The following is a 41,947-nucleotide window of genomic DNA, read 5'->3' on the forward strand; positions in this document are numbered from 1 at the left end:
TACGTCTTCACCCCCTCGGGATTCAGCGTCGAGTACGGCTGGGGCGGGCTGATCATCGACGACGAGACGTGGGAGGTGAAGACGCTCGACAGGCTGCACAGCTGGGGCCACCGCCCCCCGGGCGTCGTCGCCGAGCTGCTGGCCGCCGCGCCCACACCGAACGGGAAGGACAACTGATGACCCTCGACGCCAAGGACATCGCGCGCACCGTCCAGACCGAGGACTGGAAGCTTCGCTACTACGAGGCGGGCTCCGGCCACCCGGTCGTGCTGCTGCACGGCAGTGGACCGGGCGCGACGGGGTGGAGCAACTTCGCCGGCAACATCGAGGCGCTGGCCGAGCACTTCCACGTGTACGCCGTCGACATGCCCGGCTGGGGCGAGTCGGACCCCGCGACCGTCGACCGGCTCGACCATGTGCGGGCGGCGATCCAGTTCCTGGACGCCCTCGGCATCGAGAAGGCCGCGTTCGTCGGCAACTCGATGGGCGGCCAGACCTCGCTGCGGCTGGCCACGGAGCACCCCGGCCGGATCTCGCACCTGGTCACCATGGGTCCGCCGGTCGGCCGGATGCCCACGCTCTTCGGCGCCGGCGACGGCCCCTCCGAGGGCCTGAAGGTGCTGATCCAGGCCTACCGCGACGCGAGCCCGGAGAACATGCGCCGGCTCGTCGAGATCATGGTCTACGACAAGGCCCGGTTCGCCACCCCCGAGCTGTGCCAGGCGCGCTCGGACGCCGCGCTCGCGCGTCCGGACCACCTGCGCAACTACGTGGACGGCCTGCCGAAGGGCGCCCCGCTGCCGAAGTGGGTCAAGCCGGAGCTGCTGCCGACGATCCAGGTGCCGACCCTGCTCATCCACGGCCGCGACGACCGCGTCGTCTCGTTCGAGACCTCGATGTACCTGCTGGCGAACATCCCGAACAGCCGGCTGGTGGTGCTCAACCGCTGCGGGCACTGGGCGATGATCGAGCACGCCGACGAGTTCAACCGGCTGGTCGCCGACTTCATCGCGAACAACTGACCCGGTGGCTTCAGGTCCGTTCGGTCGTGGAGCACGGCGGTGAGGGCGATCCCCACCTCGCCGTGCTCCGCGACCGGCACCGCGACCGCGGCATCTCGTCGTCGGTCCGTACGCATCGGTGCTCCGGAAGACGGTCTCACCGCAGCCGGCGGCGGAACGGCGAGGGCGGGGGAGCGGCCGGTGCGAGCCGCACCCGGATGTCCACCGCCGCGGCCCCGCGCGGGGTGACGATCAGCGGGTTGACGTCGAGCTCGGCGACCTCGGGCAGGTCGTCGAGCAGCTTCCCGACGCGGACGATCCGCTCCTCGAGAGCCCGTATGTCCACCTCCGGACGTCCCCGGTAGCCGAACAGCAGCGGCGCGCAGCGCAGCTCCCCGATCATCTCGGCCGCGTCCGCGTGGGTCAGCGGCGGCACCCGGAACGCGTGGTCGGCCAGCAGCTCGGCGGTCACCCCGCCCAGGCCGACCATGACCAGCGGGCCGAACGCGGCGTGCCGGACGCCCCCCACGATCATCTCCACGCCGCCGGTCACCATCCGCTGCACGATCGCGCCGGTCATCGCCGGGCCGATCCGCTCGGCCATCTCCCGGTACGCCGCGGCCGCCTCCTCGGGCGTACGCAGCCCCAGCCGCACCCCTCCGACGTCGCTCTTGTGCACGAGGGCGGGGCCGGTGGCCTTCAGGACGGCGGGCAGCCCGGTCAGGGCCGCCGCCTCGGCCGCGCTCTCCGGCCCGTCCACGCCGATGGACTCGCACACCTCCACGCCGTAGCAGCCGAGCAGCCGGGACGCCGTGCGGTGGTCGAGCCAGCCGCCGCCCGGCGAACGTGCGAGCTCCTGGGAGACGATCTCCTCCGCCGTCGCGACCGCGCGCCGCTCCCGCTCGGAGTCCGTCTCCGTCTCCGGCTCCTCCGGACGGGCCCGCCAGCGGGCGTAGTGCACCGCGCGGGACAGCGCGTGCACCGCCTGCTCGGGGAACGCGTACGACGGCACCCGGCCGCCGATCAGCCCGTCGTGGCCCACGACGCAGGCGAGCACGGTCTTGCCCGTGTCACGGGTCGCCTCCTCGATGGCGGCCTCCGTAAGGACCCGGCCGGAGCCGAAGGGCGGCGTGTAGACCACGACGACGGCGTCCACGCCGGGGTCGGCCAGCACGGCGGAGACGGCGAAGCCCAGCTCGTCCGCGCCGCCGTCGGCGGTGAGGTCGACCGGGTTGCCCACGGCGGCGCCCGGCCGCAGCCGCTCGCGCAGCCGCCGCTTCGTCTCGGCCGACAGCTCGGGCACCTCCAGTCCCAGTCGCTCGCAGGCGTCGGCCGTCATCGCCTCGGGGCCGCCGGAGTTGCCGACGATCGCCACCCGGCCGCCGGCGGGCAGCGGCTGCCCGATCAGCAGCCGGGCCGTGTCGAGCAGGTCCTGGACGGTGTCCACCCGGATCACGCCGGCGCCGCTCAGCAGCGCGTCCACCGCGGTGTCCGGGGTCGCCGCGGCCGCCGTGTGCGAGCGCACGGCCCGGTCGCCGGAGGCGCTGCGGCCGCTCTTGACCACCACGATCGGCTTCGTGCGGCCGACGCGGCGGGCGATCCGGCCGAAGCGGCGCGGGTTGCCGAAGGACTCCAGATAGAGGCCGATCACGCCGGTCCGGTCGTCGTCCTCCCAGTACTCCAGCAGGTCGTTGCCGCTCACGTCCGCCTTGTTGCCGACGGAGACGAAGCCGGACAGGCCGAGGCCGACCTCGGCGGCGCGGTCGATCAGCGCCACCGCGACGGCGCCCGACTGCGACATCAGGGCCAGCCGGCCGGGTGCGGGAGCCGCGGGCAGGAAGCTGGCGTTGAGCCGTGACCCGGTGTCCACGACGCCCAGGCAGTTGGGGCCGACCAGGCGCATCCCCGCCTCGCGGCAGATCGCCAGCAGCTCCGCCTCCTGTTTCGCGTCGCCCGTCTCGGCGAAGCCCGCGCTCACCACGACCAGGTTCCCCACGCCCGCTCTGGCGCAGTCGCGCGCCACGTCGAGCACGGCCGGCGCGGGCACGGCGACGACCGCCAGCCCGACCGGTCCGGGGACGCTGTCCAGGTCGGGGTAGGCGGTGAGATCGCAGATCCGGTCCGCGCGCGGGTTGACCGGATAGATCGGGCCGGGGAAGCCGCCCTCGACCAGGTTGCGCAGCACCCGGTGGCCCACACTCGACGGGTCGCGGCCCGCGCCGACGACGGCCACCGACTCCGGCGAGAACAAACCGGCCAGCGAGGCGCGCTCCGCCTCGTGCGCGCGCTTCTCGACCTTCGCCAGGAGGCGGCGGGTGGGCCGCAGGACGATCCGCAGCTCCACCTGCTCGCCCTCGTGCCGCCGCCCCATCTCCAGGCCCAGGTCCCGGACGACGTCGAGCATCGGCCGGTTCTCGGCCAGGACGTCGGCGACCATCTCGCGTACGCCGCTCTCGGCCGCGTCCAGGGCCAGGTGCTCCAGCAGGAGCGTGCCGAGCCCCAGGCCGTGCACGCCGTCGTCGAGGAGGATGCCCAGGTCGGCCGTCTCGCCGGTGTCGTCGGTCACGTACTCGGCGACCGCCACGAGCCGGCCGTTCATCAGGGCGACGAGCGCGTGGCCGGCGTAGTCCGGCTCGGTCAGATGGTCGGCGTGGACGTGGGCCGAGGCCCGGCCCCCGCTGAAGAACCGCAGATAGGCGGACCGTTCGCTGGTCCGCTCGATCAGGGCGTGCAGGGCGGGCCGGTCCGCGGGGCGCAGCGGACGCAGATGGGCGATCCCGCCGTCGCGGAGGAGGACGTCGCATTCACCGGAGGGCGCTCGTTTCATGGCTCCACCCTCGGATGGGACGAATGTCAGGAAACAGGGTCTTTATGCCCATCGGGCACGGGCTCTCGTCCCTCCGGCCCATGTGAGGCCGCCGACGCGGTCGCGCCGCCGGCCCGGCGTCCGGCCGGGCCAACCTTCTCACCGACCTCCCCGCCTGGGAGGATGCTTGCCATGTCACCCGAGGAGCCGGCCCTGCGCCTGCCGCGAGCCGTCGTGTTCGCGGCGGTGTGCGTCGTCGTCTCCGCGGCCGCGCACGCCTTCGCCGGCGGCGGCACGGTCCCGCCCGAGGTGATGGCGCTCGGCGCGGTCGGCGCCCTGGCGGTCGCGTACGCGCTGAACGGGCGCGAGCGCGGTCCCCAGGCGGTGCTGGCGGCGACGATCGGCGCCCAGGTCCTGCTGCACGAGCTGTTCGCCTGGTCCGCTCCGGCCGGGCCCGCCGCGCCGTTCCCGCCCGCGCCGGTCGTCGGGATCGGGCCGGTCGTGGGCCCCCTGCCGCCGGTGCCGCCGCCCTTCGCCGGGTCGGGCCACGCCGGCCACCTCGGCGTGGGGATGACGCTGGCCCACCTGGTCCTCGCCGTGATCACCGGCTGGTGGCTGTATCGCGGCGAGCGCGCGGTGTGGCTGATGCTGCGGCTGTGGAGCGCGGCCCCGCTGGCCGTGCTCCGATGGATCCGCGCCCTCTCGGCCGGGGTGTTCGCGCCGCCGGCCCGTCCCGTTCCGCCGTCCGAGGCCGGGCCGTATGTCGGCAGGGAGGTCGAGGCGGCGATCCACCGGCGCGGCCCGCCGCTTCGCCCCGCGCCGGCCCAGGGCTGACCGGCGCGGCCGTACGTCGCTCCCCGCTCCGCGGTGCGGACGACGCGGCCGCCTCCGCCGGACCGCCGGGTCCGGGCGCTTCCGACGCTCGCACGCTCCGCCGTACGGCGAGAGCGCTTTTCGGTTTTCCCGGTTAAGTCCGGATTTCGTATGGAGTCAGAGATGGCCTTCCTGCCACGATTCATCCGCGGCGGTCTCATAGCCGCGCTCGGCTGCGGGATCTTCCTCACCACCGCGACGACCGCCGCCCAGGCCCACGACAGCCTGAAGAGCAGCACCCCCGCCGAGAACGCCAAGGTCACCGAGCTCAAGACGATCGAGCTCGACTACAGCGCCCAGGTCCGCTTCCCCGTCGTCGCGATGAGGGACAGTGCGGGCAAGCCGATCGCGGTCGGCGCGGCGCACGCCGAAGGGGCCAAGGTACGCGCCGACGTGACGGCACCGCTGGCGCCCGGCGGCTACGTGCTCGCCTGGCGGGTCGTCTCCTCGGACGGCCACCCCATCGAAGGGGAGATCCCGTTCACGGTGATCGGCTCGGGCGGGGCCGGGGCGGCCACGCCGGTCGCCTCCATCTCGGCGTCGAGCGCCGCCGCCACGAGCGAGCCGACGCCCGAGGCCGCCTCGTCCGTGGCCGCCCCGCCCGCCGCGCAGCCGTCCGCGTCGGCCGCCCGGGACGTGGACAGCGGGCGCGGCGCCGGAGGGTGGATCTGGGGCGGCCTCCTCGCCCTGGCCGTGGTCGGAGTCGTGATCTGGCTGCGCAACAGCAGGGGAGGCGCCCCCGGAACCCAGGGCTGACGGGCCGGAGGAGAGGCCCGGCCTCTGCGGCCGGGCCCCGGCCATCAGGTCAGGGCCGGAGGTCCGGCCGCAGGCCGAGCACCTCCTCCGGGCTGCGCGGGTCGGGGGCGTCCGCGGGCAGCCCGTCGACGGCGCGCAACACCCGCCCCACCGCCGGGCCCCAGGCCGGGCGGAGCGAGGCGGCGCGCAGCAGGGCGGCGTCGGTGAGCAGCGTGTCCGCCGGCCCGAAGCGCAGCTCTCCCCGCGCGATGATCGCGGCGTCCCGCGCCCATCTGTGGGCGAAGTCCACATCATGCGTGGACGCGATGATCGTGGTGCCGTCCTCCTGCAGCCGCCGCAGCGTCTCCAGGAGCGCCTCCGTGCCCGCCGGGTCGAGACCGGCCGTGGGCTCGTCCAGGGTGAGCACCACCGGGCGCAGCGCGAGCGCCCCCGCGATCGCGACCCGCTTGCGCTGGCCGAAGGACAGCAGGTGGGTGGGCTGGTCGGCGAGGGAGGAGATCTCCATGTCCTCCAGCGCTGACGTCACGCGCGCCGCGACGGCCTCCGGAGGTAGGCCGAGGTTCAGCGGGCCGAAGGAGACGTCCTGCCCGACCGTGGCGGCGAAGAGCTGGTCGTCCGGATCCTGGTGCACGAACTGGACCCGTGTACGGAAATCGGCGAGCGCGGCGCGGCCGTAGGCGACGGGCCGGCCGTCCAGCAGGACCCGGCCCGCCGCCGGGCGCAGCCCCCCGCACAGGAGGCGCAGCAGCGTGGTCTTCCCGCCGCCGTTGGGCCCGAGCACGGCGAGGGAGGTTCCTCGGGCCACCTCCAGGCTGAGCTCGGAGAAGACCGGGGCGGCCCCCGGATACGCGTACGAGAGCCGGTCGGCGGCGAGCACCGCGGTCATTGCGGGCATCCCCTTTCGGAGGAGGGGCGGCCGGGCTCAGCCGAGGCCCGGCACGGAGGACGGCACGAGGGACAGCGCGACGGTCAGCACCGCCGCCACCACCCCGGGGAGCGGGGCCAGCGCGAGGAAGCGGCCGCGCAGGGGGAGGGGCTCGACGCTGACCGCGAGGCCGCCCGTGTAGCCGCGGTCGCCCAGGCCGTCCTCCAGACGCCGCGCCCGGTCGAAGGACAGGACGAAGATCTGGGCGGCCAGCCCCGTGACCGACCTCCATCGGGCCCGCCACGACCGCGCCCCGAGCCGGTCGGCCTGGGCCCGCCGTACGGCGTCGACCGTCTCCAGCACGACGGACAGCATCCGGTAGACGAGTCCGGCCACTTCGGCGAGTCCGGCGAGGCCGCGCCTGCGGGCCAGGCGCGGCAGCACATCGGCGAGCGGCGTCGTCATGGCGAACAGGAGCTGGGAGAGGACGGCGGCCGCGCAGCGGCCGATCACCTCACCCGCCCGCGCCGCCCCGCCGGGCGCCCAGGCGAGCCCGGACGTGTCCACGCTGACGAGGAAGGTAAGCGCGCCGGTGACGACGAACGCGAGCGGGGCGCGGGCCGAGCGCAGGAACGCGCGCGGCGGCACCCGGGCCCAGCCGAGCGCGACCGCGAGTGTGATCGCGGCCGTGATCGGGGCGCCCGGCCAGGGCGGCAGCACCAGGGCGCACAGGAGCAGCGTCCCCGCCAGGAGCGCCTTGGCGGCGGGGTGGTGCCCCCGCCACGGGCTGCGGTAGGCGGCGGCGTCGATCGCGAGCATGCGCCGGGCTCACCCGCCGCCGGGCTCGACCGCCCCGCCGCGGTCCGCGCCCGGCGCCCTGTCCGCCGCAGACGCGTGCCACAGCCGGTTGCGGGTGCGCGCGACGCCGAAGTAGTAGCCGAGGAACCCGGCGCCGACCGCGGCCTGCAGGGCGAACAGCGCCGACTCGATCTCACCGGACGGCGGCTCGTACAGCGAGGCGAACCAGGGCTTGTAGTCGGGCGCGAGCTCGGCGATCGCGGTCTCCGCCTGCGCGTCCGCGCCCGCGAACGGCTCCTCATGCCCGTCGCCCGCGCCGATCACCAGGGGCAGTACGGCGAGCGCGGCGACGGTGGCCAGCAGGAGCAGGTTGACGACGACGTTGCGCTTCACGAGGCCACCTGGCCTTCCTTGAGGACGCGCAGCCGGATCAGCTCGGCCGCGCTGGTGGAGCGGAGCAGGCGGACGACGAGCACCGTGAGCAGGCCCTCACTCACGGCCAGCGGGATCTGGGTCACCGCGAAGATCGCGCCGAACTTGGTCAGCGCCCCGGCGAAGCCGCCGGCCGGGTCGGGGAAGGCGAGCGCGAGCTGCGCCGACGTCACGCAGTACGTCACCAGGTCGGCGACGAAGGCGCCGGCGAAGACCGCGACGAGCAGCCTCCCGCCGAGCCGCCGGGTCAGCGCGTACGCGCCGTATCCGGCCCATGGGCCGACGACGGCCATGGAGAAGGCGTTGGCCCCGAGCGTGGTCAGCCCGCCGTGGGCGAGCAGCAGGGCTTGGAAGAGCAGCGTGATCGTGCCGAGCACGGTCATCACGGGCGGCCGGAACAGGATGGCTCCGAGGCCGGTGCCGGTGGGGTGGGAGCAGCTGCCGGTGACCGAGGGGATCTTCAGGGCCGACAGGACGAAGCAGAAGGCCCCGGACGCTCCGATGAGCAGCTTCGCCTCGGGGTTCTCCTTCAACTGCCGATTGAGTCGTACGACGCCGTGAACGACGAAGGGGGCGGCCGCGACGGTCCAGGCCGCCGCGTGGAGCGGAGGGAGGAATCCCTCGGCGATGTGCATGATTGAAACGCCGACCTTTCCAGCACCTCGTGGATGGTGTTTCCATGCCTTGGCCGGTCTCCTGGCTGACGGGTTGGCACATCTCGCTCGCCTTCCCAGGCGGCTGGCGCCCAGTGGCTCCGCGTACGCGGATGAGCGAGAGCATTCCCGATCACAGTGGCGAGGGCCGCGCCGGATTCGCGTCCCGGATGGGGCGCGCACCGGACTTCCCGTTTGCCGAGGCGCGTTCAGCGTAAGCCTGGTCTCTCGTTATCGACAAGGCGGGGTAAATGCACAACGTCTGCAACATTGGCGCCGCGGTGCGCCGGGACGGACGCGACCGGCCGGGCGGAGAACGGGACGAAGTTGACGTTCGCGACGGGTGCGGGATACGTTCCCGAGGATTCGCGGTGGTCCGAGGGAAGTCCGGTGAGATGCCGGTGCGGTCGCGCCACTGTATCCGGGACGCGAGTCCTGGGAGCCAGGTCACTTGGCCGCCGCGTCCTCGTCTGGCGGGACGCGTCATCCCAAGGAGGCATCGATGAGCGGGTCGGCGACCTCACGCCCCCACGACCACGATCACGGCCGCGGCCCCGCCGCGCCCGGCGTCCCTCCTGCCGCCACCGCCTCCTGACCCGCGCTTTCGCGCGTGGACCCCGTACCCCGCGTTCTTCCGTGACGCCGTCGTGCCGTGCGGCGGCCGACCGCGCCCGGCCGGACCATCAGAAGGGACCGATGTGATCACCGCCTATCCATTCAGCGCCGTCGTGGGGCTCGACGACCTCAAGTTGGCGCTGATTCTCAACGCGGTCTCTCCCCGGGTGGGCGGCGTGCTGGTGCGCGGCGAGAAGGGCACCGCCAAGTCCACGATCGTCCGCGCCCTGGCCGCGCAGCTCCCCCCGGTCGAGGTGGTCGCCGGATGCCGCTTCGCGTGCGATCCCGCGGCTCCCGACCCCTCCTGCCCGGACGGCCCCCACACCGGGGCCGAGGAGAGCCGGTCGCGCCCGGCCGCGCTCGTGGAGCTGCCCGTGGGCGCGTCGGAGGACCGGCTGGTGGGGGCGCTGGACATCGAGCGGGCGCTCACCGAGGGCGTCAAGGCCTTCGAGCCGGGCCTGCTCGCCGCCGCCCACCGAGGCGTGCTCTACGTGGACGAGGTCAACCTGCTGCACGACCACCTCGTGGACCTGCTGCTCGACGCCGCCGCGCTCGGGACCTGCTTCGTCGAGCGCGAGTCGGTCTCCGTACGGCACGCGGCGCGCTTCCTCCTCGTCGGCACCATGAACCCGGAGGAGGGCGAGCTGCGGCCGCAGCTCCTGGACCGCTTCGGGCTGACCGTCGAGGTGCGGGCGTCCCGCGACCCGGACGAGCGGGCCGAGGTCGTACGGCGGCGGCTGGCCTTCGACGCCGACCCCGCGGGGTTCGCCGCGCGGTGGCGGGAGGAGGAGGCGGCGCTGGCCGAGCGCATCCTGCGGGCGAGGGAGCGGGTCGCGGACGTCGTCCTGCCGGACGTGCGGCTGCGCCAGATCGCGGCGGTGTGCGCCGGATTCGAGGTCGACGGGCTTCGTGCCGACCTGGTGACCGCCAACGCCGCCATCGCCCACGCGGCGTGGCGGGGCCGTACCACGGTGACGAGCGAGGACGTGCGCGCGGCGGCCCGGCTCTCCCTGCCGCACCGCCGCAGGCGCGACCCGTTCGACGCGCCCGGCCTGGACGAGGACCAGCTCGACGACCTGCTGTCCCGGCACGACGCGCCGGACCCGGACGACGACCCGGACCACGGTCCGTCCGGCCCCGGTCCCGAGGGGCCGCACGACCCGGGACCCGAGGGTTCGGAGGGTCCGAACGGCGCCGACGGCGCGGATGGACCCACCCCGGAGGGCGCGGACCAATCGGCCGTTCTCGGCGACCCTCGCGGCGAGGACCGGAACGCCCCCGAAGGCGACGGCCCCGCCTCTGACAGTGGTGCCCCCGGTGAGCGGGTGATCGCCGCCGGCGAGCCGTACCGGGTGCGGCCCTTCCGCGTGCCGGGGCTGGGCGAGAGCGCCGCGGGGCGGCGGTCGCGGGCGCGCACCCCGAACGGCCGCACCGTCGGCGCGCGGCTGCCCTCCGGCCGTCTCCAGCGGCCGCACCTGCCCGCGACCCTGCGCGCCGCCGCGCCGTACCAGCGCGAGCGCGGCCGTACCGGGCCGGGCCTGCTGATACGCGACACCGACCTGCGCGAGTCGGTCCGGGAGGGCAGGGAGGGCAACCTCGTCCTGTTCGTCGTGGACGCGAGCGGCTCGATGGCGGCCCGTCGCCGGATGAGGGAGGTCAAGGCGGCCGTGCTGAGCCTGCTCCTGGACGCCTACCAGCGGCGGGACAAGGTCGGGCTGATCACGTTCCGAGGGTCGGACGCCGAGCTGGTGCTGCCGCCGACCTCGTCCGTGGAGGCCGGGGCGGCGCGGCTGCGCGAGCTGCCGACCGGCGGCCGGACCCCGCTGGCCGCGGGGCTGCGCCGGGCGGCCGAGGTGCTCCGCGTCGAGCGGATGCGCGACCCCTCCAGGCGGCCCCTGCTCGTCGTGATCACCGACGGTCGGGCCACGGCGGGGAGCGACGTGGCCGGCCCGGCCGCCCGGCTCGCCGGCACGGCCGGCGTCGTCGTGGACTGCGAGAGCGGCCCCGTACGGCTGGGCCTGGCTCTCGACCTCGCGGCCCGGCTGGGCGCGCCCGCCGTACGGCTCGACGCGCTCGCGGAGGGCGGCCTGCGCGACCTCGTCCGTGAGCGCAGAGGCGGCGCGGGACCGGCCGGCGGACACCGCAACGACTACAGGAAGGCGGTCTGAGATGCCGCAGGGCAAGCCGGATGTCGTGCCGGACGACGGTCTGACCACCCGGCAGCGCCGCACCCGGCCGCTGCTGATGGTGCACACCGGCCCCGGAAAGGGGAAGTCGACCGCCGCCTTCGGGATGGCGCTGCGGGCCTGGAACCAGGGGTGGCCGATCGGGGTGTTCCAGTTCGTCAAGTCGGCCAAGTGGCGCATCGGCGAGGAGCGCGCCCTGCGGGTGCTCGGCGCGTCCGGCGAGGGCGGCCCGGTGACCTGGCACAAGATGGGCGAGGGCTGGTCGTGGATCCAGCGGCCGGGCAGCGAGGAGGACCACGCCGCCGCCGCCCGCGAGGGCTGGGAGCAGATCAAGCGCGACCTGGCCGCCGAGACCTACCGCTTCTACGTGCTCGACGAGTTCACGTACCCGATGAAGTGGGGCTGGCTGGACGTCGCCGACGTGGTCGAGACCCTCACCGCGCGGCCCGGCGCCCAGCACGTCGTGATCACGGGACGGGACGCCGACCCGCGGCTGATCGAGGCCGCCGACCTGGTGACCGAGATGGGCAAGGTCAAGCACCCGATGGACGCCGGGCAGAAGGGGCAGAAGGGCATCGAATGGTGATCCCGCGTCTGGTGATCGCGGCGCCGTCGTCGGGCAGCGGGAAGACCACGGTCGCGACCGGCCTGATGGCGGCGCTGCGCGCGCGGGGGCTGCGGGTCTCGCCGCACAAGGTGGGCCCCGACTACATCGACCCCGGCTACCACGCGCTGGCCACCGGCCGGCCGGGCCGCAACCTCGACCCGTGGCTGACCGGCGCCGACCTGGTCGAGCCGCTGTTCCTGCACGGCGCGCGCGACGCCGACATCGCCGTGGTCGAGGGCGTCATGGGCCTGTACGACGGCGCCGGGCTGGAGGAGTTCGCCTCCACCGCGCACGTCGCGCGGCTGCTCTGCGCCCCCGTGGTCCTGGTCGTGGACGCCGCCGGACAGGGCCGCTCGGTCGCCGCGTTGGTGCAGGGGTTCGCCGCGTTCGACACCCGGGTGCGGCTGGGCGGGGTGATCCTCAACCGGGTCGGCTCGCCGCGGCACGAGGAGATCTGCCGCTCCGCGCTGACGGAGAGCGGCGTGCCGGTGCTCGGCGTGATCCCGCGCATGGACGGGGTGGCCACCCCTTCCCGTCACCTCGGGCTGATCCCCGCCGCCGAACGGCGGGCCGAGGCGGTGTCCGCCGTGGAGCGCATGGGCGAGCTGGTCGCCGCGTCCTGCGACCTGGAGGCGCTGGTCGCGCTGGCCCGCTCCGCGCCGCCCCTCGCCGCGCGGCCCTGGAGCGCCGAGTCCTCCCTGGAACGGCCTCCGTCCGGCGAACGGCCCCCGTCCGGCGCGCGGCCCCCGTCCGGCGCGCGGCCGGTCGTGGCCGTGGCGGGCGGCCCGGCCTTCACCTTCGGGTACGCCGAGCAGGCCGAGCTGCTGGCCGCCGCCGGAGCCGAGGTGGTGACGTTCGACCCGCTCCGCGACGAGCGCCTCCCGGAGGGCACGGGCGCGATCGTCGTCGGCGGCGGCTTCCCCGAGGTGTACGCGGCCGACCTGTCGGCCAACGAGCCGCTGCGGCGGCGGGTGGCGGCCTTCGCCGGGCCGATCGCGGCCGAGTGCGCCGGGCTCCTCTACCTCGCCCGCGAGCTGGACGGCCACCCCATGTGCGGCCGGCTCCCCGTCACCGCGACGATGACCGGCAGGCTGACGCTCGGCTACCGCGACGTCGTGGCGACCGCGCATTCGGTGCTCACTCGGGAGGGCGAGCGCTACCGCGGCCACGAGTTCCACCGCACCGCCACCGATCCCGGGCACGCGTCGCCGCCGCTGTTCCGCTGGCGCGGCGGGGCCGACGGCTTCGGCGAACCGCTGCTGGCCGCGTCGTACCTTCACCTGCACTGGGCGGGCAGCCCCGAGCTCGCCGCCCGCCTCGTCGCCGCCTGCGCCCCGGCGGGCGGCTGACTCATCCTGTCCCGATGGCGTCAGGAGGCCTGCTCCCGCGCCAGACGGCGCACCAGATTCGGAAAGCCGTGCCGACGAGACATCACCGTCATCAGGAGCGCCATCGCGACGAGGACGAAGGTCCACCACGGCAATGAGCCGCTGCCCGCCACATCAAGGAGGACGCCGCCGGCGGCGGCTCCGCCGGCGATGCCGATGTTCCAGCAGGTGACGATCAGGGACTGCGCGACCTCTCCAGCCGCTCCCGCGGCTTCGGCAGAGGCGGTTTGCAGGATGGTGGCGGCCCCGCCGAACCCCAAGCCCCAGATCGCGGCGCCGGCGTACACGAGCGCGGGAACGCCCGCGAGCAGACCGAGCAGCAGCGTGGCGGTGGCGAACAGGGCGCAGCCGACGATCATGAGCCGGCGCAGGTGCCGGTCGATGAGAGCCCCGGTGATGAGGATGCTCACCAAGGAGGCGACGCCGAAGGCCAGCAGCACCACATCGACGCGATCAGCCAGGCCGAGCGGGCCGAGGAAGGGCGCGATGTAGGTGTACAGGACGTTGTGCGCGAGCACGAACATCAGCGTCACCGTCAGCACCTGCGCCACGCCGGGGATCGCCAGCACCCTTCGAAGGGGGAGGCGGGCCGCCCGGGAGGTGCCGGGGAAGCCGGGGACGGTGAGGATCACCCAGGCGATGAGGACCAGGCTGAGCAGGGTCATGATTCCGAAGGTGAACCGCCAGCCGACGAGACCAGCCAGGGAGGTCCCCGCGGGCACGCCGATCGACAGCGCCACCGGCGTGCCGGCCATCGCGACCGCCGTGGCCTTGCCGCGCCGATGGGCCGGGACCATGCGGCGCGCGTATCCGGCGACCAGTGCCCACAGCAGACCGGCCACGACACCGGCGAGGAAGCGCGCGGTCATCGTGAGCGTGTAGTCGGTCGAGACGGCGGTGATCGTGTTGGCGAGCGCGAATCCGCTGATCGCCACCAGTAGCAGGCGCTTGCGCGGCCACCCCACCGTCGCCGCCGTCAGGGGGACCGCCGCCAGCATCGAGCCGACGGCGTAGACCATCACGGACTGCCCGGCAGCGGACTCGCTGACACCGAGATCGGCGCTCATCGCCGGCAGGATGCCCGCCGGAAGCGCCTCGGTCATGATCGTGATGAACCCGCCGGTCGCCAGCGCGAGGAGGCCTGCCAGCGGGAGACGATCAGAACGTGGTGATGGGCGCCTGAAGCGCGTGGCGTGGATCATGAACCTTATCGTCAATGGTTAACATTAGTGTGAAAGTCAACCGGCCGACCTGCGGAGACGAGAGTGAGCGTGGCCACATGCGCATCGGCGAACTTGGGAAACTGACGGACACGCCGACCCGACTGCTGCGGTACTACGAGGAGCAGGGCCTGATCGAACCGCGCCGAAGAGAGAACGGGTACCGCGACTACGACGACTACCTCGTCGACCGCGTCATCCAAATCCGCGGCCTGCTCGACGCGGGACTGCCCACCCGCATCATCAAGCAGATCCTGCCCTGCTTGGACAAGCCCCGCGTGATCCACTTCGCTGACGCCACGCCCGAGATGCTGGTCACTCTCGAACACGAGCGCGACCGCATGAGCCGCCGCATCGAGTGCCTCACCCGCAATCGCGACGCCATCGACGGTTACCTGGCAGCCGTCAAGGCTCTGGCGTAATCGGCAGAGGCGTCCGTCGCGTAGTCCTCGTTGAAACGAACCAGGGGGGACCGGCTGCTCGCCGACCATGAAAGGGTGACGTCCCTCACCTTGAGCGGAAATCTTGACCCTCACATTTATGTGAAGATTCTACCGTCCAGACATGACAACGCACCACATCTGGCACACCACACGTGGGGACGGCACCCCCTTGGTCATGATCCACGGCTACACGATCGACCATCGGCTGCTCCTGCCACTCGAACCGGTCTTCGCCCAGCGCCCCGGGTGGCGACGGCACTACCTCGACCTCCCGGGGCACGGCAGCAGCCCTCGGCTACCCGGCACGACCTCGGCGGCGACCCTTGCCGAAGCCGTCATCAACTGGGTGGCCGACACCGTCGGTGACGAGCCGTTCGCCGTGCTCGGCCAATCATTCGGCGGGCAGATCGCCCGTGCGGTCACCGCCCGGTTCGGCGAACAAGTGCTCGGCTCTGCCCTGCTTGCGCCCGTCGTGCGGTGGGGCGACGAACGAACTCTGCCGGACGTGGCCACCGTTGAGCGCGACGAAGCGCTCCTGGCCGAACTTCCCGCCGAGGACCGCGAACTGTTCAGCCTCGTCATGGCACGACTCACTCGCCCCAACCGGGACCTGTTCACCCGTCACATCCTCCCCGGTTGGCAGGCCCACGACCGCGAGGCCGCGACCGAACTGGAGACCGACTTCCTGCTCCCCGAATGGCCGGAGAGGCACGCGCCCGCCCATCGAGGAGCACACCTGTTGGTGACCACTCGGCAGGACGCGCTCGTGGGGTGGGAGGACCAACTACAGTTGCTCGGCCACTATCCCCGTATGACCGCTGCGATACTCGACGGCGCCGGCCACAACCCCCAGGTTGAGATCGCCGAAAGAGTCCGTGAACTCATCGCTCACTGGCTCGATGCGCTGCGTCAGCAGTCGTAGCTGTCCCGCCTCGCCCAATCGAGCATTGATGTGGGCCCCCTGCACCGCACGTCGCCCGGGGCCTGGTTCCAGGTGGCGGGCGGCGCGAGCCGGTAGTCGACGTCGAAGACCGTGGCGCCGTGCTGGGTGAGCCATTCGTTCCAGCGGGGCGTCATGCCGCGCCGCCCGCCTCGTCGCCGCCTGCGCCCCGGCGGGCGGCTGACTCAGCCCGTCCCGATGGTGCGGTGGAGGAAGTCGCCGATCTCGGCTCTGGCCATCTGCGCGCCGAAGCCGCCCCAGGCGAGGTCGAAGGCGTGGTCGGCGTACCCGATCTCCACGTACCGGTGGGACGCGCCCGCCTCGTGGGCCAGGCGCGCCGCGCGGCGGCCGTCGTCGGGGTACTCGATCTGGTCGTGCCCGCCCTGGACGGACAGGGTCGGCGGCACGTCCGCCCGCAGGTAGGTGATGGGCGACGCGGCCCGGTAGGCGTCGCGCTCCTTCATCGGCGACCCGCCGATGAAGTCGTGCAGCATGCTCCGTCCCTCCCCGTCCGAGAGCCGCTTCGCGGCCCACCAGGGGACGGCCAGGTCGTACGAGTAGGCCAGGTCGTAGGGTCCGTACAGGGAGACGACGGCCGCCGCCGTCGCCGCCAGGGCGGCCAGCGCCCCGAGCAGGCTGTACTCGCGGGCGAACACCGCCAGGGTCCAGAAGGTCAGGGTGGGGGAGGGCAGGACGATCAGCGCCGCCACCGGCACGGCCGGGACCGCCGCCGCGATCGCCACGCCCAGCGCGAGACGTCGCGCGAGCCGTTTCGACAACCGCGTTTTCACCGGCATCTCCCGACCCTACGTTTCGGGTCCCCCGGGCGTGAGATCCGCTGACGGACGCCCGCGGGCGGATGCCTCAGCGGTCCTCGAGGTCGCCCTCGATCGCCAGGTAGGCCTCGCGCAGCGCCTTGAGGACCTCCGGGTCCGGGTGCTCCCACATCCGGCGGTCGGCCGCCTCCAGCAGCCGCTCGGCGATGCCGTGCAGCGCCCAGGGGTTCGACTCGGTCATGAACGCCCGGTTCTCCGGGTCCAGGACGTACGTCTCGGCCAGCCGGTCGTACATCCAGTCGGCGACCACGCCGGTGGTGGCGTCGTACCCGAACAGGTAGTCCACGGTGGCCGCCAGCTCGAACGCGCCCTTGTAGCCGTGGCGGCGCATCGCCGCCAGCCAGTTGGGGTTGACCACCCGGGCGCGGAAGACCCGTGCGGTCTCCTCGTGCAGGGTCCGGGTGCGCACCGCGTCCGGCCGGGTGCTGTCGCCCACGTACGCCGCCGGGGCGCGGCCGGTCAGCGCGCGTACGGTGGCGATCATCCCGCCGTGGTACTGGAAGTAGTCGTCGGAGTCGGCGATGTCGTGCTCGCGGGTGTCGATGTTCTTGGCCGCGACCGCGATCCGCCGGTACGCGTTCTCCATGTCCTCGCGGGCGGGCACGCCGTCCAGGTCGCGGCCGTAGGCGTAGCCGCCCCACACCGCGTACACCTCGGCCAGGTCGGCGTCGTCGCGCCAGTTGCGGCTGTCGATGAGCGGGAGGATGCCCGCGCCGTACGCGCCGGGCCGGGAGCCGAAGATCCGCAGCGTGGCCCGCCGGTCGTCGCCGTGGGCCGACCGGTCGGCCTCCGTGTGCGCCCGCACGTAGTTGACGTCGGCGGGCTCGTCCAGGCCCGCCACCAGCCGCACGGCGTCGTCCAGCATGGTGACGACGTGCGGGAAGGCGTCCCGGAAGAACCCGCTGACGCGCACGGTCACGTCGACGCGGGGACGGCCCAGCTCCGCCGCGGGGATCGGTTCGAGACCGCTCACCCGCCGCGACGCCTCGTCCCAGACCGGCCGCACGCCGAGCAGCGCGAGCACCTCGGCCACGTCGTCGCCCGCCGTGCGCATGGCGCTGGTGCCCCAGACGGACAGGCCGACCGAGCGCGGCCACTCGCCGGTCTCCTCGCGGTACCGGTCGAGCAGCGAGTCGGCCATCGCCTGGCCCGTCTCCCAGGCCAGCCTGCTCGGCACCGCGCGCGGATCGACCGAGTAGAAGTTCCGCCCGGTGGGCAGCACGTTGACCAGCCCGCGCAGCGGCGAGCCGCTCGGCCCGGCCGGGACGTACCCGCCGTCGAGGGCGTGGAGCAGCGCGTCGATCTCGTCGGAGGTCCGGGCCAGCCGGGGAACGATCTCCTCGGCCGCGAACCGCAGCACCTCGCGTACGGCGGCGGCCCGCGCGGGCTCGGCCCCGTCGAGCACGGACGCGGTCACGCCGGGAACGGCGGACGGGTCCCAGCCGCCCGCCTCCATGCCCTCGACGAGCGCGCGGGCGAGCGTTTCGGCCTCGTCCACGCTGACCCGGGCGGCGGCGCCGTCCTCGGCCAGGCCGAGCGCCTCGCGCAGGCCCGGCAGCGCCTCCCGGCCGGCCCAGATCTGGCGGGCGCGGAGCATGGCCAGCACGAGGTCCACCCGCGCCTTGCCCTCGGGGGCGACGCCGAGGATGTGCAGGCCGTCCCGGATCTGGGCGTCCTTGACCTCGCACAGCCAGCCGTCCACGTGCAGCAGGAAGTCGTCGAACTCGGTGTCGTGCGGGCGGTCGGCGATGCCCAGGTCGTGGTCGAGCCGGGCGGCCTGGATCAGCGTCCAGATCTGCGCGCGGATCGCGGGCAGCTTCGCCGGGTCCATGGCCGCGATCGAGGCGTGCTCGTCCAGCAGCTGTTCCAGCCGGGCGATGTCGCCGTACGTCTCGGCCCGCGCCATCGGCGGCACCAGGTGGTCGACCAGCACGGCGTGCGCCCGTCGCTTGGCCTGGGTGCCCTCGCCCGGGTCGTTCACCAGGAACGGATAGATCAGCGGGAGGTCGCCGAGCGCGGCGTCGGGCCCGCAGGAGGCGGACATCCCGGCCGACTTGCCGGGCAGCCACTCCAGGTTGCCGTGCTTGCCGACGTGGACGATCGCGTGCGCGCCGAACTCGTCCGCCAGCCAGCGGTAGGCGGCCAGGTAGTGGTGGCTCGGCGGCATGTCCGGATCGTGGTAGATCGCGATCGGGTTCTCCCCGAAGCCGCGCGGGGGCTGCACCAGCACGACGAGGTTGCCCGCCCGCAGGGCGGCCAGCACGATCTCGCCGCCGGGGTCGCGTGACCGGTCCACGAACAGCTCGCCCGGCGGCGGCCCCCAGTGGCTCTCCACATCGCCGCGCAGGTCCTCGGGCAGCGTCTCGAACCAGGCGCGGTACCGGTCGGCCGGGATCCGCACCGGGTTCGCCGCGAGTTGCTCCTCGGTGAGCCACTCCTGGTCCTGGCCGCCCGCCGCGATGAGCGCGTGGATCAGCGCGTCGCCGTCCTGCCCGTCCACCCCGGGGAAGCCCTCCCCGAGGTCGTAGCCGGCGTCGCGCATCGCGGCCAGCAGCCGGACCACGCTCGCCGGGGTGTCCAGGCCGACCGCGTTGCCGATCCGGGAGTGCTTCGTCGGATAGGCGGAGAGCATGACCGCGATCCGCCGCCCCGCCGCCGGGACGTGCCGCAGCAGGCCGTGCCGTACCGCGATGCCGGCGACGCGGGCCGCCCGCTCCGGGTCGGCGACGTACACGGTCAGGCCGTCGGCGTCGACCTCCTTGAACGAGAACGGCACTGTGATGATCCGGCCGTCGAACTCGGGGATCGCCACCTGGGACGCGGCGTCCAGCGGGGACAGGCCGTCCTCGTCCTCCCGCCACGCGTCCCGCCCGGTGGTCAGGCACAGGCCCTGCAGGATCGGCACGTCCAGCTCGGCGAGCGCGCCGACGTCCCACGCGGCGTCGTCGCCCCCGGCCGACGCGGTCGCCGGGCGGGTGCCGCCCGCCGCGAGCACGGTGACGACCAGGGCGTCGACCCGGCGCAGGGTGTCGAGCAGGTCGGGCTCGGCGGTCCGCAGCGATCCGCAGTAGAGGGGCAGCGCCTGCCCGCCCGCGTCCTCGACCGCCCGGCACAGCGTCTCGGCGAACGCCGTGTTCCCCGCCACGTGGTGGGCGCGGTAGTAGAGCACGCCGATCACCGGGCCGTCCGAGCGCCGTGCCGTACGCACCAGCGGTCCCCAGCTCGGCAGCGGCTCCGGCGGGGCGAACCCGTGCCCGGTCAGCAGCACCGTGTCGGAGAGGAACGCGTGGAGCTGGGCCAGGTTGGCCGGGCCGCCGTGCGCGAGGTAGGCGTGCGCCTCGGCGCAGACGCCGCCCGGCACCGTGGACAGCTCCATCAGCTCGGCGTCGGGCGCCTGCTCGCCGCCGAGCACCACGACCGGGCGGGGTCCGGCGAGCAGGGCGTCCAGCCCGTCCTCCCAGGCGCGCCGCCCGCCGAGGAGCCGTACGACGACGAGCCGGGTGCCCTCGACCAGCGCGGAGAGGTCGGCCACGTCGAGCCGGGCCGGGTTGCCCAGCCGGAAGCCCGCGCCGCTGGCCCGGGCGCTGAGCAGGTCGGTGTCGGAGGTCGACAGCAGCAGGACGTCGGCCTGCCCGGTGGACGGCACGGAGCGCACGCGAAATCCTCCCTCGGGGTCCTCGCCCCAGGTCGTGGTCGTCACGACGGCTGGAGTCTCCTGGCTCCCGGATCGACACTCGCCCCGGCCTTCCCGTCCGTCTCCGGACCGTGGCCGTCGGTGGGGGTCGCTCCCCGGTTACAGTGGCGGGACCGCGCCGGTTTTACACCGGCTTCCTCCCATTGCCGTCGTCTGGGATCACACTATGCCAGGCGGACATCCGTCAGGAAACGGGCGTTAGCATCCTCTGCGTGTTCAACGGTGACCTTCCCGGACGCTCCGGACCTGATGCGTGCCCTGGCGCGCTCCAGGTCCACGCCGCCGCCGACGGCGGCCTGGCGCGGGTCCGGATCCCCGGTGGCGCGGTGACGGCGGGCCAGCTCCGCGCGGTCGCCGCCGCGGCCCGCGAGCTGGGGTCCGGCGCGATCGAGCTGACCTCCCGGGCCAACCTTCAGGTGCGCGGCCTGCCGCTCCCGCCGGACGCCTGCGAGGGCGCGGAGCGCGCCCCCGTCGGGGCTCCGGACTTCGCCGTGCGGATGGCCGCCGCCGGGCTGTTGCCGTCCGCCACGCACGAGCGGGTGCGCAACATCGTGGCCTCGCCGCTCGCCGGGCGGAGCGCCGCGAGCAGGCGCGACGTGCGCCCCCTTGTCGCCGAGCTGGACCGCGCGCTGTGCGCCCGGCCCGGCCTCGCCGACCTGCCCGGACGCTTCCTGTTCGCGCTGGACGACGGCTCCGGCGACGTGGCCGCTCTGGAGGCCGACGTCACGCTGCGGCCGGTGGCCGCGGGGGACGAGAGCGAGGCCGCGCTGCTGCTCGCCGGGGCCGACCCCGGGTTGCGCGCCCCCTCGGGGGCGGAGACGGCGGGCCTGCTCGCCGTCGCCGAGGCGTTCCTGGCCGAGCGCGCCGCGCAGGGGTCGCGCGCGTGGCGGCTCCGCGAGTTGGCGGACGGTCCCGCCCGCGTCGCGGCCCGCGCCGTCCGGCTGGAGCCCCGGCTGCGCTGGTCCCCGGGCCTCCCGCCCGACGCGTACGGCGACGAAACCGGTACGGTCGGCGCGGCCAGCGCGTACAGCGACGAAACCGGCGCGGCCGGCGTGGTCGGCATGGTCGGCGTGGTCGGGCAGCGGGACGGCCGGATGGCTCTCGGCGTCCTCCCCCCGCTCGGGCGGCTCACGCCGGCCCAGGCGGAGGCGCTCGCCGAGGCCGCCGCCGGCGGCGCCGGAGAGGTCCGCGTGACGCCCTGGCGCACGGTCGTCGTGCCCGACCTGCCGCCCGCCAACGCCGGGCGGTGGCGGACGAGGCTCGCGGAGGCGGGCCTGGTCACCGACCCGGCGTCCCCGTGGCTCGGCCTGACCGCCTGCGCCGGCCGTCCCGGGTGCGCCAAGTCCCTCGCCGACGTCCACGCCGACATCCGCGCCGCGCTCGGCGACCCCCGGCCGGATGCGGACGTTTCGGGCGATGCCGTACGCTCACCGTCCGGTGCCGGCGGACGGATCCCCGCGCACTGGGCTGGGTGCGAGCGGCGCTGCGGGCGGCCGCGCGGCCGGGTCGTGGACGTGGTCGCGACCGGGCACGGATACCGCGTCGAGGCGGGCGGCGGCAGCCGTGCGTTCCCCGACGCCGAGCAGACGAGCGCCGCCGTCGCGGCGACCAGAGAGGGACTGTGATCGACTACATCCGGGACGGGGCGGAGATCTACCGCCGGTCCTTCGCCACCATCCGCGCCGAGTCCGACCTGAGCGGGATGCCGCCGGGCGTGGCCCGGGTCGCCGTCCGCATGATCCACGCCTGCGGCATGGTCGACCTGGTGAACGACCTGGCCTGGTCGCCGGGGGTCGTGACGGCGGCGCGCGAGGCGCTGCTCGCCGGCGCGCCCATCCTGTGCGACGCCATGATGGTCGCCTCCGGCGTGACCCGGCGCCGCCTCCCGGCGGACAACGAGGTGCTCTGCACGCTCGGCGACCCGAGGGTCCCCGAGCTGGCGGCCCGGCTGGGCACCACCCGCAGCGCCGCCGCGCTCGAACTGTGGCGCGACCGGCTCGACAACGCGGTGGTCGCCATCGGCAACGCGCCGACCGCGCTGTTCCGCCTGCTGGAGATGGTCGAGGAGGGCGCGGGCCGCCCGGCGGCCGTGCTCGGCGTCCCGGTCGGCTTCATCGGCGCCGCCGAGTCCAAGGTGGCGCTGGCCGAGCACCCGTCCGGCCTGGAGCACCTGGTGGTGCACGGGCGCAGGGGCGGCAGCGCCATGGCGGTGGCGGCCGTCAACGCCATCGCCAGCGAGGAGGAGTGAAGGCCATGAGCGCACAGCCCGGTCGCCTGTACGGGGTGGGCCTGGGGCCCGGCGACCCCGAACTCGTGACGGTGAAGGCGGCGCGGCTCCTCGGCGCCGCCGACGTGATCGCCTACCACAGCGCCCGGCACGGGCGCAGCATCGCCAGGTCGGTGGCGCTGCCGTACCTGCGGGGCGACCAGGTCGAGGAACCGCTGATCTATCCGATCACCACTGAGACCACCGACCACCCCGGCGGCTACCAGGGCGCGCTGGACGACTTCTACGCCGAGTGCGCCGTCCGGCTGGCCGCGCACCTGGACGCGGGCCGCGACGTGGTCGTGCTGTGCGAGGGCGACCCGCTCTTCTACGGCTCCTACATGCACATGCACAAGCGGCTCGCCCACCGCTACCCGACCGAGGTGGTGCCGGGCGTCACCTCCGTCAGCGGGGCGTCGGCGGTGCTGGGCCGCCCGCTGGTCGAGCGGGACGAGACCCTCACCGTGCTGCCGGGCACGCTTCCGGCCGACGTCCTGGCCGAACGGCTCGCCGCCGCCGACTCGGCCGCCGTGCTCAAGCTCGGCCGCACCTTCGAGAAGGTGCGCGCGGCGCTCGCCGAGGCCGGACGTCTCGACGACGCCTGGTACGTCGAGCGGGCCACCACCGACAAGCAGCGCGTCGAGCCGCTGGCCGACGTTGACCCGGCCACCGTGCCGTACTTCTCGCTCGCGCTGCTGCCGAGCCCGCTCACCCCGGCCGGCGCCGCGGCGGCGGACCCCGCCCCCGAGCCGGTACGCGCCGGCGAGGTGGTCGTGGTCGGGCTGGGCCCCGCCGGACGGCCGTGGCTCACCCCCGAGGCGCAGGAGGCGCTCGCCGCCGCCGACGAGCTGGTCGGCTACGGGCCCTATCTCGACCGGGTGCCGTCCAACCCGCGCCAGCGCCGCCACCCGACGGACAACCGCGTCGAGGCCGAGCGGGCCGCGCACGCGCTGGAGCTGGCGGCGGCCGGATCGCGGGTGGCCGTGGTGTCGTCCGGCGATCCCGGCGTGTTCGCCATGGCCAGCGCGGTGCTGGAGGTGGCGGCCGAGCCCCGGTTCGCCGGCGTCGCCGTACGCGTGGTGCCCGGCCTCACCGCCGCCCAGGCGGTGGCGAGCCGGGCCGGCGCGCCGCTGGGCCACGACTACTGCGTGCTGTCGCTGTCGGACCTGCTCAAGCCGTGGGAGGTCGTGGCCGAGCGGATCAGCGCCGCCGCGAAGGCCGACCTCGTGCTCGCGATCTACAACCCGGCGTCGCGGAGCCGTACCTGGCAGGTGGCCGCCGCGCGCGACCTGCTGCTCGAACACCGCGCCCCGGACACCCCGGTCGTCATCGGCCGGGACGTCGGCGGGCCGGGGGAGAGCGTCCGCGTCGTGGAGCTGGCCGCCCTCGACCCGGCCGAGATCGACATGCGCACCCTGCTGATCGTCGGCTCCTCCACGACGAGGGTCGTCGATCGCGACGGGCGGCCCGTCGTCTTCACGCCGCGCCGCTATCCGGCGTGAGCCCCGACCCAGGCCACGGCCGCCTCGACGGTGTCCACGAGCGGGACGCCGTCGGGGGCGGGCGGCCGCCGTACGACGAGCACGGGCAGCCCCAGCTCGCGGGCGGCGGCCAGCTTGGCCGTGGTCATCTCGCCGCCGCTGTCCTTGGTGACGAGCACGTCGATCCGGTGCTCGCGCATCAGCGCCAGCTCGCCCGGCACCGTGTACGGCCCGCGCGACAGCACCACGTGCGTGTGCCGGGGCATCGGCGGCTCGGGCGGGTCCACCGACCTGGCCAGGAACCACAGGTCGTCCAGCTCGGCGAAGACGGCCAGGCTGCGGCGGCCGGTCGTGAGGAACACCCGTCCGCCGTCGCCGGCCAGGCCCGGCAGCAGCGCGGCGGCCTCCTCCAGCGTCGCCGCCCAGCGCCAGTCGTCGTCCGGACGCCGCCGCCAGCCGGGACGGCGCAGCACCAGCAGCGGCACCCCGGTCTCGGCCGAGGCGGCGACGGCCGAGGCGGTCATGCGCCGGGCGAACGGGTGGGTGGCGTCCACCACGGCGTCGATCCGGTGCTCCCGCAGCCAGGCGGCCAGGCCCTCGGGCCCGCCGAAACCGCCCTCGCGCACCTCGCCGGCCGGGAGCCGCGGGTCGGCCACCCGCCCGGCCAGCGAGGACACCACGCGCAGCCCGGGGAGCCCGACCAGCCGCTCGGCGAGCCCCCTGGCCTCCGCGGTGCCGCCCAGGATCAGCAGCCGCCTCGTCATGCCTCCACCCACGTCAGATCCTCCAGCTTCGTCAGGTCGGCCCGATGAGCACACCACTGCGCCACGGATGGACCACCGGGGCCTGCGCCACCGCCGCGACGACGGCCGCGTACACGGCGCTGCTCACCGGCGCCTTCCCCGACCCGGTCGAGATCGCGCTGCCGAAGGGGCAGCGCCCGGCGTTCGCCCTGGCCCGCGAACGGCTGGCCGACGGGGAGGCGACCGCCGCCGTGGTCAAGGACGCGGGCGACGACCCCGACGTGACCCACGGCGCGCTCATCTCCGCGACCGTACGGCCCGGCCTCCCCGGCAGCGGCGTGACCTTCCTCGCCGGGCCCGGCGTGGGCACGGTCACCAAGCCGGGGCTGCCGCTCGACGTGGGCGAGCCCGCCGTCAACCCGGTGCCGCGGCGGATGATGCGCGAGCACGTCGCCGAGGTGGCCGCGCGCTGCGGCGGGACCGGCGACGTGGTCGTCGAGATCTCCGTCGAGGGGGGCGAGGAGCTGGCCCGCCGCACCTGGAATCCGCGGCTCGGCATCCTCGGTGGCCTGTCCATCCTCGGCACGACCGGGATCGTCGTGCCGTACTCGTGCTCGGCCTGGATCGACAGCATCCGGCGCGGCGTGGACGTCGCCCGCGCGGCCGGTCGCACCCACGTGGCGGGCTGCACCGGCAGCACGTCCGAGCGGGTGGCCGCCGAGCTGTACGGCCTGCCCGAGGACGCGCTGCTCGACATGGGCGACTTCGCCGGCGCGGTGCTGAAGTACCTGCGCCGCCACCCCGTGCCCCGGCTCACCGTGGCCGGCGGGATCGGCAAGCTGTCCAAGCTCGCCGACGGGCACCTCGACCTGCACTCCGGCCGCTCCCAGGTCAACCCCGACCTGCTCGCCGGGCTGGTGCAGGGCGCCGGAGGCGACCCGGCCCTCGCCGAGCGGGTACGCGTCGCGAACACGGCGCTGCACGCGCTGCGGCTGTGCCAGGAGGCCGGCCTCCCGCTCGGCGACCTGGTGGCCGAGCGGGCGCTGCGGACCGCGCGCGAGGTGCTGCGCGGCGCGCCGGTCGAGGCGGACGTCGTGGTCATCGACAGATCGGGCGTGATCGTCGGCCGCGCGGGCGTTCAGGGGGAGAGCCGCGCGGGCGTTCAGGGGGAGACCGGTCAATCCCGGCACCGTTCCGCCGAGTAGAGGTGGCTGTCGGGGAACGCCGACGCGGTCAGCACCCGGCCCACCACGATCACGGCGGTGCGCACCACCCCGGCCTCGCGGACCCGCGCGGTGATGTCGGCCAGCGTGCCGCGCAGGATCAGCTCGTCGTCCCTGCTCGCCCGGGCGACCACGGCGACCGGGCAGTCCGCGCCGTACGCGGGGAGCAGCTCCTCGACGACCGCCTCGATCCGCTGCACGGCGAGGTGCAGCACCATGGTCGCCCGGCTCGCGCCCAGCGTGGCCAGGTCCTCGCCCTCCGGCATCGGGGTCGCCCGTGCGGCCGTGCGGGTCAGGACGACCGTCTGCCCGACGCCCGGCACCGTGAACTCCCGCTTCAGCGCGGCGGCCGCGGCGGCGAAGGCCGGGACGCCGGGCACCACCTCGTACGGCACGCCGAGCGCGTCCAGCCGGCGCATCTGCTCGGCCATCGCGCTGAACACCGACGGGTCGCCCGAATGCAGCCGTGCGACGTCCCGCCCGGAGGCGTGCGCGGCGGCCATCTCGGCGACGATCTCGTCCAGGGTGAGCCGTGAGGTGTCCACCAGCCTCGCCCCCGGCGGGCAGTCGTCCAGCAGCTCCCGGGGCACCAGCGACCCGGCGTACAGGCACACCGGGGAAGCGGCGATCACCCGCAGGCCGCGCACCGTGATGAGGTCGGCGGCGCCCGGCCCCGCCCCCACGAAGCGCACCACTCCGCCCCGCGCGTCCGTCACGATCGCTCCTCCTCGCCGAGATCCGTCCACGGTTTGACCGCCGTCCAGACGGTCACGGGCATCATGGCCCGCCAGCCGGTGAAGCCGCCGACCGGGGCCGCGCGGGTGACCGCGAGACGCACGAGGTCGCCGCCGAGCCGGCCGTGCCAGCCGGTCAGGACCACCTCCGACTCCAGGGTGACCGCGTTGGCCACCAGCCGCCCTCCCGGCCGCAGCGCGGCCCAGCAGGCGTCGAGCAGGCCGGGCGCGGTCGCGCCGCCGCCGACGAAGACGGCGTCGGGGACGGGCAGCCCGGCGAGCGCGGCCGGTGACGCGCCGACGACGACGTCCAGGTCGGGCACGCCCAGCGCCGCCGCGTTGCGCGCCGCGCGCTCCGCCCGCTCGGCGCGGCTCTCCACCGCGATCGCCCGGCAGGCCGGATGGCTGCGCATCCACTCGATCGCGATGCTGCCCGCTCCGGCGCCCACGTCCCACAGCAGCTCCCCGGGCACGGGCGCGAGCCGTGACAGGGTCACCGCGCGCACCTCCCGCTTGGTGAGCTGCCCGTCGTGCTCGTACGCGTCGTCCGGCAGGCCGGGCACGCGGGGGAGCGGCGTCACCCCCGGGTCGGCCCGGCACTCCACCGCGACGACCCGGAGAGAGGACGCGTCGGAGGCGTCCGCCACCCACTGCCGCGCCGTACCGGAGGAGCGGCTCTCGCCGGGGCCGCCGAGGTCGGACAGCACCGTCATCGTGCTCGGGCCGTACCCGCGCGCGGTGAGCAGGGCGGCGACCCGCGCGGGCGCGTCCCTCCCCGAGCAGAGCACCAGGACCCGGCGTCCGGGCAGGACCGCCGGGTGCAGCAGCGCGTCGGGGCGGCCGACCAGGCTCACCACCTCGGTCTCCTGTACGGTCCAGCCCATCCGGGCGCAGGCGAGCGACAGCGACGACAGGTGCGGGAGCACCCGCACCCGGTCGGCGCCGAGCAGGCGGACCAGCGTCGAGCCGATGCCGAAGAACAGCGGGTCCCCGCTGGCCAGCACGCACACCGCCCGCCCCTCGTGCGCCGAGAGCAGCCCCGGCAGCGCGGGAAGCAGGGGAGAGGGCCAGGTCACCCGTTCGGCGCCGCCGTCCGGAACCAGGTCGAGCTGCCGCGCGCCGCCCATGAGGACCTCGGCCGCCCGCACGGCCGCGCGGGCGGCGGGGCCGAGTCCGCTCCAGCCGTCCGTCCCGACGCCGACGACGGTGACGACGCCGTCGCGCGGCTCGGACGTCGCGTCGTGCGGGTCGGACATGGCCTCGCGCGGCTCAGGCATCGTCTCGCTGAGCTCAGACATTGCCGAGCACCCGGGCGACGCGGATCTCGATCACCACGCGTCGCGGGTTCTCGCGCGGCGGCTTGTAGCGCAGCGCGTACCGGCGCTCGGCGTCGGCGATCTCCTCGGGGGAGTCGCGGATCACGGCGCGGCCCTCAAGGGTGGACCAGCGGCGCCCGTCCACCTGGCACACGGCCACGGCCGCACCGGACGGCCCGGCGGCGGCCACCAGTCTCGCCTTGTGCGACTCGCCCGAGGTGATGACCCGGGCCACCGCCGCCTCGGCGTCCAGGGTCACTCCGACCGGCACCACGTGCGGCGTCCCGTCCGCGCGCACGGTGGTGAGCGTGCACAGGTGCCGCTCGCGCCAGAAGGCGTGGAACCCCTCGCCGAACCCGGTCAGGTCGAGCAGTGCGGCTCCCGCCGGCATCGCGTTCACCTCGAACAATCGTCAATTTGGCGGGAACGTCCCCTCGCGGGTGGAACGTCCCCTTAGCGGGGCGCCAGTCTACGCGGTGCCCGGCCGCTCGATCATCGAGCCGCCAGGAGCCGCTCCACGACGGCGGCCAGTTCCGGGGGATCGACGGGCTCGTCCAGCGCGGCCGAATCGGCGTACGGGAACCAGCCGAACCCGCGCAGGGTGTCGCTCTCCTCGGCCGTCAGCAGCGACGGAGCGACCTCCGGACGCTCGGCGAACCTCGCCAGATAGAACGGCTCGGTCTTGACGTAGTGGACGCCCAGCCAGTGGTAGTCGCGGTGGACCGGCTCCCAGCGGTCGAGCACCGCCGAGCCGGGCAGGCCGGTCTCCTCGGCCAGCTCACGCCGCGCCGCCTCCAACGGCGTCTCGCCCGCCTCGATCCCGCCGCCCGGGGGCTCCCAGAACGTACGGCCGGCCACCGGGTCGTGCCAGCTCAGCAGCAGCACGCACCCATCGCCGTCCACGCACACCACCCGGGCGGCGGGGCGGTCGCCGGTCGCGGAGTCCGGAACGGGTACAGAGGTCACGAAGCCCTATTATCCCGGCGCGCGGCGGCCTCGTAGCGGGCGGCGAGCCGGGCCAGGTGCTCGGTGAGCGACGGCGGCTCGACGACGTCGAAGTCCTCGTCGAGGAAGCCCAGGATCACCGCGATGGTCTGGAGCGAGTCACCGCGGACGGTCAGCGCGCAGCTCTGTTCGTCGATCGGCTCCACCACTCCGGTGATCTTCCCGGCGACGGCCTCGGCGGGGGCGTGGACCCGGACCCGGGCCCGGCACGGCCACATGCCCGTGCCCATCCGCCTGGACAGGAAGGCGACCACGTCGCCGTCGGGGGAGTCCCGGGGCGCGAACCGCGGGCCGGTCGGGATGTGGGGCCGGACCCGGTCGGCGCGGAAGACGCGCCAGTCGTCGCGGTCCAGGTCCCAGGCCACCAGGTACCAGCGGCGGTCCCAGCTCACCAGCCGGTGCGGCTCCACCGTGCGGACGCCCGCCGACCCGCCGTGGGCCGTGTAGTCGAACCGCAGCCGCTCATGGTCGCGGCAGGCGGTGGCCAACGCGGTGAGCACGTCCACGTCGACGGTCGGGCCCGTGCCGGGCATCGCCACGGTGAAGGTCTGGAACGCGGCCACGCGGCGCCGCAGCCGGGACGGCAGCACCTGCTCCAGCTTGGCCAGGGCGCGGACGGAGGTCTCCTCGATCCCGGCCACGCCTCCGGCGGCGCCCGACCGGAGCCCCACCGCCACCGCGACCGCCTCCTCGTCGTCGAGCAGCAGCGGGGGCAGGGCGGCCCCCTCGCCGAGCCGGTAGCCGCCGAAGACGCCCGGGGTGGCGTGGACCGGATAGCCGAGGGAGCGCAGCCGTTCCACGTCGCGCCGGACCGTGCGCCGCGCGACGCCGAGCCGGTCGGCGAGATCGGCGCTGCTCCAGTCGCGCCGCGATCCAGAGCACCCGGCCGCAGACCCTCGCCTACGCCCTGCTCGACTCGCCGGTCGGGCAACTCGCCTGGAACCTCGAATGGTTCGACGGGTACGGGCAGGGTGTCGGCGACGTGGACCGTGACGCGATCCTCACCAACGTCACGCTGTACTGGCTGACCCGCACCGCCGGCTCGGCGGCGCGCCTTTACAAGGAGGCCGCCGCCTCCTGGGGACGGCGGTTCGAGCGCTGTCCCGTCCCGACCGGCATGGCGGTCTTCCCCGGCGACTCCACCGTGCGGGCCTTCGCCGAACGTGAGCACGCCGTGGTGCACTGGTCGGAGTTCGACCGCGGCGGCCACTTCGCCGCGCTCCAGGCGCCGGACCTGCTCGTGGAGGACGTCCGCGCCTTCTTCCGCCGGGTCCGCTGACGTCCGCCGCCGGGACGCGCCGAATTCGCGCGCCGGGGGAACCAGGGCCACCCGGTGCGCGTTAGGCGGACGAGCGAGCGCGGCAGAACCCCGTGAACCCGCCGGCCCGACGCCGTGGCACGCCGAGCAGCGGCGACGGGTGATCCGCACGGATCGTCGCGGACACGGTCGCGGACACGGTCGCGGACATGGTGGAGGTCATCCTGTGCTGGAGGTAACCCCGGTCGGCTGGGCGCTGACCGTCGGCGTGGTAGTGCTGCTGTTCGCGCTCGATCTGATTCTCGGGATCGTCCGGCCGCACACGGTGGGCTTCCGCGAGGCGGTCGGCTGGTCGGTCTTCTACGTCGCGGTCGCGGTGGCCTTCGGCCTGGTCTTCGCCTCCTACGCGGGCTGGGAGTACGGCGCCGAATACTTCGCCGGATACGTCGTCGAGAAGAGCCTCTCGGTCGACAACCTCTTCATCTTCGTGATCATCATGAGCACGTTCGCGGTGCCCGGCGAGCACCAGCGCAAGGCGCTCACCCTCGGCATCATGATCGCGCTCGTGATGCGGGTCGTCTTCATCGTGCTCGGCGCGGCCCTGCTGTCGCTGTTCTCGTTCATGTTCCTCGTGTTCGGGGCGCTGCTGATCTGGACCGCCGTCCAGCTCTACCGGCACCGCCAGGAGGACCCGAGCGTCGAGGACAACGCGCTGGTCCGGCTGACCCGCCGCGTGCTGCCGGTCACCTCCGACTACGTCGGCGGCCGGATGGTCGCGCGGGTCGGCGGCCGGCGCGTGGTCACGCCGCTGTTCGTGGTGCTCGTCGCGATCGGCAGCACCGACCTGCTCTTCGCGCTCGACTCGATCCCGGCGGTGTTCGGCGTGACCGAGGAGCCGTACATCGTCCTGGTGGCCAACGTGTTCGCCCTGCTCGGGCTGCGGGCGCTGTTCTTCCTCGTCAAGGGGCTGCTCGACCGGCTGGTCTACCTGTCCACCGGGCTGGCGCTGATCCTCGCGTTCATCGGCGTGAAGCTGGTGCTGCACTGGGCGCACGGCCTCAGCGACCGGGTGCCGGAGATCCCGACCATGCTCTCGCTGGGCGTCATCGTCGTCGTGCTCGCCGTCACCACCGTGGCCAGCCTGCTCAGGTCGCGTCGTGACCCCGCCGCCCGCGCCCACGCCGGCACGCTGCGCGCTCCCGAGCGGGAGCCGGAGGCGGCGCGCGACGCCGAGGAGTGAGCGCGGAGGCGGGGTACGGCCCGGCGGGTCAGCCGCGCAGCGCGGCCATGTTGGCGTAGCTCAGCTCGGCGTACCGCAGGGAGCGGCCCGGATCCGCCGCGTCCCCGGGGGCGTTGTCCTGCTCGTACATCGGGTTGTGGTAGCCCTTGGCCCCCATGTTCGCGAAGAAGCCGGCGTAGTCGATGTCACCCGTGCCGAACGGCACCATGTCGTAGCCGTTGGCGCTGGCCGGGTTGTGCTTGCCGTCCTTCGCGTGGAACAGCGGGAAGCGCTTCGTCTGCGCCCGTACGACCGCGAGGGGGTCGAAGACGGCCGTCTGCGCCGACCCGTCGGGCGCGGTGTAGGTCCGGAACCTGAACTGGGCCACGTGCGCCCAGAAGATGTCCATCTCCAGGTAGACGTGCGCCGGATCCGTGATCGTGAGGAAGTACTCCAGCTTGCGGACGCCCGACGAGCGGGTGGGCCGCCCGGCCGCGTCCAGCGGCCCGCTGTCGAGGAGGAACCCGTACGCCGCGTCATGGTTGTGGGTGTACAGCTTGATCCCGGCCGCGGACGCCAGGGAGCCCAGGTGGTTCCACTTCTCGGCGGCCACGTCCCAGTCGGCCTTGTGGGCGCTGCCGGTGGGGTCGCCGCCGGTGCCCATGTGGCCGAGGCCGAGGATGTTCGCGATCTCCAGGTGCAGCTTGAACCGGTCGAGATCGGCCGTGGTGAGCGGCCACGAGCCGGGGATGAAGCCGTGGTTGCCCTCGGCCTGCAGGCCGTTGTCGTCGAGCCAGCGGCGCAGCAGCCGGGCGCCCTCGACGCTCTCCAGATTGGCGCCGCCCTCGGCGTTCGGGTGCTGCCCGTAGCCGGCGAACTCCACCTGCTTGTAGCCGATGCGGGCCAGCTCCTCGAACACCCGGCGGAAGCCGGACGCGAGCGGGGTGGAGCCGGGGTCGCGGCCGATCGCGTCGCGGACGGTGTAGAGGATGATGCCGCGCTTGCCCGGCGGCACCAGCACGCCGTTGCCGCCCTTCCCGGCGGCCGTGCTCGTGGCGGCGCTCGCGGCCGAGGCGAGCGGGCCGGTCCCGGCCAGGGCCGCCGCCGCGGTGACGCCTGTCGTGGCGGCCAGGAAACGGCGCCGGCTCAGGCCGAGCGCGCGGCGCAGGGCGTGCGAGGTCTCGATGGGATCTTCGTGTGCGGTCATCGCCGCCGTCCTCTCGGCACGGACGCGTGCGCCGAACACGTCGGGAGGTGCGCTGGGAGTGCGCGGTCGCCCGGCGATCCCGGCGGCGTGCCACCGTCGCGGGGGGATCAGGGCGCCCTCATTGTTACGGTGCGGTCGGCGGCGGGTCAATGCACGGCCGGGGTGACCGCCTGGTCCACCGTCCCCGGCGCGAGCACGTGCTCGACCACCATGACCGCGGCGCCGATGACGCCCGCCCGGTCGCCCAGCTCGCTCGCGCGGATGGTCAGGTGCTGGGTGGCGAGGGGGAGCGAGCGGCTGTAGATCGCCTCGCGCACCCCGGCGAGGACGTGCTCGCCCGCCTCGGCGATGTCGCCGCCGACGATGATGACCGACGGGTTGAAGAAGTTGACGATGGCCGCGAGCACGCCGCCGATGTCCCGCCCGGCCTGCCGGATGACCTGCGCGGCCTGCGCGCTGCCCCCGCGGATCAGCCGTACGACGTCGCGGCTGCCGTCGGCGTCGATGCCCGCCTCGCGCAGCCGGGCGGCCATCGCCGCGCCGCTCGCGACCGCCTCCAGGCAGCCCGTGTTGCCGCAGCGGCACAGCGCGTCGCCCGCGGTGCCGACCCGGATGTGCCCGACGTCGCCGGCCGCGCCCTGCGCGCCCCGGTGCAGCCGCCGGTCGGCGATGATGCCGCACCCGATGCCGGTGCCGATCTTCACGAAGAGCAGGTGGTCGATCTCCGGGCTGGCGATCCAGTGCTCGCCGAGGGCCATGATGTTCACGTCGTTGTCGACCAGGACGGGGGCGGCGAGCCGCGCGCCGAGCCACTCGGGCACCGGGAAGTCGTCCCAGCCCGGCATGATCGGCGGGTTCACCGGCCGCCCGGTCACGTGCTCCACCGGCCCGGGCAGGCCGAGCCCGATGCCACAGATCTGGGAGAGCGGGTGCCCGGTCTCGGCCAGCATCTCCTCGAACGCGGTGACCAGCCAGGACAGCGTCGGCTCCGGGCCGCGCTCGATCGGCAGTTCGGCGGCCCGCTCGGCCAGCACCGTCATGCCGAGGTCGGTGACCGCCAGCCGGGCGTGCGTCGCGCCGAGGTCGGCCGACAGCACGACGCGGGCGCCGCGGTTGAACGCGAACGCGGTGGCCGGCCGCCCGCCGGAGGAGACCGTGTCCTGCGAGGGGACGATCCACTCGTTGTCGATCAGCACGTCGAGCCGCTGCGACACGGTGGACCTGGCCAGGCCGGTGAGCTGGGCCAGTTCGGCGCGCGTGCGGGCCTGGCCGTCCCGCAGGATCGCGAGCAGGGCCCCCGCGCCCGGGGCCGCTCCGCCGCCGGGCTCGCTCACAGTGCCGTGCGTCAAGCGCGTCTCCCATCAACCGACGTCCGGACCCGGTGCTTCACCGCGATGTTACATCAGCAGATCATTGCCTTTCGTTGACAGTCGGCATAAGTCCGGCTTACTTTCGCGAAATATGGACGACATCCGACGCATGTCGCCAGTAACTCGATATCGGTAACCGTTCCCGTCCAGCCGGGCCCGGTCGCCCGCTCCGCCGCCGCGCCGAGACGGCGGAGCACGGCGAGTGCCACCCGGGCCCATCACCCACCGCTCTGCGTCCCGTGCCCCTGCACCACCCGACCGGGACGCGACCACCCCCCAAGCGAAGGGAACCCCGCCATGCCCCCCAGGCGGCGTACCAGCCGCGCCACCCGCTGGGTCGCGCGGATCTGCGCCTTACTGCTGGCTCTCCCGATCCTCACCGCGCTGACCACGACGATCGCCCCGGCCGCGCCCGCCCGCGCCCACGCGGCCATCGACCCCGCCGACTACCAGCGGATCGAGCTGGCCAAGGGCGTGCCCGAGATGGGCGAGCCCATGACCATGAGCGTGCTCCCCGACCTGTCCGTGCTGCACACCTCGCGCGACGGGACGCTTCGCCGTACGGACGCGGCGGGGAACACGACGGTCGTCGGCGCCCTCAACGTCTACACGCACGACGAGGAGGGCCTGCAGGGCGTGGCGGCCGACCCCGGCTTCACCGCGAACCGGTTCGTCTACCTCTACTACGCGCCGCGCCTGAACACCCCGGCCGGCGACGCCCCGGTGACCGGGACCGACTTCTCCGCCTGGCAGGGCGTGAACCGGCTCGCCCGCTTCACGATCAAGCCCGACTGGACGCTGGACGCGGCCAGCGAGGTGAAGATCCTCGACGTGGCCGCGGACCGCGGCATGTGCTGCCACGTCGGCGGCGACATCGACTTCGACGCCCAGGGCAACCTCTACCTGTCCACCGGCGACGACTCCAACCCCTTCGACTCGGCGGGCTACTCCCCGCTGGACGAGCGGTCCGACCGCAATCCCGCGTACGACGCCCAGCGCAGCGCCGGGAACACGAACGACCTGCGCGGCAAGATCCTGCGGATCAAGGTCAAGCCGGACGGGAGCTACGACATCCCGGAGGGCAACCTCTTCCCGCCCGGCACGCCCAAGACCCGGCCGGAGATCTACGCCATGGGATTCCGCAACCCGTTCCGGATGAGCGTGGACAAGACCACCGGCGTCATCTACGTGGGCGACTACGGCCCCGACGCGGGCAGCTCCGACCCCAACCGCGGCCCGAGCGGCCAGGTCGAGTTCGACCGCGTCACCGGGCCGGGCAACTACGGCTGGCCGTACTGCACCGGCACGAACACGGCGGCCGAGACCTACAACGCGTTCACCTTCCCGTCCGGCCCGTCCGGGCCGAAGTACGACTGCGCCGGCGGCCCGGCCAACCGCTCCTTCCGCAACACCGGCATGGCCACACTGCCGCCCGCCCTGCCCGCGTGGATCAAGTACGGCGGCGACGAGGGCTCCCCACCGGAGTTCGGGAGCGGGTCCGAGTCCCCGATGGGCGGCCCGATCTACCGCTACGACCCGGACCTGGACTCCCAGGTCAAGTTCCCGGCCGAGCTGGACGGCCACTTCTTCGCCGGCGAGTTCGGCCGCCGCTGGATCAAGGCGATCGACGTCGCCGCCGACGGCGCCCGGGGGGAGATCGCGAACTTCCCGTGGACCGGGACCCAGGTCATGGACATGGCCTTCGGCCCCGACGGCGCGCTCTACGTGCTCGACTACGGCTCGGGCTACTTCGGCGGTGACCAGAACTCCGCGCTGTACCGGATCGAGTACATCAAGGGACGCGACCGCGCGCCGCACGCCGTGGCCAAGGCCGACAAGACCTCAGGCAAGACGCCGCTGACCGTCTCCTTCTCCTCGGCCGGCTCGGCCGACCCCGAGGGCGAGCCGCTCACCTACGCCTGGGACTTCGGCGACGGGACGTCCTCCACCGACCCGAACCCGACCAAGACGTACACCGAGGACGGCGACTACACCGCCACCCTCACCGTGAAGGACCCGGCGGGCAACGCGGGCCGCGCCAGCGTGCGGATCACCGCCGGCAACACCGCGCCGACCGTCACCATCGAGGAGCCCGGCGCCGGCCGGCTGTTTGAGTGGGGTGACACCGTGCCGTTCACGATCAAGGTGACCGACCCCGAGGACGGGAAGATCGACTGCGACAAGGTCACGATGACGTACGTGCTCGGCCACGACAGCCACGGCCACCAGATCACGTCCACGAAGGGCTGCGCGGGCGAGCTGACCATCCCGTCCGACGGCGAGCACGACGACGCGGCCAACATCTTCGCGGTCTTCGACGCCGAGTACACCGACAAGGGCGGGCTGACCACGCACACCCAGCACATCCTGCAGCCGCGCCACCGCCAGGCCGAGCACTACACGGCGATGTCCGGCGTCTCCCAGATCAGCAAGGCGTCGGCGCACGGCGGCAGGACGGTCGGCGACGTCAACAACGGCGACTGGATCTCCTTCAAGCCGTACGACCTGAGTGACGCCAGGGGCTTCACCGCGCGCGTCTCCTCGGGCGGCGTGGGCGGCACGATCGAGGTGCGCGCGGGCTCGGCGACCGGCGCCCTGCTCGGCAAGGTGTCCGTGCCGGTGACCGGGGGCTGGGAGACCTTCGTGGACGTCTCCGCCACGCTCGCTGCCGGAGCCCCGGCCGGCACGACCGAGCTGTTCCTCGTCTTCACCGGCGGCTCCGGCGCGCTGTTCGACCTGGACGACTTCACCCTGCTGAAGGAGCCGGTCTCCGGCGGCCCCGCGACCGGTCCGATCGCCGGGCCCGGCGGCCTGTGCGTCGACGTCGCCGGGGCCAACAGCGCCAACGGCACCAAGGTCCAGCTGTACACCTGCAACGGCACCGGGGCGCAGGTATGGACGGTCGACGGGACGACCCTCAAGGCGCTGGGCAAGTGCATGGACGTCGCCGGCGGCGCCACCGCCGATGGCACCAAGGTGCAGATCTACACCTGCAACAACACCGGCGCCCAGCAGTGGACCGCCGGGCCGGACGGCTCGCTGAAGAACCCGCAGTCCGGCAGGTGCCTCGACGGCGCGGACACCGGCCAGCTCGTCATCAGGAACTGCGACGGCGGCGCCGCGCAGAGGTTCGTGCTGCCGGCCTCCGGCGGCCCCGGCGGCTCGGGCGACGTGCTCGTCTTCTCCCGGACGGCGGGCTTCCGGCACGACTCGATCCCGGCGGGCATCCAGGCGATCAAGGACCTCGGCTTCTCCGTCACGGCGACCGAGGACCCGGCCGCCTTCACCGCCGCCAACCTCGCCAAGTACAAGGCCGTCGTCTTCCTCAGCACCACCGGCGACGTGCTGAACGACGCCCAGCAGGCGGCGTTCGAGGCGTACGTCAGGGGTGGCGGCGGCTACGTCGGCGTCCACGCCGCCGCCGACACCGAGTACGACTGGCCCGGGTACGGCCGCCTGGTGGGCGCGTGGTTCGCCTCGCACCCGGCGGTCCAGCCCGCCACCGTCAAGGTCGAGGATCGGGCGCACCCGGCGACCGCGCACCTCGGCCGCTCCTGGAACCGCACCGACGAGTGGTACGACTACCGCACCAACGCCAGATCCACCGCCCACGTGCTCGCCACCCTGGACGAGTCCACCTACTCCGGCGGGAAGATGGGCGCCGACCACCCGATCGCCTGGTGCAAGCCGTACGACGGGGGCCGGTCCTTCTACACCGGCGGCGGGCACACCGCGGCCTCCTTCGCCGAGCCCGCCTTCCGCGAGCACCTGCGCGGCGGCATCGCCTACGCCATGGGCGACGCCAAGGCCGACTGCCGGCCGGAGACCGGCTACACCGCGATCTACGACGGCGACACGACCGGCTGGAAGCAGGCGGGACCGGGCGGCTTCACCAACGCCGACGGCACGCTGACCTCCCAGGGCGGCATGGGGCTGTACTGGTACAAGGCGAAGGAGTTCCACTCCTACTCGCTCAAGCTCGACTGGAAGATGCGCGGGGACGACAACTCCGGCGTCTTCGTCGGCTTCCCCGCCTCCGACGACCCCTGGTCGGCGGTGGACAACGGCTACGAGATCCAGATCGACGCCACCGACGTCCCGGAGAAGACCACCGGCTCCGTCTACGGCTTCAAGTCCGCCGATCTCGCCGCCCGCGACGCCGCGCTGAACCCGCCCGGCCAGTGGAACGCGTACGAGATCCGGGTCGAGGGCGAGCGGCTGCGGGTCTTCCTCAACGGCACGCTGATCAACGACTTCACCAACACCGACCCCGCCCGCTCGCTCCGGCAGGGGTACGTGGGCATCCAGAACCACGGCGCGGGCGACGAGGTGTCCTTCCGCAACATCCGGATCAAGGAACTCGGGGCGGACGCCGGCGACGTCACCGTCCAGGCCGAGCACTGGTCGGAGGCGCAGGGCGTGGACACCTACCCGCACGCGCCCGCCCACGGCGGCACCGTGCTCGGCTACGTCAACCCGGGGGACTGGGCGGCCTACGACGACCTCGACCTGACGGGCGTCACCGGCTTCACCGCCCGGGTCGCCTCGCCCGCCCCGAGCGGCGGCTTCGAGATCCGCACCGGCTCCCCGACCGGTCCCGTGCACGGCCGCGTCACCGTGCCGAACACCGGCGGCTGGGAGTCGTACGCCGACGTCTCCACGACGCTGACGGACCTCCCCACCGGCAGCGCGCGGCTGTACCTCGTCTTCACGGGCGCGAACTTCGACGTGGACGACTTCACCCTCACCAGGGCGAAGCCGGACGAGAAGGCGCCGGTGACCACCGCGGACCTGGACCCGAAGGCGCGGCCGAGCGGCTGGCACACCGCGCCGGTGACCGTCACCCTGACGGCCGCCGACGAGGGCTCCGGCGTCGCCTCGACCGAGTACCGCGTCGGCGACGGCGACTGGACCGCCTACACCGAGCCGTTCACGCTCAGGAAGGACGGCACGCACACGGTGGCGTTCCGCTCCACCGACAAGGCCGGCAACACGGAGGAGGCCAAGAAGATCACTGTGAAGCTGGACGCCACCGCGCCCACGCTCACCGTCGGAGGCGTCACCGGCGACGGCAGGTACGGCGACGCCGCCCGCGTCACCGTCACCGCCGAGGGCGCGGACGAGGGGTCGGGGATCGACGCGGTGACGGCCACCCTCGACGGGAAGGAGCTGACCCTCGGCAAACCGCTCGACCTGCACACGCTGGCGCTCGGCGAGCACGTCCTGAAGGTGACCGCGACCGACAAGGCGGGGAACGCCGCCGAGAAGGTCAGGACGCTGACGGTGACCACGTCGTTCGGCGACCTGGAGACCCTGCTGGACCGGTTCTCCGTCGACGGCCCGCTGGGCACGCAGCTCGCCAACTTCCTGAAGGCGGCGAACCACCAGGACGTCAAGGACCACCCGGACCAGGCGATCCACCACCTGGAGAAGTTCCGGTCCGCGGCGGCCGAGGTGGCCGGCGAGGCCGCCCGCGCCGTGCTCGTCCGCGACGCGGACGCCCTGATCGCGGGGCTGCGATGATCCGGGCTGACCGTCCGATCCCTGTTTAACCGATGTGGCGCATGAGGGTATAGACCCCAAGGTCCCCCCGAACGGACAGAGACGACCAACCGTGAAGGGGGACCCGTGCGCCACGAGGACGCCGTAGAGAAGGACGAGAAGCAGCGGCAACTCGACCAGCACCGTGTCGATCTCGAGGGCACCCGGCTCACGACCGACCATGGCGTGCTGATCGACGACACCGACAACTCGCTCCGGGCCGGGGAGCGCGGGCCGACGCTCCTGGAGGACTTCCACTTCCGTGAGAAGATCATGCGGTTCGACCACGAGCGCATCCCCGAACGCGTGGTCCACGCCCGCGGCTCCGGCGCCTACGGGCAGTTCCGCGTGTACGAGTCGCTCGCCGAGTACACGGTCGCCGACTTCCTGTGCGACCCGTCGCTGGTGACCCCGGTGTTCGTGCGCTTCTCCACGGTCGCCGGCTCGCGCGGCTCGGCCGACACCGTACGGGACGTACGCGGCTTCGCGACCAAGTTCTACACCCGGCAGGGCAACTACGACCTGGTCGCCAACAACATGCCGGTCTTCCCCATCCAGGACGGCATCAAGTTCCTCGACTTCGTGCACTCCATCAAGCCCGAGCCGCACAACGAGATCCCGCAGGCCCAGTCGGCGCACGACACCTTCTGGGACTTCGTGCAGTGCCAGCCGGAGACCCTGCACTTCGTCATGTGGCTGATGTCCGACCGCGCGATCCCGCGCAGCTTCCGCATGATGCAGGGGTTCGGCGTGCACACGTTCCGGCTGGTCAACGCCGATGGCCGGGGCACGTTCGTGAAGTTCCACTGGACGCCCGTTCTCGGCACCCACTCGCTGGTGTGGGACGAGGTGCTGCGCATCCAGGGCAACGACCCCGACTTCAACCGTCGCGACCTGTGGGAGGCGATCGAGCGCGGGGCCTTTCCCGAGTGGGAGCTCGGCCTGCAGATCGTGCCCGAGGCGGACGAGCACGCCTTCGACTTCGACCTGCTCGACCCCACGAAGATCATTCCTGAGGAGATCGTGCCGGTGCGCCCGGTCGGCAGGATGACGCTCAACCGCAACCCGGAGAACTTCTTCGCCGAGACCGAGCAAGTGGCCTTCTGCACCGCCAACGTCGTGCCCGGCATCGACTTCACCAACGACCCGCTGCTGCAGGCCAGGAACTTCTCCTACTTCGACACCCAGCTCATCCGCCTGGGCGGGCCGAACTTCGCCCAGATCCCGGTCAACCAGCCGGTCGCGCCGGTGCACAACGACAACCGCGACGGATATCACCAGCGGATGATCCACCAGAGCAGGACCAGCTACTCCATCAACTCGATCAGCGGCGGCTGCCCGATGTCCGGGATGCTGAGCGGCGACTTCTCCGGGGTGTTCCAGCACTACCAGGAGCGGGTGGACGGGCGGAAGATCCGCAAGCGCAGCCCCAGCTTCGAGGACCACTACAGCCAGGCCACGCTGTTCTGGAACAGCATGTCCTTCTGGGAGAAGCGGCACATCGTGAACGCCCTTCTCTTCGAGCTCGGCCACGTCGAGCGCCGGGAGATCAAGGAGAAGGTCGTCGGGCACCTCGTCAACATCGATCACGAGCTCGCCACCCAGGTCGCCCTCGGGCTCGGCATGCCGGTGCCCGCGGGCGGCCCGGCCAACCACGGCAAGGCGTCGCCCGCGCTGAGCCAGGCCAACTCGGCGCGCGAGACGATCGCCACCCGCAAGATCGCGATCCTGGTCACCGACGCCACCGACGCGGGCGCGCTCGCCCCCGTCAAGGAGGCGCTGGAGGGCCAGGGCGCGATCTGCGAGCTGATCGCGCCGCACGAGGGGAGCGCCGCCTCGCTGACCGTGGACCGCCAGCTCACCGCGACGAACTCCGTGCTGTACGACGCGGTCCTGCTCGCCGACGGCGGCATGCTGGCCGAGGACGGGCCCGCGCTCCACTTCGTCCGCGAGGCGTTCAAGCACGGCAAGGCCATCGCGGCGCTGCCGGGTGGGGCGGCCCTGCTGCAGGCGGCCCGGCTGCCCGGCACGCAGGGCGTGGTCGGGCCCGACACGTCGGGCGGCGCGTTCGTCCAGGCGTTCACCGACGCCATCAAGGTTCACCGGCACTACGACCGCGACGTGGCGATGCTCTCGGCCTGAGCCCCCGGCTAACGATCACCGCGGGGGGCAGTCGGCGACTGTGGCCGGAACCGAGCCGCGGCCGCGGGCCGAGGTGGACGCGGTCGTGGTGGGCGCCGGGCCGAACGGGCTGACGGCGGCCGTCACGCTCGCCCGGGCCGGCCTCGGCGTACACGTGTACGAGGCGGCGGCGACCGTCGGGGGCGGGGCGCGGACCGGGGAGCTGACGCTGCCCGGCTTTCACCACGACGTCTGCTCGGCGGTCCACCCGCTGGGGGCGGGCTCGCCCGCCTTCCACGAGCTGCGGCTGGAGGAGCACGGCCTGACCTGGGTGGAGCCGCCCCTGCCGC

At 73.8% G+C, this 41,947-nt stretch carries 34 protein-coding genes, 1 pseudogene and 3 riboswitches (1 of these 38 running past the window's edge); of the genes and pseudogenes, 18 read left to right on the forward strand and 17 right to left on the reverse strand.

All coding sequences use genetic code 11. From position 1 onward, the window contains the following. Both AWQ68_RS33310 and AWQ68_RS33315 read left to right on the forward strand, forming a co-directional pair. Positions 1-177, forward strand: partial view of a VOC family protein gene (locus AWQ68_RS33310; protein WP_066948395.1) — the 3' portion only. 756 nt of this gene lie to the left of the window's left edge; only the last 177 of its 933 coding nucleotides appear in the window; its start codon lies beyond the left edge, outside the window; its stop codon occupies positions 175-177. Beyond that, positions 177-1,022, forward strand: coding sequence for an alpha/beta fold hydrolase (locus AWQ68_RS33315; RefSeq protein WP_066948398.1), 846 nt, complete (start codon positions 177-179; stop codon positions 1,020-1,022). Before AWQ68_RS33310 ends, AWQ68_RS33315 begins: the two co-directional genes overlap by 1 nt. A gap of 136 nt (positions 1,023-1,158) precedes the next feature. Here the strand turns inward: AWQ68_RS33315 and AWQ68_RS33320 are convergent, their stop codons facing one another. Continuing rightward, a complete protein-coding gene (locus AWQ68_RS33320; RefSeq protein WP_066948401.1) occupies positions 1,159-3,828 on the reverse strand; it encodes an acetate--CoA ligase in 2,670 nt (889 codons plus the stop codon). A gap of 171 nt (positions 3,829-3,999) precedes the next feature. On the opposite strand from AWQ68_RS33320, the gene AWQ68_RS33325 reads away from it, so the two are divergent. Together AWQ68_RS33325 and AWQ68_RS33330 are read left to right on the forward strand one after the other, a co-directional pair. Beyond that, complete coding sequence (locus AWQ68_RS33325) at positions 4,000-4,641, forward strand: hypothetical protein (RefSeq protein WP_066948403.1); 642 nt, start codon at positions 4,000-4,002, stop codon at positions 4,639-4,641. Between the two features lie 162 nt (positions 4,642-4,803). Then, positions 4,804-5,436 (forward strand): copper resistance CopC family protein, encoded by a 633-nt coding sequence (locus AWQ68_RS33330; protein ID WP_066948406.1) that lies wholly within the window; start codon positions 4,804-4,806, stop codon positions 5,434-5,436. 49 nt (positions 5,437-5,485) lie between these two features. On the opposite strand, the gene AWQ68_RS33335 is transcribed toward AWQ68_RS33330, so the two are convergent. From AWQ68_RS33335 to AWQ68_RS33350, 4 genes are read right to left on the reverse strand one after another with little or no spacing between them, the layout of a single operon-like run. After that, entirely contained in the window at positions 5,486-6,322 is an 837-nt protein-coding gene (locus tag AWQ68_RS33335) for an energy-coupling factor ABC transporter ATP-binding protein (protein ID WP_066948409.1), read from the reverse strand. Positions 6,323-6,358: 36 nt separating this feature from the next. Beyond that, positions 6,359-7,120 carry a cobalt ECF transporter T component CbiQ gene (gene cbiQ, locus AWQ68_RS33340; protein ID WP_066948411.1) on the reverse strand — a complete coding sequence of 254 codons (762 nt, stop codon included), beginning with the start codon at positions 7,118-7,120 and terminating at the stop codon, positions 6,359-6,361. A gap of 9 nt (positions 7,121-7,129) precedes the next feature. Beyond that, positions 7,130-7,492, reverse strand: a complete 363-nt coding sequence (locus AWQ68_RS33345) for an energy-coupling factor ABC transporter substrate-binding protein (protein WP_066948414.1) — start codon at positions 7,490-7,492, stop codon at positions 7,130-7,132. After that, positions 7,489-8,166 (reverse strand): energy-coupling factor ABC transporter permease, encoded by a 678-nt coding sequence (locus AWQ68_RS33350; RefSeq protein ID WP_066948417.1) that lies wholly within the window; start codon positions 8,164-8,166, stop codon positions 7,489-7,491. Before AWQ68_RS33350 ends, AWQ68_RS33345 begins: the two co-directional genes overlap by 4 nt. 34 nt (positions 8,167-8,200) lie before the next feature. Then, positions 8,201-8,402, reverse strand: a riboswitch (cobalamin riboswitch). Between the two features lie 106 nt (positions 8,403-8,508). After that, positions 8,509-8,657: riboswitch (cobalamin riboswitch) on the forward strand. Between the two features lie 225 nt (positions 8,658-8,882). Here AWQ68_RS33350 and AWQ68_RS33355 point away from each other — a divergent pair. Genes AWQ68_RS33355 through AWQ68_RS33365 form a run of 3 tightly spaced genes read left to right on the forward strand, consistent with a single transcriptional unit; the run spans position 8,883 to position 12,941 of the window. Further along, positions 8,883-10,967: a putative cobaltochelatase gene (locus AWQ68_RS33355; protein WP_066948420.1), complete on the forward strand. Its 2,085-nt coding sequence runs from the start codon at positions 8,883-8,885 to the stop codon at positions 10,965-10,967. Between the two features lies 1 nt (position 10,968). Continuing rightward, entirely contained in the window at positions 10,969-11,571 is a 603-nt protein-coding gene (cobO, locus tag AWQ68_RS33360; protein ID WP_066948422.1) for a cob(I)yrinic acid a,c-diamide adenosyltransferase, read from the forward strand. Continuing rightward, the gene (locus AWQ68_RS33365; RefSeq protein ID WP_066948425.1) at positions 11,565-12,941 is read left to right on the forward strand and encodes a cobyrinic acid a,c-diamide synthase CobB; all 1,377 of its coding nucleotides are present in this window, start codon (positions 11,565-11,567) and stop codon (positions 12,939-12,941) included. The genes cobO and AWQ68_RS33365 overlap by 7 nt, the downstream gene beginning before the upstream one ends. Positions 12,942-12,961: 20 nt before the next feature. Here AWQ68_RS33365 and AWQ68_RS33370 read toward each other — a convergent pair whose 3' ends face one another. Then, on the reverse strand, positions 12,962-14,083 hold the full coding sequence (locus AWQ68_RS33370) for an MFS transporter (protein WP_245656351.1): 1,122 nt from the start codon (positions 14,081-14,083) through the stop codon (positions 12,962-12,964). A 176-nt stretch (positions 14,084-14,259) separates the two neighbouring features. Here AWQ68_RS33370 and AWQ68_RS33375 point away from each other — a divergent pair, with 176 nt between their 5' ends. Both AWQ68_RS33375 and AWQ68_RS33380 read left to right on the forward strand, forming a co-directional pair. After that, positions 14,260-14,622, forward strand: coding sequence for a MerR family transcriptional regulator (locus tag AWQ68_RS33375; protein ID WP_066948430.1), 363 nt, complete (start codon positions 14,260-14,262; stop codon positions 14,620-14,622). A 142-nt stretch (positions 14,623-14,764) separates the two neighbouring features. Then, a complete protein-coding gene (locus tag AWQ68_RS33380) occupies positions 14,765-15,565 on the forward strand; it encodes an alpha/beta fold hydrolase (RefSeq protein ID WP_066948433.1) in 801 nt (266 codons plus the stop codon). On the opposite strand, the gene AWQ68_RS43005 is transcribed toward AWQ68_RS33380, so the two are convergent. The 3 genes from AWQ68_RS43005 to cobN all read right to left on the reverse strand — a co-directional run bounded on the left by AWQ68_RS43005 (position 15,553) and on the right by cobN (position 20,065). Then, positions 15,553-15,720, reverse strand: a complete 168-nt coding sequence (locus AWQ68_RS43005; protein ID WP_157546085.1) for a hypothetical protein — start codon at positions 15,718-15,720, stop codon at positions 15,553-15,555. The two genes, AWQ68_RS33380 and AWQ68_RS43005, sit on opposite strands and share 13 nt — an antisense overlap. Before the next feature lie 48 nt (positions 15,721-15,768). Beyond that, complete coding sequence (locus AWQ68_RS33385) at positions 15,769-16,380, reverse strand: alpha/beta hydrolase (RefSeq protein WP_157546088.1); 612 nt, start codon at positions 16,378-16,380, stop codon at positions 15,769-15,771. A 67-nt stretch (positions 16,381-16,447) separates the two neighbouring features. Continuing rightward, a complete protein-coding gene (gene cobN, locus AWQ68_RS33390; RefSeq protein ID WP_066948477.1) occupies positions 16,448-20,065 on the reverse strand; it encodes a cobaltochelatase subunit CobN in 3,618 nt (1,205 codons plus the stop codon). A 43-nt stretch (positions 20,066-20,108) separates the two neighbouring features. Beyond that, positions 20,109-20,311, reverse strand: a riboswitch (cobalamin riboswitch). Between the two features lie 14 nt (positions 20,312-20,325). Here cobN and cobG point away from each other — a divergent pair. The 3 genes from cobG to AWQ68_RS33405 are packed head-to-tail and all read left to right on the forward strand — an operon-like array spanning position 20,326 to position 23,881. Beyond that, the gene (gene cobG, locus AWQ68_RS33395; protein WP_066948439.1) at positions 20,326-21,738 is read left to right on the forward strand and encodes a precorrin-3B synthase; all 1,413 of its coding nucleotides are present in this window, start codon (positions 20,326-20,328) and stop codon (positions 21,736-21,738) included. Next, entirely contained in the window at positions 21,735-22,361 is a 627-nt protein-coding gene (locus AWQ68_RS33400; protein ID WP_066948442.1) for a precorrin-8X methylmutase, read from the forward strand. The genes cobG and AWQ68_RS33400 overlap by 4 nt, the downstream gene beginning before the upstream one ends. Positions 22,362-22,366: 5 nt before the next feature. Beyond that, positions 22,367-23,881: a precorrin-2 C(20)-methyltransferase gene (locus AWQ68_RS33405; protein ID WP_066948480.1), complete on the forward strand. Its 1,515-nt coding sequence runs from the start codon at positions 22,367-22,369 to the stop codon at positions 23,879-23,881. Here the strand turns inward: AWQ68_RS33405 and AWQ68_RS33410 are convergent. Next, the gene (locus tag AWQ68_RS33410; RefSeq protein ID WP_066948445.1) at positions 23,869-24,624 is read right to left on the reverse strand and encodes a cobalt-precorrin-6A reductase; all 756 of its coding nucleotides are present in this window, start codon (positions 24,622-24,624) and stop codon (positions 23,869-23,871) included. The genes AWQ68_RS33405 and AWQ68_RS33410 overlap by 13 nt on opposite strands. 44 nt (positions 24,625-24,668) lie before the next feature. Here AWQ68_RS33410 and AWQ68_RS33415 point away from each other — a divergent pair, with 44 nt between their 5' ends. After that, positions 24,669-25,808, forward strand: coding sequence for a cobalt-precorrin-5B (C(1))-methyltransferase (locus AWQ68_RS33415; RefSeq protein ID WP_066948448.1), 1,140 nt, complete (start codon positions 24,669-24,671; stop codon positions 25,806-25,808). Here the strand turns inward: AWQ68_RS33415 and cobM are convergent. From cobM to AWQ68_RS33440, 5 genes and pseudogenes are all read right to left on the reverse strand, one after another. Next, the gene (gene cobM / locus AWQ68_RS33420; RefSeq protein ID WP_245656353.1) at positions 25,781-26,542 is read right to left on the reverse strand and encodes a precorrin-4 C(11)-methyltransferase; all 762 of its coding nucleotides are present in this window, start codon (positions 26,540-26,542) and stop codon (positions 25,781-25,783) included. The two genes, AWQ68_RS33415 and cobM, sit on opposite strands and share 28 nt — an antisense overlap. Next, positions 26,539-27,816: a bifunctional cobalt-precorrin-7 (C(5))-methyltransferase/cobalt-precorrin-6B (C(15))-methyltransferase gene (locus AWQ68_RS33425; RefSeq protein ID WP_066948485.1), complete on the reverse strand. Its 1,278-nt coding sequence runs from the start codon at positions 27,814-27,816 to the stop codon at positions 26,539-26,541. Before AWQ68_RS33425 ends, cobM begins: the two co-directional genes overlap by 4 nt. 34 nt (positions 27,817-27,850) lie before the next feature. Further along, positions 27,851-28,267 (reverse strand): pyridoxamine 5'-phosphate oxidase family protein, encoded by a 417-nt coding sequence (locus AWQ68_RS33430; protein WP_066948488.1) that lies wholly within the window; start codon positions 28,265-28,267, stop codon positions 27,851-27,853. Positions 28,268-28,368: 101 nt separating this feature from the next. Then, positions 28,369-28,842, reverse strand: a complete 474-nt coding sequence (locus tag AWQ68_RS33435) for an NUDIX hydrolase (protein WP_066948450.1) — start codon at positions 28,840-28,842, stop codon at positions 28,369-28,371. Then, positions 28,839-29,753: pseudogene (locus AWQ68_RS33440) on the reverse strand (helix-turn-helix transcriptional regulator); the annotation flags it as partial. The pseudogene AWQ68_RS33440 and the gene AWQ68_RS33435, both read right to left, overlap by 4 nt. A gap of 110 nt (positions 29,754-29,863) precedes the next feature. On the opposite strand from AWQ68_RS33440, the gene AWQ68_RS33445 reads away from it, so the two are divergent. Beyond that, positions 29,864-30,160 carry an alpha/beta fold hydrolase family protein gene (locus tag AWQ68_RS33445; RefSeq protein WP_066948453.1) on the forward strand — a complete coding sequence of 99 codons (297 nt, stop codon included), beginning with the start codon at positions 29,864-29,866 and terminating at the stop codon, positions 30,158-30,160. A 205-nt stretch (positions 30,161-30,365) separates the two neighbouring features. After that, the gene (locus AWQ68_RS33450; protein ID WP_066948455.1) at positions 30,366-31,379 is read left to right on the forward strand and encodes a TerC/Alx family metal homeostasis membrane protein; all 1,014 of its coding nucleotides are present in this window, start codon (positions 30,366-30,368) and stop codon (positions 31,377-31,379) included. A gap of 28 nt (positions 31,380-31,407) precedes the next feature. Here the strand turns inward: AWQ68_RS33450 and AWQ68_RS33455 are convergent, their stop codons facing one another. Next, positions 31,408-32,565 carry a sugar phosphate isomerase/epimerase family protein gene (locus AWQ68_RS33455; RefSeq protein WP_066948459.1) on the reverse strand — a complete coding sequence of 386 codons (1,158 nt, stop codon included), beginning with the start codon at positions 32,563-32,565 and terminating at the stop codon, positions 31,408-31,410. Between the two features lie 146 nt (positions 32,566-32,711). Beyond that, complete coding sequence (locus tag AWQ68_RS33460) at positions 32,712-33,914, reverse strand: ROK family transcriptional regulator (protein WP_066948461.1); 1,203 nt, start codon at positions 33,912-33,914, stop codon at positions 32,712-32,714. A 318-nt stretch (positions 33,915-34,232) separates the two neighbouring features. On the opposite strand from AWQ68_RS33460, the gene AWQ68_RS45390 reads away from it, so the two are divergent. The 3 genes from AWQ68_RS45390 to AWQ68_RS33475 form a co-directional block, all read left to right on the forward strand. Continuing rightward, complete coding sequence (locus AWQ68_RS45390; protein ID WP_066948464.1) at positions 34,233-39,458, forward strand: ThuA domain-containing protein; 5,226 nt, start codon at positions 34,233-34,235, stop codon at positions 39,456-39,458. Between the two features lie 105 nt (positions 39,459-39,563). Beyond that, entirely contained in the window at positions 39,564-41,618 is a 2,055-nt protein-coding gene (locus AWQ68_RS33470) for a catalase (protein WP_066948466.1), read from the forward strand. A gap of 40 nt (positions 41,619-41,658) precedes the next feature. Then, on the forward strand, positions 41,659-41,947 hold a 289-nt coding region (locus tag AWQ68_RS33475; RefSeq protein ID WP_174554173.1), incomplete at its 3' end, for an FAD-dependent oxidoreductase.

Origin of the sequence: Microtetraspora fusca (assembly GCF_001570365.1) — a bacterium.
Taxonomy (GTDB): domain Bacteria; phylum Actinomycetota; class Actinomycetes; order Streptosporangiales; family Streptosporangiaceae; genus Microtetraspora; species Microtetraspora fusca.

What these genes read in the sequence shown, in the direction of transcription:
- AWQ68_RS33315 (WP_066948398.1), top strand. Translation starts at nt 177, where the DNA reads ATGACCCTCGACGCCAAGGACATCGCGCGCACCGTCCAGACCGAGGAC.
- AWQ68_RS33320 (WP_066948401.1), bottom strand. Translation starts at nt 3,828, where the DNA reads ATGAAACGAGCGCCCTCCGGTGAATGCGACGTCCTCCTCCGCGACGGC.
- AWQ68_RS33325 (WP_066948403.1), top strand. Translation starts at nt 4,000, where the DNA reads ATGTCACCCGAGGAGCCGGCCCTGCGCCTGCCGCGAGCCGTCGTGTTC.
- AWQ68_RS33330 (WP_066948406.1), top strand. Translation starts at nt 4,804, where the DNA reads ATGGCCTTCCTGCCACGATTCATCCGCGGCGGTCTCATAGCCGCGCTC.
- AWQ68_RS33335 (WP_066948409.1), bottom strand. Translation starts at nt 6,322, where the DNA reads ATGACCGCGGTGCTCGCCGCCGACCGGCTCTCGTACGCGTATCCGGGG.
- cbiQ (WP_066948411.1), bottom strand. Translation starts at nt 7,120, where the DNA reads ATGCTCGCGATCGACGCCGCCGCCTACCGCAGCCCGTGGCGGGGGCAC.
- AWQ68_RS33350 (WP_066948417.1), bottom strand. Translation starts at nt 8,166, where the DNA reads ATGCACATCGCCGAGGGATTCCTCCCTCCGCTCCACGCGGCGGCCTGG.
- cobO (WP_066948422.1), top strand. Translation starts at nt 10,969, where the DNA reads ATGCCGCAGGGCAAGCCGGATGTCGTGCCGGACGACGGTCTGACCACC.
- AWQ68_RS33365 (WP_066948425.1), top strand. Translation starts at nt 11,565, where the DNA reads ATGGTGATCCCGCGTCTGGTGATCGCGGCGCCGTCGTCGGGCAGCGGG.
- AWQ68_RS33370 (WP_245656351.1), bottom strand. Translation starts at nt 14,083, where the DNA reads ATGACCGAGGCGCTTCCGGCGGGCATCCTGCCGGCGATGAGCGCCGAT.
- AWQ68_RS33375 (WP_066948430.1), top strand. Translation starts at nt 14,260, where the DNA reads ATGCGCATCGGCGAACTTGGGAAACTGACGGACACGCCGACCCGACTG.
- AWQ68_RS33380 (WP_066948433.1), top strand. Translation starts at nt 14,765, where the DNA reads ATGACAACGCACCACATCTGGCACACCACACGTGGGGACGGCACCCCC.
- AWQ68_RS43005 (WP_157546085.1), bottom strand. Translation starts at nt 15,720, where the DNA reads ATGACGCCCCGCTGGAACGAATGGCTCACCCAGCACGGCGCCACGGTC.
- AWQ68_RS33385 (WP_157546088.1), bottom strand. Translation starts at nt 16,380, where the DNA reads ATGCCGGTGAAAACGCGGTTGTCGAAACGGCTCGCGCGACGTCTCGCG.
- AWQ68_RS33405 (WP_066948480.1), top strand. Translation starts at nt 22,367, where the DNA reads ATGAGCGCACAGCCCGGTCGCCTGTACGGGGTGGGCCTGGGGCCCGGC.
- AWQ68_RS33410 (WP_066948445.1), bottom strand. Translation starts at nt 24,624, where the DNA reads ATGACGAGGCGGCTGCTGATCCTGGGCGGCACCGCGGAGGCCAGGGGG.
- AWQ68_RS33415 (WP_066948448.1), top strand. Translation starts at nt 24,669, where the DNA reads ATGAGCACACCACTGCGCCACGGATGGACCACCGGGGCCTGCGCCACC.
- AWQ68_RS33425 (WP_066948485.1), bottom strand. Translation starts at nt 27,816, where the DNA reads ATGTCCGACCCGCACGACGCGACGTCCGAGCCGCGCGACGGCGTCGTC.
- AWQ68_RS33430 (WP_066948488.1), bottom strand. Translation starts at nt 28,267, where the DNA reads ATGCCGGCGGGAGCCGCACTGCTCGACCTGACCGGGTTCGGCGAGGGG.
- AWQ68_RS33455 (WP_066948459.1), bottom strand. Translation starts at nt 32,565, where the DNA reads ATGACCGCACACGAAGATCCCATCGAGACCTCGCACGCCCTGCGCCGC.
- AWQ68_RS45390 (WP_066948464.1), top strand. Translation starts at nt 34,233, where the DNA reads ATGCCCCCCAGGCGGCGTACCAGCCGCGCCACCCGCTGGGTCGCGCGG.